The organism is Streptomyces sp. NPDC049687 (genome assembly GCF_044465285.1).
Taxonomy (GTDB): domain Bacteria; phylum Actinomycetota; class Actinomycetes; order Streptomycetales; family Streptomycetaceae; genus Streptomyces.
Genome location: NZ_JBITLN010000025.1, coordinates 1 through 57,671, shown reverse-complemented (window position 1 = coordinate 57,671; position 57,671 = coordinate 1). Strand labels below are relative to the sequence as shown.

General features: G+C 73.0%; 44 protein-coding genes and 1 pseudogene (1 of these 45 running past the window's edge). 18 read left to right on the top strand and 27 right to left on the bottom strand.

Going from position 1 to position 57,671, the window contains the following annotated elements; all coding sequences use genetic code 11:
• Positions 1–1,790, bottom strand: the start of a protein-coding gene (locus ACIBVL_RS41425; protein ID WP_399106132.1) for an SDR family NAD(P)-dependent oxidoreductase. 10,711 nt of this gene lie to the left of the window's left edge; the window shows 1,790 of its 12,501 coding nt (coding positions 1–1,790); it begins with the start codon at positions 1,788–1,790; the stop codon falls past the left edge of the window.
• 356 nt (positions 1,791–2,146) lie between these two features.
• On the opposite strand from ACIBVL_RS41425, the gene dpgA reads away from it, so the two are divergent.
• The 12 genes from dpgA to ACIBVL_RS41365 all read left to right on the top strand — a co-directional run bounded on the left by dpgA (position 2,147) and on the right by ACIBVL_RS41365 (position 16,404).
• A complete protein-coding gene (gene dpgA / locus ACIBVL_RS41420; protein WP_399106130.1) occupies positions 2,147–3,214 on the top strand; it encodes a 3,5-dihydroxyphenylacetyl-CoA synthase DpgA in 1,068 nt (355 codons plus the stop codon).
• Positions 3,215–3,409: 195 nt separating this feature from the next.
• Positions 3,410–4,144 (top strand): enoyl-CoA-hydratase DpgB, encoded by a 735-nt coding sequence (gene dpgB / locus ACIBVL_RS41415; RefSeq protein ID WP_399106128.1) that lies wholly within the window; start codon positions 3,410–3,412, stop codon positions 4,142–4,144.
• Entirely contained in the window at positions 4,141–5,463 is a 1,323-nt protein-coding gene (gene dpgC, locus ACIBVL_RS41410) for a (3,5-dihydroxyphenyl)acetyl-CoA 1,2-dioxygenase DpgC (RefSeq protein WP_399106126.1), read from the top strand. The genes dpgB and dpgC overlap by 4 nt, the downstream gene beginning before the upstream one ends.
• On the top strand, positions 5,460–7,151 hold the full coding sequence (locus tag ACIBVL_RS41405; RefSeq protein ID WP_399106124.1) for a thiamine pyrophosphate-binding protein: 1,692 nt from the start codon (positions 5,460–5,462) through the stop codon (positions 7,149–7,151). The genes dpgC and ACIBVL_RS41405 overlap by 4 nt, the downstream gene beginning before the upstream one ends.
• 7 nt (positions 7,152–7,158) lie before the next feature.
• The gene (locus ACIBVL_RS41400; RefSeq protein ID WP_399106122.1) at positions 7,159–8,619 is read left to right on the top strand and encodes a benzaldehyde dehydrogenase; all 1,461 of its coding nucleotides are present in this window, start codon (positions 7,159–7,161) and stop codon (positions 8,617–8,619) included.
• Positions 8,620–8,669: 50 nt separating this feature from the next.
• A complete protein-coding gene (locus ACIBVL_RS41395; protein ID WP_399106120.1) occupies positions 8,670–9,461 on the top strand; it encodes an ABC transporter ATP-binding protein in 792 nt (263 codons plus the stop codon).
• A gap of 3 nt (positions 9,462–9,464) precedes the next feature.
• Entirely contained in the window at positions 9,465–10,805 is a 1,341-nt protein-coding gene (locus tag ACIBVL_RS41390) for an FtsX-like permease family protein (RefSeq protein ID WP_399106118.1), read from the top strand.
• Positions 10,806–11,092: 287 nt separating this feature from the next.
• Positions 11,093–11,587, top strand: a complete 495-nt coding sequence (locus tag ACIBVL_RS41385) for a MarR family winged helix-turn-helix transcriptional regulator (protein WP_399106116.1) — start codon at positions 11,093–11,095, stop codon at positions 11,585–11,587.
• Between the two features lie 267 nt (positions 11,588–11,854).
• Positions 11,855–12,505, top strand: coding sequence for a DUF6338 family protein (locus ACIBVL_RS41380; protein WP_399106114.1), 651 nt, complete (start codon positions 11,855–11,857; stop codon positions 12,503–12,505).
• Complete coding sequence (locus tag ACIBVL_RS41375; RefSeq protein ID WP_399106112.1) at positions 12,505–12,669, top strand: hypothetical protein; 165 nt, start codon at positions 12,505–12,507, stop codon at positions 12,667–12,669. Before ACIBVL_RS41380 ends, ACIBVL_RS41375 begins: the two co-directional genes overlap by 1 nt.
• A 3-nt stretch (positions 12,670–12,672) precedes the next feature.
• Positions 12,673–16,191, top strand: coding sequence for a CHAT domain-containing protein (locus ACIBVL_RS41370; RefSeq protein ID WP_399106110.1), 3,519 nt, complete (start codon positions 12,673–12,675; stop codon positions 16,189–16,191).
• A 12-nt stretch (positions 16,192–16,203) separates the two neighbouring features.
• Positions 16,204–16,404, top strand: a complete 201-nt coding sequence (locus ACIBVL_RS41365) for a hypothetical protein (protein WP_399106108.1) — start codon at positions 16,204–16,206, stop codon at positions 16,402–16,404.
• A 27-nt stretch (positions 16,405–16,431) separates the two neighbouring features.
• Here ACIBVL_RS41365 and ACIBVL_RS41360 read toward each other — a convergent pair whose 3' ends face one another.
• Together ACIBVL_RS41360 and ACIBVL_RS41355 are read right to left on the bottom strand one after the other, a co-directional pair.
• Positions 16,432–16,965, bottom strand: a complete 534-nt coding sequence (locus ACIBVL_RS41360) for a TetR/AcrR family transcriptional regulator (RefSeq protein ID WP_399106136.1) — start codon at positions 16,963–16,965, stop codon at positions 16,432–16,434.
• 22 nt (positions 16,966–16,987) lie between these two features.
• A complete protein-coding gene (locus ACIBVL_RS41355; protein ID WP_399106107.1) occupies positions 16,988–17,824 on the bottom strand; it encodes an alpha/beta fold hydrolase in 837 nt (278 codons plus the stop codon).
• Positions 17,825–17,956: 132 nt separating this feature from the next.
• Between ACIBVL_RS41355 and ACIBVL_RS41350 the strand changes: the two genes are divergently transcribed.
• Together ACIBVL_RS41350 and ACIBVL_RS41345 are read left to right on the top strand one after the other, a co-directional pair.
• Positions 17,957–18,718: a ZIP family metal transporter gene (locus tag ACIBVL_RS41350; RefSeq protein WP_399106105.1), complete on the top strand. Its 762-nt coding sequence runs from the start codon at positions 17,957–17,959 to the stop codon at positions 18,716–18,718.
• Positions 18,719–18,772: 54 nt separating this feature from the next.
• Entirely contained in the window at positions 18,773–19,930 is a 1,158-nt protein-coding gene (locus ACIBVL_RS41345; protein WP_399106103.1) for an aromatic acid exporter family protein, read from the top strand.
• 45 nt (positions 19,931–19,975) lie between these two features.
• Here the strand turns inward: ACIBVL_RS41345 and ACIBVL_RS41340 are convergent, their stop codons facing one another.
• From ACIBVL_RS41340 to ACIBVL_RS41240, 21 genes are all read right to left on the bottom strand, one after another.
• Positions 19,976–20,965: a magnesium and cobalt transport protein CorA gene (locus ACIBVL_RS41340; protein ID WP_399106101.1), complete on the bottom strand. Its 990-nt coding sequence runs from the start codon at positions 20,963–20,965 to the stop codon at positions 19,976–19,978.
• Between the two features lie 65 nt (positions 20,966–21,030).
• Positions 21,031–21,312, bottom strand: coding sequence for a hypothetical protein (locus tag ACIBVL_RS41335; RefSeq protein WP_399106099.1), 282 nt, complete (start codon positions 21,310–21,312; stop codon positions 21,031–21,033).
• A gap of 190 nt (positions 21,313–21,502) precedes the next feature.
• On the bottom strand, positions 21,503–21,967 hold the full coding sequence (locus ACIBVL_RS41330; protein ID WP_399106097.1) for a DUF3618 domain-containing protein: 465 nt from the start codon (positions 21,965–21,967) through the stop codon (positions 21,503–21,505).
• A gap of 504 nt (positions 21,968–22,471) precedes the next feature.
• The gene (locus tag ACIBVL_RS41325; protein WP_399106095.1) at positions 22,472–23,491 is read right to left on the bottom strand and encodes an NADPH:quinone reductase; all 1,020 of its coding nucleotides are present in this window, start codon (positions 23,489–23,491) and stop codon (positions 22,472–22,474) included.
• A gap of 42 nt (positions 23,492–23,533) precedes the next feature.
• On the bottom strand, positions 23,534–24,427 hold the full coding sequence (locus ACIBVL_RS41320) for an aldo/keto reductase (protein WP_399106093.1): 894 nt from the start codon (positions 24,425–24,427) through the stop codon (positions 23,534–23,536).
• Entirely contained in the window at positions 24,424–24,981 is a 558-nt protein-coding gene (locus tag ACIBVL_RS41315; RefSeq protein ID WP_399106091.1) for a TetR/AcrR family transcriptional regulator, read from the bottom strand. Before ACIBVL_RS41315 ends, ACIBVL_RS41320 begins: the two co-directional genes overlap by 4 nt.
• Before the next feature lie 157 nt (positions 24,982–25,138).
• A complete protein-coding gene (locus ACIBVL_RS41310) occupies positions 25,139–25,603 on the bottom strand; it encodes an HIT family protein (RefSeq protein WP_399106089.1) in 465 nt (154 codons plus the stop codon).
• A 73-nt stretch (positions 25,604–25,676) separates the two neighbouring features.
• Positions 25,677–26,117 (bottom strand): hypothetical protein, encoded by a 441-nt coding sequence (locus ACIBVL_RS41305; protein WP_399106087.1) that lies wholly within the window; start codon positions 26,115–26,117, stop codon positions 25,677–25,679.
• Positions 26,118–26,147: 30 nt separating this feature from the next.
• On the bottom strand, positions 26,148–29,630 hold the full coding sequence (locus ACIBVL_RS41300) for a CHAT domain-containing protein (protein ID WP_399106085.1): 3,483 nt from the start codon (positions 29,628–29,630) through the stop codon (positions 26,148–26,150).
• Positions 29,627–30,937, bottom strand: a complete 1,311-nt coding sequence (locus ACIBVL_RS41295; protein WP_399106083.1) for a hypothetical protein — start codon at positions 30,935–30,937, stop codon at positions 29,627–29,629. Before ACIBVL_RS41295 ends, ACIBVL_RS41300 begins: the two co-directional genes overlap by 4 nt.
• Positions 30,934–31,920, bottom strand: a complete 987-nt coding sequence (locus tag ACIBVL_RS41290) for an AAA family ATPase (RefSeq protein ID WP_399106081.1) — start codon at positions 31,918–31,920, stop codon at positions 30,934–30,936. The genes ACIBVL_RS41295 and ACIBVL_RS41290 overlap by 4 nt, the downstream gene beginning before the upstream one ends.
• On the bottom strand, positions 31,911–33,218 hold the full coding sequence (locus tag ACIBVL_RS41285; RefSeq protein ID WP_399106079.1) for a toll/interleukin-1 receptor domain-containing protein: 1,308 nt from the start codon (positions 33,216–33,218) through the stop codon (positions 31,911–31,913). Before ACIBVL_RS41285 ends, ACIBVL_RS41290 begins: the two co-directional genes overlap by 10 nt.
• A gap of 94 nt (positions 33,219–33,312) precedes the next feature.
• Positions 33,313–35,409 (bottom strand): hypothetical protein, encoded by a 2,097-nt coding sequence (locus tag ACIBVL_RS41280; RefSeq protein WP_399106077.1) that lies wholly within the window; start codon positions 35,407–35,409, stop codon positions 33,313–33,315.
• Positions 35,410–35,415: 6 nt separating this feature from the next.
• Positions 35,416–36,510: a hypothetical protein gene (locus ACIBVL_RS41275; protein ID WP_399106075.1), complete on the bottom strand. Its 1,095-nt coding sequence runs from the start codon at positions 36,508–36,510 to the stop codon at positions 35,416–35,418.
• Positions 36,507–37,640: a hypothetical protein gene (locus tag ACIBVL_RS41270; RefSeq protein ID WP_399106073.1), complete on the bottom strand. Its 1,134-nt coding sequence runs from the start codon at positions 37,638–37,640 to the stop codon at positions 36,507–36,509. The genes ACIBVL_RS41275 and ACIBVL_RS41270 overlap by 4 nt, the downstream gene beginning before the upstream one ends.
• On the bottom strand, positions 37,637–40,318 hold the full coding sequence (locus ACIBVL_RS41265; protein ID WP_399106071.1) for a hypothetical protein: 2,682 nt from the start codon (positions 40,316–40,318) through the stop codon (positions 37,637–37,639). The genes ACIBVL_RS41270 and ACIBVL_RS41265 overlap by 4 nt, the downstream gene beginning before the upstream one ends.
• Positions 40,315–44,172, bottom strand: a complete 3,858-nt coding sequence (locus ACIBVL_RS41260) for a tubulin-like doman-containing protein (RefSeq protein WP_399106069.1) — start codon at positions 44,170–44,172, stop codon at positions 40,315–40,317. Before ACIBVL_RS41260 ends, ACIBVL_RS41265 begins: the two co-directional genes overlap by 4 nt.
• Before the next feature lie 74 nt (positions 44,173–44,246).
• A complete protein-coding gene (locus ACIBVL_RS41255; RefSeq protein ID WP_399106067.1) occupies positions 44,247–46,592 on the bottom strand; it encodes a VWA domain-containing protein in 2,346 nt (781 codons plus the stop codon).
• Between the two features lie 313 nt (positions 46,593–46,905).
• The gene (locus tag ACIBVL_RS41250) at positions 46,906–48,141 is read right to left on the bottom strand and encodes a hypothetical protein (protein WP_399106065.1); all 1,236 of its coding nucleotides are present in this window, start codon (positions 48,139–48,141) and stop codon (positions 46,906–46,908) included.
• Positions 48,138–51,152 carry a DEAD/DEAH box helicase gene (locus ACIBVL_RS41245; RefSeq protein WP_399106063.1) on the bottom strand — a complete coding sequence of 1,005 codons (3,015 nt, stop codon included), beginning with the start codon at positions 51,150–51,152 and terminating at the stop codon, positions 48,138–48,140. The genes ACIBVL_RS41250 and ACIBVL_RS41245 overlap by 4 nt, the downstream gene beginning before the upstream one ends.
• A complete protein-coding gene (locus ACIBVL_RS41240) occupies positions 51,153–52,919 on the bottom strand; it encodes a hypothetical protein (protein WP_399106061.1) in 1,767 nt (588 codons plus the stop codon).
• Between the two features lie 651 nt (positions 52,920–53,570).
• Here ACIBVL_RS41240 and ACIBVL_RS41235 point away from each other — a divergent pair.
• Both ACIBVL_RS41235 and ACIBVL_RS41230 read left to right on the top strand, forming a co-directional pair.
• Positions 53,571–54,203 carry a hypothetical protein gene (locus ACIBVL_RS41235; RefSeq protein ID WP_399106059.1) on the top strand — a complete coding sequence of 211 codons (633 nt, stop codon included), beginning with the start codon at positions 53,571–53,573 and terminating at the stop codon, positions 54,201–54,203.
• A 108-nt stretch (positions 54,204–54,311) separates the two neighbouring features.
• Positions 54,312–54,529, top strand: a pseudogene (locus ACIBVL_RS41230) (thiolase C-terminal domain-containing protein); the annotation flags it as partial.
• A 114-nt stretch (positions 54,530–54,643) separates the two neighbouring features.
• On the opposite strand, the gene ACIBVL_RS41225 reads toward ACIBVL_RS41230, so the two are convergent.
• Positions 54,644–55,324, bottom strand: coding sequence for a TetR/AcrR family transcriptional regulator (locus ACIBVL_RS41225; RefSeq protein ID WP_399106057.1), 681 nt, complete (start codon positions 55,322–55,324; stop codon positions 54,644–54,646).
• 143 nt (positions 55,325–55,467) lie between these two features.
• Here ACIBVL_RS41225 and ACIBVL_RS41220 point away from each other — a divergent pair, with 143 nt between their 5' ends.
• Positions 55,468–56,073 carry a TetR/AcrR family transcriptional regulator gene (locus tag ACIBVL_RS41220; RefSeq protein ID WP_399106055.1) on the top strand — a complete coding sequence of 202 codons (606 nt, stop codon included), beginning with the start codon at positions 55,468–55,470 and terminating at the stop codon, positions 56,071–56,073.
• A 30-nt stretch (positions 56,074–56,103) separates the two neighbouring features.
• Positions 56,104–56,262 carry a hypothetical protein gene (locus ACIBVL_RS41215; RefSeq protein WP_399106054.1) on the top strand — a complete coding sequence of 53 codons (159 nt, stop codon included), beginning with the start codon at positions 56,104–56,106 and terminating at the stop codon, positions 56,260–56,262.
• 103 nt (positions 56,263–56,365) lie between these two features.
• Here the strand turns inward: ACIBVL_RS41215 and ACIBVL_RS41210 are convergent, their stop codons facing one another.
• Together ACIBVL_RS41210 and ACIBVL_RS41205 are read right to left on the bottom strand one after the other, a co-directional pair.
• Positions 56,366–57,391 carry an NADP-dependent oxidoreductase gene (locus ACIBVL_RS41210; RefSeq protein WP_399106052.1) on the bottom strand — a complete coding sequence of 342 codons (1,026 nt, stop codon included), beginning with the start codon at positions 57,389–57,391 and terminating at the stop codon, positions 56,366–56,368.
• A gap of 4 nt (positions 57,392–57,395) precedes the next feature.
• Complete coding sequence (locus ACIBVL_RS41205) at positions 57,396–57,614, bottom strand: transposase (protein WP_399106050.1); 219 nt, start codon at positions 57,612–57,614, stop codon at positions 57,396–57,398.
• Positions 57,615–57,671 lie beyond the last annotated feature (57 nt).

The window sequence follows — 57,671 nt, the reverse complement described above, 5'->3', positions numbered from 1 at the left end:
TTGAAGTCCCGGTCGGCGGCGACGTCCTGGGGGCCGGTCAGGTTGCGGACCGCGGCGGTCTCGGCGCGGACCAGGTCGAGGAGGGCGGTGTGCCGGGCGGCGGTGTCCGGGAGCGCGGCGATCCGGGCGCGCAGCGCGCCGCGTACGGCGTCGTCGGCGGTGACCGGTTGGGTGTCCTGGGACGGGGTGGCGTCGCCGTCGGTGTCGTCGGCGATGAGCAGCCGGCTCGGCTGCTGCTCCAGCAGGCGGCGCTTGGGCTTGCCGGAGCCGGTGCGGGGGACGGTGTCCAGGGCGCGGATCTCGGCGGGCACCTTGTGCGGGGCGAGGTGGGTGCGGCAGTGGGTGAGCAGGGCCGCGGGGTCGGGGGTGGTGCCGGGGGCGGGGACGACGTAGGCGACGGGGATCTCGCCGAGGAGGTCGTCCTGGCGGCCGGTGACGGCGGCGTCGGCGATGTCGGCGGCTTCGAGGAGGACCTTCTCGATCTCGCCGGGGTGGATGTTCTCGCCGCCGCGGATGATGAGTTCCTTGAGCCGGCCGGTGATGGTGAGGAAGCCGTGGTCGTCACGGCGGGCCAGGTCGCCGGTGCGGTACCAGCCGTCGCGCAGGGCGCGTTCGGTGTCCTCGGGCCGGTTGTGGTACCCGGTCATGACGTTGGGCGCGCTGACCCATACCTCGCCCTCGGCGCCGGGTGCGGTGATGTCACGGCCGGAGTCGGGGTCGATCAGGCGCAGGGAGAGGCCGGGGACGGGCAGGCCGCAGCTGCCGGGCGGGGAGCCGGCGGCGAGGGCGGGCGGCGTCATGGTGATGGCGCCCGAGGTCTCCGTGCTGCCGTAGCTGTCGACGAGGGGGACGCCGAATCTGTCCTCGAAGGCGATGCGCAGGTCGGGGGTGGTGACGGCGCCGGTGACCAGGCAGGCGCGCAGGGCGGGGGCGTCGAGGTCGTCGCGGCCCGCCCGCAGGAGGTGGCGGTACATGGTGGGGACGCCGACGAGCAGGGTGAACGGATCCTCGCGGAGGGTGTCGAGGACGTGCTGCGCGGAGTAGCCGGGCAGGATACGGGCCGCGGCTCCGGTGGCGGTGACGCCGACGACGCACAGGACGTGGGCGAGGCTGTGGTAGAGCGGCAGCGGCCACAGCAGCACGTCGTCCTCGTCGAGGCCGAGGACGGGCGCGTAGCAGGCGGCGAGGGACCACAGGGCGTTGCGCTGGGTGGCGAGAACGCCCTTGGGGGCGCCGGTGGTGCCGGAGGTGTAGAGGGACCAGGCGATCTCGTCGAGGCCCAGGTCGTCGCGGGGCGGCTCGGCCGGGTCGGTGGTGCGCAGCGTGAGGTAGGAGTGCGCATCCCGCTCCGGGGTGTCCTCGTCGGTGTTCTCGTCGCCGACGACCACGACGACCGGCGCGGGCCCGGACGGGTCGCGTTCCAGGACGGCCCGGAGCCGGGCGAGGCGCGGCCGGTCGGTGAGGACGGCGCGGGCGCCGCTGTCGCGCAGCAGGTGGGCGAGTTCGTCCTCGGAGCAGTGCGGGTCGACGGGGACGGCGACGGCGGAGGCCCGCAGGACGGCGAGGTAGCTCTCCGGAACCTCGACGCCGTTGCCGAGGTGGATCAGCGCGCGGTCGCCGCGCCGAAGTCCCAGCGCGGCCAGGTGGCCGGCGAGGCGGGCGGTGGTGCGTTCGAACTCGGCCCAGGTGACGGTGCGCCGGTGGTCGCTGTAGACGGCCTTGCCGGGGTGGCGTGCGGCCCGGTCGCGGAGCAGGGCCGGAAGCGGCCGAATGAGTTCGGTACGCAGCATGTGGTCAGCTCCTCGGGCGGGCGGGTCCCGCGACCGGTCGGGTGTCGGGTCGTTTCACGGAGTCTGGGTAAGAACACGCGTGCCCGAAACCCCTAATCGGCGTGGGTGGACGGTTTCCCCAGGCGGCACCCCTAGAGACCCCTACACGGGTACGACGGAGGAGCTCGAGAATCCCTGATACCGAACCCGGTCAAGGGGCGTCTAAGGTGCGTGACATGCAGCTCCGGGCCGCCGTGTGCGGGAGTTGAGTTTCCGAACTGGGGGAACAGATGGAGAGTCCGCATATGCCCATTGACCGCACCGAGGACGGGGTCGAAGACAATTCCGGGAGTACTTCCGGGGGTTCTTACGGGCTGATGGGCGCAAGGCCACGAATCGTGGGCGTGGGAACGGCCGTTCCGGGAAGTTCCTACACGCAGGAGGAACTTCTCGACGAGTTCGCCGTCGCTGATCCGCGTATCCGCTCGGTCTTCCTCAACAGTGCGATCGAGCGCCGGTATCTGACCCTTCCCCCGGAGGGTGCCGACGGGACGCGGCAGTTGGAGAGCCAGGGCCAACTGCTGAAGAAGCACCGGCTGCAGGGGCTCGACATGGGCGGGCGGGCGCTTCAGGCGTGCCTGAAGGAGGCCGGCGCCGATGTCAGCGACGTGCGCTACCTGGTGTGCGTTTCCTCGACCGGATTTCTGACTCCGGGATTCACGGCACTGATGATCCGGGAAATGGGACTGCATCCGAACTGCGCCCGTCTCGACGTGGTGGGAATGGGCTGCAACGCGGGTCTCAACGGCCTGACGGCGGTGGCCGGATGGGCCGCCGCGCACCCCGGTGATCTCGCCGTCATGGTGTGCACGGAGGCGTGCTCGGCGGCGTACGTTTTCGACGGCACGATGCGTACGTCGGTGGTGAACAGCCTGTTCGGGGACGGTTCCGCGGCGGTGGCGCTGCGTGCCGGTGAAATTCCGGAGAAAAGCGGCGGGGAAAGCCTTCCGGAGATCATGAATTTCGCCAGCGTGATGATTCCCGAGGCGCTCGACGCGATGCGTTTCGACTGGGACGACGACGCGGTGAAGTTCAGTTTCTTCCTGGACCGTGACGTGCCGTACGTGGTGGGGGCGCACGCGGAGGGCGTGATCGACCGGCTGCTGCACGGCAGTGGGCTGCGCCGCTCGGACATCGCCCACTGGATCGTGCACTCCGGCGGCAAGAAGGTCATCGACTCGGTCCGGGTGAATCTGGGCCTGACCTCGCACGATCTGCGGCACACCACGGGGGTGCTGCGCGACTACGGCAATCTGTCGAGCGGTTCGTTCCTGTTCTCGTACCACCGGCTGCGGAACGAGGGCGTGGTGCGGCCTGGCGACCACGCGGTCTTCATGACCATGGGCCCGGGCTCGACGATCGAGACGGCGCTGCTGCGCTGCTGACGGCCGGCGGCCGTGCACCCCCGAGCGCGGCCGCCGGCGCACCCCTGCGCCGTTTCCGGCGCACCCCGGCCGGACCCCCTGCGCCGTCCCGGCGAACCCCTACTTGCACCACCCGCGTACGCGCACCCCCGACGCGTCCGGTACGCGAACACGTCGTACGCGCAAACCGTTCTGACAGGAAAGAGGTACGCGAGGATGTCTCCCACCGATGTGGCGGGCGCGGTCGTCGAGACGGCCGAGGTGCGGCTGCGGCTGGATGTGTCGAGGTCGGCGCGGGCAGGTCTGCTCACCGCGCTGACCGTGGAGGTCAATCAGGCCTGTGACCGCGCCGAGGACGCGCCCGACGGTCCGCCCGTGGTGGTGGAGCTGGCCGGGACGGAGCCCGGCGACGGGCCGGCCGGCGGGTGGCCCGCGGAACTGGCCATCGCCGAGGTGAACCGGTGGGAGCGGGCGGTGCGCCGGCTGGAGCGGCTGGGCGCGCCGATCGTGGCCGTCGCCGGGGGGCTCTGTGCCGGCCCCGCCCTGGATGTGCTGCTCGCCGCGGACCACCGCATCGGCACGCCCGGCACCCGGCTGGCCCTGGCCCGCGAGGGCGATCTGCTCTGGCCGGGGATGGCCCTGCACCGGCTGGTGCAGCAGGTGGGTCTGGCCCGGGTCCGGCCGCTGGCGCTGCTGGGGCGCTCACTGACCGCGCGGGAGGCCGCGGAACTGGGCCTCCTCGACCAGGTCACCGAGGACACCGGTGCGGCGGTGTCCTCGGTGACCGCCGAGCTGTCCGGCCTGTCGGGCCGGGCCCTGGCGGTGCAGCGGCGGCTCCTGCTGGAGGCGGTGACCACCAGCCACGAGGAGGCGATCGGCGTCCATCTGGCCGCCTGCGACCGCACTCTGCGCCGTACGCACGAGGCGGGCCCCGCCGAGGAGAACCGGTGACGGCGGCCGCCCGGCCGGTCTGGTCCGGCTCTCCCGACGACGACGCCCGCACCCTGGCGGAGCTCGCCGAGGCCGGCGAGAAGGCGCTGGCCGGGCTGCCGTTCAAGCCCGAGCGGAGCGCTGAGCAGCAGCAGTTGGCCGACCGTGTCCACCGCGCCTGCCGCCGGGCCCGCGAGGGCTTCCTGGCCCGGCACGCCGAGCATGTGTACGCGACCCTCACCGACGGGCTGCGCGCCCGTCCCCGGCTGACGGAGCTGGCGCAGGGGGCGGCGGACCGGTTCCCGGGCCTGGTGCCGACCGCCGCGGAACTGGCCGCCGAGCGGGAGCTGCCGCAGGCCGCGAAGGAGGGCCGGGAGATCGACCAGGGTCTGTTCTTCGCGGCCGTGCTGCGCTCCCCCGTCGCCGGCCCGCATCTGCAGGAGACGCTGCTGCGGCCGTGTCCGCGGGCGCTGGGTCTGGCGGAGCAGTTCCGGGTAACCGGCTCGCTGCGGGTGGGGGCGGTGCAGGTCGAGCGGCGGGAGGGGGCCGCGTATCTGACGGTCGACAACCCCTCCTGCCTCAACGCCGAGGACAACGCCCTCATCGACGACATGGAGACCGCCGTCGACCTGGCCCTCCTCGACGAGCGGGTGAAGGTCGGCGTGCTGCGCGGCGGGGTGATGTCCCACCCCCGGTACGCGGGACGGCGGGTGTTCAGCGCCGGCATCAACCTCAGGCACCTGCACGAGGGCCGGATCTCGTACACGGACTTCCTGCTGCGCCGCGAGCTCGGCTACATCAGCAAGATCTACCGGGGTCTGGCGCCCGCGGACGAGGCGGCCGAGGCCGCGCTGTGGCCGCACCGCCGCGCGCACAAGCCGTGGGTGGCGGCGGTCGACACCTTCGCGATCGGCGGCGGTGCCCAGCTGCTGCTGGTCTTCGACCACGTCCTGGCGGCGGCGGACTCCTGGTTCAGCCTGCCGGCCGCGCAGGAGGGGATCGTGCCCGGCGCCGGAAACCTCCGCCTCGGCCGGCACACCGGGTCCCGGCTGGCCCGCCGGATCCTGCTGTCGGGCGCGAAGGTGCGGGCCTGCTCCCCGCAGGCGCCGCTGCTGTTCGACGAGGTGGTGGAACCGGAGGCGATGGACAGCGCGCTGGAGGCGGCGGTACGGCGTCTCGGCTCGCCCGCGGTGGAGGCGAACCGGCGGATCCTGCACGCGGTGGAGGAGCCGGACGAGGCGTTTCGCGCCTACATGGCGGAGTTCGCTTTGGAGCAGGCGCTGCGTCTGTACGGCGCCGATGTCATCGCCAAGGTGGGCCGTCGGGCGGGTGCGTCGTGACGGGGCGGGGCGGGGCACCGGCCGTCGTGCCGCCGGGTGCCGTGTTGCGGCCGGAGGCGGAGCTGCGGCTGAGGCCGCTGGACGCGCTGCTGCACATCCTGCGCGAGGAGGGCGTGGAGCGGGTGTTCGGCAACCCGGGCACCACCGAACTGCCGCTGTTGGAAGGTCTGAACGCCGCCGGGGACATCGAGTACGTCCTCGGTGTGCAGGAGGCGTCGGTCGTGGCGATGGCCGACGGCTACGCCCGCTCGACCGGCCGTCCGGCCCTGGTCTCCCTGCACGCCGCGGGCGGCACCGCGAACGGCCTGGTCGGCCTGTTGAACGCGCGCCGCTCGCGCACCCCGCTGGTGGTGCTGGCGGGCCAGCAGGACCGGCGGCACCTGGTCGAGGACCCGATGCTCTCCGCGGACCTCGCGGCGCTGGCCCGGCCCGCCGTGAAGGAGTCGTACGACGTCCAGCACGGCCACGACCTGCCGGTGCTGCTGCGCCGCGCGTTCGCCGCCGCGACCCGCTCCCCGGCCGGCCCGGTGTTCCTGTCCGTGCCCATGGACCTGCTGCAGGAGGACACGCCCGTGCCCGTGCCGGCGCGCGGCCGGGCGGCGCGCCCGGGGCCCGCGGACGCCGGTGACCTGGCGGAGGCGGCGCGGCTGCTGGCGAGCGCCGAGTGCCCGGCCGTGGTGGCCGGCGACGGTGTCGGGCGGGACGGTGCGGTGGCGGAACTGGTCGCCCTCGCCGAGCGGTTGGGTGCCGCGGTGTTCCACCAGCCGATGCACGACGGGCTGGACTTCCCGTTCGCGCACCCCCTGCACGCGGGCATGCTGCCCGCCACCAACGCGGGTGTACGGCAGGCGCTGACCGGCCATGACGTGGTGCTGGTCGTCGGTTGTCACGCGTTCACACCGCATCACTTCACTGCCGTCGGGCCGATCCCGGACGGCACTGAGGTCGTCCAACTCGACACGGATCCGGCAGAGTTGGGCCGCACCTTCCCGTGCTCGGTCGCCCTGACCGGCGCGCTGCGGCAGTCCCTCGCGGCGCTGACGGCCGCCCTGCCGGGGGCGAGCGGGGAGACGTACGGGGAGAGACCCGCGCGGGCGGAGACCCCCGACGACTGGGCCGGTGACCGTCTCGCCCCCCTCGCGGCCGTCCGCGCGGTCGCCGACGCGCTCCCCGAGGACGCCGTGGTCGTGGAGGAGGCGATCACTTCCGGGGTCCTGCTGCGCGGGGTACTGCGACTGTCCCGGCCCGGCTCCTACGTCCACACCGTGGGCGGTGGTCTCGGGCACGGGATCGGCGCGGCCGTGGGCACGGCCCTGGGCGCCGGTGGGCGTCCGGTGGTGGCCGTACTCGGCGACGGCTGCACCCTGTTCGGGCTGCAGGGGCTGTGGAGCGCGGCCCGCCTCGGGGTGTCCGTCACGTTCGTCGTGATGAACAACGGCGAGTACCGCACCCTGAAGGAGACCCTCGACGCCTGGGACGGCGGCGCCGGCCGGCGCGGCGTCTGTCCGGGTCTCGATCTGTCCCCGCCGGTCGTCGACTTCCAGGCCGTCGCGGCCGCGTTCGGCATCCCGGCGGTGCGGGTCGGTTCGGCCGCGGAGCTCGCGAAGCACATCACTACGGCCACCGCCGACCGGGGTCCCCTGCTCGTGGAGGTCCCGATCACCGGCCACGCCCCGGCGAGTCACTAGGAGAGACATGGCGCCCCTGCTGATCCCCGATCCCCTCGACGCCCCGCTGTGCTGCGGCGGTTGGTCATCCGTGGACGGGCCGGCCGCCGAGGTCGTGGAACCGGCCACCGGGCAGGTCCTGGCCCGGGTCGCTCCGGCCGGTGCGCAGGACGTACGCCGTGCCGCCGCACGTGCCGGGCAGGCGCAGCCGGCGTGGGAGGCGACCGGTCACCGGGAGCGGATCGCCGTCCTGCGGCGGGCCGCGGCGCTGCTCCTCGAGCACCGGGAGGAGTTCACCCGCTGGCTGGTACGGGAAAGCGGCTCGGTGCGCCCGAAGGCCGAGCACGAGATCGAGTCGGTGTACGACGAGTTGCTGGCCGCCGCTGCGCTGCCGGGCCAGCCGCCCGGCCTGCTGATGCCGCCGGTACCGGGCCGGACGAGCGCGGCGCACCGGGTCCCGGTCGGCGTCGTGGGCGTGATCAGTCCGTGGAACGTGCCGCTGGTGCTGTCACTGCGGGCGGTGGCCCCGGCCCTGGCGCTGGGCAACGCGGTGGTGCTGAAACCGGATGTGCGTACCGCGGTGTGCGGCGGGGTGCTGGTGGCGCGGCTGTTCGAAGAGGCGGGGCTGCCGCAGGGGGTGCTCCAGGTGCTGCCGGGCGGCCCGGACGCCGGGGAGGCGCTCGTCGACGCGCCCGAGGTGGCGATGGTCGCGTTCACCGGGTCGACGGCGGTGGGCCGGGTCATCGGGGAGCGGGCCGGGCGGGCGCTGAAGCGGACCTCGCTGGAGCTCGGCGGGAAGAACCCGCTGATCGTGCTGGAGGACGCCGACCTGGACGCGGCGGCCCGGATCGGCGCGTTCAGCTCCTTCTTCCACCAGGGCCAGGTGTGCATGTCGGCGGGCCGGCACGTGGTCGTGGAGTCGGTGGCCGACGCCTACGCGGAGCGGCTGTGCGCGGCGGCGAAGGAACTGACCGTCGGCGACCCGTGGACCGAGGACGTCCACCTCGGCCCGCTCATCGACACTGGGCAGGCGGACCGGGTGGACCGCATCGTCGCCGAGTCGGTGACGGCCGGGGCGCGGCTGCTGGCCGGCGGCCGGGACCGGGGGCCGTTCTACCTCCCCACGGTGCTCGACGAGGTGCCGCGGGACTCTCGGGCGTACCGGGAGGAGATCTTCGGGCCGGTGGCCGCGGTGGTCCGGGTCCGGGACGAGACGGAGGCCGTCGAGGTCGCCAACGACACGGAGTACGGCCTGTCGGCGGCCGTGCTCAGCGCGGATCCCCGGCGCGGCGCGGACGTCGCGGGCCGGGTCCGGGCGGGGATGGTGCACGTCAACGAGCCGACCGTCGAGGACGACGCCTATGTGCCGTTCGGCGGGCTCGGCGCGTCCGGCAACGGCAGCCGGCACGGTGCTCCGACCCATTGGGAAGAGTTCACCGAATGGCGCTGGGTGACGGTCCGTGACATCGCCGTAGCGCCGCCGTTCTGACCGTGTGCCCACGGAGTTCTGACCCGCATGCCCAAGGAGTAAGGAAGCTGATGGCTCATCACGACAGCGGATCCGACGCGGAGGAGGGCACCGAAGCCCTGCGTCTGACGGAGGTCCGCAAGACATACGGGTCCGCGCAGAACGCCGTGACCGCGCTGGACGGGGTGTCGCTGGCGCTGCCGGCCGGCAGCTTCACCGCGATCATGGGGCCGTCCGGTTCGGGCAAGTCGACGCTGCTGCAGTGCGCGGCCGGCCTGGACCGCCCGGACAGCGGCCGGGTCGTCGTCGCCGGGGAGGAGATGACGGGGGGCAGTGAGTCGGCGCTCACCAAGTTCCGCCGCCGGCACATCGGCTTCGTCTTCCAGCAGTACAACCTGCTGCCGATGCTGACGGTCGAGCAGAACACCACGCTGCCGCTCAGGCTCGCCGGCCGTCCCGTGGACCGGGACCGGGCGCGCGAGATCCTGGGCCGGGTGGGGCTGGGCGAGCGGCTGGGCCACCGGCCGGACCAGTTGTCGGGCGGTCAGCGGCAGCGGGTGGCGATCGCGCGGGCCCTGGTGACCGCGCCCAGCGTCATCTTCGCGGACGAGCCGACCGGCGCGCTGGACACCCGGAGCGCGCGCGATGTGCTGCGGCTGCTGCGGGAGACGCTGCGGGAGCACGGCGCGACCCTGGTGATGGTCACGCACGACCCGGTCGCCGCCTCCTACGCCGACTCCGTGCAGTTCCTCGCGGACGGCCGGTTGGCCGGGCGGATGACCGACCCCACCGTGGACGCGGTTGCCGAGCGGCTGGCACACCTGGGCGACCTCGCCGACGAGCACGCACCCGTGGGAGCGTGAGCCGTGTTCGCGCTGACCCTTCGTTCGATCGGGCACCGCCCCGGGCGGTTCACCGCCACGCTGCTGGCCACCTTCCTCGGCGCCGCGGTCATCATGATGTTCAACTCGCTGCACGACACCGCCCAGGGCGACGCCGTGGACACGCGCAGCGCGGACTCCCTCACCCTGACCGGCGCCGTGGTCGGCGGCTACGGCACCCTGCTGGTGTTCTTCGCCGTCGCCTCCACACTCACCGTGAATGTGCGGCAGCGGCAGGAGGAGATCCACCTGCTGCGCTGCACCGGGGCGACTCCGGCGCAGATCAGCCGGATGGTGGTCGGCGAGGCGGCCGCGATCGCGCTCGTCGGGACGCTGCTCGCCGTCTACCCGGCGAGGCTCGCGGGCCGGGCGCTGCTCGCCGAGTTCCGCGACAGCGGCCAGATCTCGGACACCGTCTCCCACGCCTTCGGCCTTTTCGCCCTCACCTCCGGCTTCGGCATCACCCTGCTGGCGTCGATGGGCGCCGCGTTCCTGGCCGTACGACGGGGTGTGCGGGCGGCGTCGGGCACGGCCCGCACACGACGCGGCCGGGGGCGGGCCGTCGCGGCGGGACTCACGCTGCTGGCGGGCGCGGCCGGGGTGGCGTCGACGTTCGCGATGGAGGCGGACGCCGAGGCGCTGATGGCTCCGGCGGCGTACGGGGCGATCGTGCTGTCGGCCGGTTTCGCGCTGGTGTCGCCGTCGCTGCTCCGCTTCCTGCTGGGCCGGTTCGAGCCGACGCTCACGGCCTTCGCCGGGGCGAGCAGCTATCTGGCCGTGCACATCATGCGTCAGCGCGCCGCCCAGCTGGCGGGCGTTTTGATGCCGCTGGTGCTGTTCACCGGGATGGCGACGGCGACGCTCTACATCCAGGCCGTCGAGAGCGACGCCCTCAAGGCGTCCGGTGTCACCAAGTCGTACGAGGACAAGACCCTGGAGACGCTGAACTTCGTGGTGGTCGGCATCATCGTGGTCTTCTCCTGTCTGATGCTGATCAACAGCCTCTACGCCGACACCTCCTACCGGAGCCGCGAGTTCGGCCAGCACCGTCTGGCCGGGGCCACCGACGGGCAGGTTCTGGGGACGCTGGCCCTCGAAGCGCTGGCCCTGACGGTGATCGGGGTGTTCTTCGGGACGGTTGCCGGCGTCGCGGGCATCCTGTCGTTCAGCAAGGTCCGCACGGATGTGCTGGTCCCGGACCAGGGGCTCGGCATCTGGTTGGCCATCGTGGGCCTCGCGACGGGGGCGACGCTGCTCACCAGCGTCGGGACGGCGGTACGGATGCTCCGCGTACCGGCCGTCTCCGCGGTCGCGGTGGCGGCCTGACGACAGATGCGGGGCGCGCCGTTGCTGGTGGAGGACTGGGCCACACCGGCGTTGAGGCCTCTGTCGACGTCCCTGAGCTCGATGTAACCGTTGCCCGCTTCGGTGAGCGCCCACTTCTGCGCGTCGGCGGTGGAGGGGGTGTTCGGGACGACGGCGGCTCCCGGTCCTGGAACCGCTCTCCCGGCCACGTGGCGAGCCGCGCCACCCGGGCCTGGTACGCCCGATCGCTCCCTTCCCCGAATGATCGGTACGGTGGTGACCGGGACGGCGAAGGGAACGGCGGGGACTTGAGCGAGCAGGCAGCCATCAGGACGGCGAAGGAGGCCGCCGACCACGGACTCGTCCTGGCGTTCGGCCGGTTGCAAGGGGCGGCCAACCGGCTGGAGTACATCCTCGGACGGGCGCTCGAGGAGGAGTGCGGCATCAGCCACCTGATGTTCGAGGTGCTGCTGATCCTGGGGCGGGCGGGCGAGCCGGGGCTTTCCATGCGGGCCATCGCCCAGGAGCAGGTGCTCACCACCGGCGGGGCCACCCGGCTGGTCGACCGTATGGAGGCGGCGGGGCTCGTGACGCGCGTGGAGTCCCCCGCCGACCGCCGCGGGAAGCTGGTGCGGCTGACCCCACTGGGCGAGGAGACCGCGGTCCGTGCGTCCCTGCTCCATGTGGAGAACATCAAGCGGTACTTCGTGGACCCTCTGCCGGAGGCGGACCGCGAGCGGTTCGCGGAGGACCTGCGCATCCTCAGTCACACGGCTCGGGACGCCCTCCCCCGGCTGCCCTGACCCGCCCGCACAGCGAGGCGCCGGCGCAAGGGCTTCTTCCCGTCGCTGCCTTCTGGCGGCGGGTCGGCCTGTGTGTCCTCCGAAGAGGGTTCCGGGCGGTGCGTTTCGTCGTCGGCGGCCATGCGGGAAGCACAGTGGTCGGCCGGTTCGGGGCGGCAGTTCAGCGGGCTGCCTCCCGGTAGCCGCGGAAAGGGGTGTTCTGCCGACCGCGGAGACGCAAGCCAGTAGCCTGATCGAGCGGAGTCCGTGAGACATGGGGGGTGCTGAGTGCAGGCTCCTGCGACCGTCGTGCAGCTCGCTCTGCTCGTCCTTCTGGTGCTGCCCGGGGTCACCTATCAGTTCGTCCGGGAACGCCGCCGCGGGCCGGTGCCCGGTGAGCGTGATCTGGGTGAGCGGGTGCTGCGGGCGATCGTCGCGTCGATCGCGCTGGACTCCCTGTACGCAGTGATGGCGGGGCCGGCACTGGTTCGCCTGGCTCGAGGCGCCGGCGGCGGCTGGGACGGCTTCGTGGAGCGGCCGCGAGTGGTCGGCTTCGTCGCCGTGGTGCTGTTCCTCGTCGTGCCGGCCGTGGCGGCGGTCACCGTTTCCCTGGTGGATCGGCAGCGGCGCAAGGCTCGGTTCCTGCACACGCCCAGCGCCTGGGACCACGCGTTCCGCGACCGCGAACCGTGCTTCGTGCGCGTGCGGCTCAAGGACGGCAACTGGGCGGGCGGCTGGTACGGCAACCGGTCGTACGCCTCCTCGTACCCCCACCCTGCGGAGCTGTACCTCGAATCGGCGCGCGTGATGGGTGCCGACGGGGCGTTCGGCGCGCGCGTGCACGGGACGGCGGGCCTGCGGCTGCGGGCGGAAGACTTCGACGTGCTGGAGTTCGTCGAAGCCGGAGAACCGGCGGCCGTGCCGGGGGAGGAGCGGTAATGGCGCACGAACCCGAGCTCTCGCACGAACCCGAGCTCACGCCCGAAGAGGCGGCGCTGCTGCAGGAGGCAGGGGAACGCGGCTACACCCCGAAACGCACGGTCGCCGAGCCGGACGAGGCGCCCGGCGGCCCGGCCGGCACCTCGAACGGCAACGAGGACTGACACGTGGGCGGCGGGCCCGCGAACGGTCTGGCCGAGCGGTTCTGGGAGGCGTTCCGGGTGGCCCGGCACAGCGCGGACCCCGCGTCGGTCGAGAAGGCGATCGACCTCGGCCATGCCCTGCTGGCCGCCGAGGACGTGGCCGAGCGCTGCTCGGTCCTGTCCAATCTCGGGGGCCTGCTGCAGACCCGCTACCACCAGACCGGAGACTTCGAGTTCCTGCGGGAAGCCGTCCACAAAGTCATGGAGGCTTACGTCCTGACGTACGAAAACCCGGAGGACTCGGCCAGCTACGCCAACAACATCGGCATGCTGCTGCACACCGCGTTCCAGCAGAACCAGGACCGTGGCACCCTGGCCGACGCGCTGTACTGGAGCCGGACGGCCGTCGATGAGGAACCGTCCGCGAAGAAGGCGTTCTACCTGGCCAACCTCGTTGTCGCGCTGCGGACGGCGTTCACCGTGACGCAGGACCTCGCCCCCCTGGCGGAGGCCGCCGAGCACGCGCGGGCCGCCGCCGAGTGCTCCCCCGATGACGTGTCCACCGCCAGGAGTCTGCACTTCCTCGCCGTCGTCCTGCGCGACTGGTCCCAGGAGACCGGGGAGACCGGTGTCGTGGAGGAAGCCGTCGACGCCGCGCGGCGAGCGGTGGAGCTCACGCCGGCCGGGTCGTCCGACGTGCTCGACCGGTTGAGGATCCTCGCGTACCTTCTCGACGACCGCTACCGGGCTCGCGGAACGCGGGATGATCTGGCCGAACTGCTTCGGGTCCGGCAGACTCTGGCGGCCCATACCCCGGTCACCGATCCGCGGCACTCGCAGAACCTCGTCGAGCTGGCGACCACGGAACGAGAATGGGCCGCGCTCACCGGCGAGCGCCCGAAATCGAACAGTGGCTGGGAACGCGCCGACACCGAAGCCGAAATGTGCGGCCGGTACGCCGCCGAGTTCGAGCAGACCCGGGACTCGGCCCTGCTCGAGCGGGCGATCGAGCTCGGGCGTTCGGTGGCGGCGACGACCCCCGCCGGGCACCCCCGTCGGGGCGTGCGGCTGGACCACTTCGCCACGGCGCTGACCATCCGGGGTGAAGCGTTCGGGGACCACGCCGCGCTCGCGGAGGCGATCATCATCGAGAGGGAGGCGGTCGCGTGCACATCGGCGGGCCATCCACTGCGGGCCCGGTTCATGGGCAACCTCGCCGTCAACCTGAACGCGTTGTTCCACGCGACCGGAGACCTGACCCACGTCATGGACGCCATCGACGTCGCTCGCCGTGCCGCTGAGGCCACGGCCGGGCAGGGTGACCACCTGCGTTCGCTCGGGATCCTCGCCGTCATGCTGCACAACCGGTACCGGGTGACCGGCGAGCTGCAGGTGTTGTCGGAGGCGGTCGACCGTGCGCGGGAGTCCGTCGGCCTCGGCGCGAGCCTGGTCGCCGGGCAGGCCCAGCGGCTCTCCAACCTTGGCGCCATACTGTCCGACTGGTTCATCAGGACGGGCGAGGCGAGCGTGCTCGACGAGGCGATCGACGCGCACCGCGCGGCCGCGGATGTGACGGCGGACGACGACCCGGGCCGGGCACTGCGGCTGGCCAATCTCGGCGGTGTGCTGACGATGGCGTACGAGAAGTTCGGCGACCGGAACGCGTTGCGCGACGCGATCGCCGCGCGTCGCGCGTCCGTGGCCGCGACTCCGCAGGACAGCCCGCACTGGCCCGGGTACGCCGCGAGCCTGGCCGCCGTGCTCGGCGACTGGTGCACGCACCCCGTCGCACCCGCCGCCGCGCGACGGGAGCCGCCGGATCCGCAGGTCCTCGCCGAGGCGGTCGGCCTGGCCCGGAGCGCGGCGCAAAGACCCGAGCAGGACGCCTATTCCCGGGCGGGTTTCCTGACCCTCGTCGCCAACGTCCTGGCCCTCGGCTTCCGGCACCTCGGCGACGGCGACGCGCTGACCGAGGCACTCGGCTGCTACCGGGAGGCCACAGCGTCTGCAGGATCGCCGACGCAGAGCCGGGCCGAAGCGGCGGACCGGTGGGGCGATCTGGCCGCCGAGGCGGGGCAGTTCGACGTGGCCGCCGAAGGGTACGCCGCCGCGGTCCGGCTGCTGCCCCGGCTCGCGGGGCGCCGCCTGGACCGCGAGGACGCCCAGTACTGGCTCGGCCGGTTCGCCGGGGTCGCCGCCGACGCGGCCGCGTGCGCGCTGGCCGTCGGCGACGAGGTCAGCGCGGTGACCCTGCTCGAATCCGGACGCTGCGTGCTCGCCGCCCAGGCACTCGACAGCCGCGGCGATCTTTCCGACCTGCGCGAGCGGGCACCCGAGCTGGCCGAACGCTTCCGGACGCTCACCGTGGAGTTCGAAACCGACACCACGAGCGACCGCGTGGCCCTCGCCGAGGAGCTCGACGCGGTGACCGACCGGATCCGCGTGCTGCCCGGGATGGAGCGGTTCCTACGGCCCCCGCTGCTCACCGACCTCACCGCGCAGGCACACGAGGGCCCGATCGTGTACGTCAACGTCAGCCGGCACCGGTGCGACGCGTTGATCATCACTCCGGACGGGGTCCGGTCACGCGCGCTGGACCGGCTGAGCGAAGAGACCGTGAGCCACCGCGTACGCGCTCTGCACACCGGGTTCAGGGGGGGGCGGCTGGCCGCCGAGCAGGCGATCCATGACACGCTGGAGTGGCTGTGGGACACCATCGTGGGCCCTGTGCTCGGCGACCTGGGGCTGACGGCGGAACCGGCGGCGGATGGTCCGTGGCCAAGGATCTGGTGGGCCCCGGTCGGGCCGCTCAGCCTGCTCCCCCTGCACGCGGCGGGCCACCACCGCGACGGCGGACCTGTGCTCCTCGACCGCGTCGTCTCCTCGACGACGCCGACGATCCGCGCCCTGGGTCACGCCCGCGCGGGCCGCCGCGACGACCAAAACGAGCCGCGGCTGCTGGTGGTCGCGATGCCGCACACTCCGGGTGCCCCGGACCTGCCCGGCGCACAGGCCGAAGCCGACCACCTGGCCGCTCTCGTACCCGGCGCCACGGTCCTGGTCGGCGCGGACGCGACTCATGACGCCGTTCTCGACGCCTTGCCGGCCAGTGGCTGGGCGCACTTCGCCTGCCACGGGTACAGCGACCCGGACAACCCTTCGGACAGCCACCTCGCGCTGCACGACCACGACCGCGCGCCGCTTCGGGTGCTGGACCTTTCCCGGCTGCGTCTGCGGAACGCGGAGTTCGCGTTCCTGTCGGCCTGCGACACGGCCCGCACCACCGCGCGCCTGTCCGACGAGGCGATCCACCCGTTGGCGGCTTTTCAGATAGCCGGTTTCTCCCAGGTGGTGGGCACGCTCTGGCGCGTCGACGACGCGGTGGCCCCAGCCTTCAGCCAGCAGCTCTACGGCGAGTTGATCGCGGACCGATCCGGTGCGTTGTGCGCGTCTGCGGCGGTCCATCGCACGGTCAGGCAGCTCAGGGCGAAGTATCCGAATCTGCCGTCGGTGTGGGCCGCACACGTCCACGCGGGCGCCTGATGACGCGAAGGCGTGGTCGGGTACCCCCCGCTCCTGACGCGCTTCGAGGAGGACGCCGTCGGCAAGGACATCGCGGAGTTCGTCGTCGACCGCTGCCTCGCGGCGGGTTTCCACGGCGTCGTCCTGACCTCCAACGCGGCCCCCCACCACCCGATGTGGCACACGGACCGCGAGTGGATGCGACGGGTCAACGCCCGTGTGACCGCGGGCTGAACGCGGTCCCGGCCGAGAGGCGCATGCTCAGGTACCGCGCAGGCCCCGGTCGGTGAAGGCGATCAGCCACTCGAAGCTCTCGTCGATGTCGGCGCTCCACTGGAAGCCGCCCGCCGCCTGCAAGGTGGCGAAGCCGTGGCAGAGGCTGCGGAGCATGCGCAGGGCGTGGTCCACGTCGGGCTCTGCGATCTCGTAGCCGCGCAGGACCGCCATGAACGCGCCGAGCAGCCGCCGGCCCGCGGTGGTCAGCGGGTCGTCCGGGCCGGACGGTTCCACGCCGATCGTCGCGGCGTACCGGCCGGGGTGCTCCAGGACGAAGGCGCGGAAGGCGCGGGCCGCGGCCGCCAGGGCCTCGCGGCCCGCGTATCCCTGGACCGCGACGCCGACGGCGTCGGCGGCCTCGCTCAACGCCAGGGCGGCGATGCGCCGGTTGAGGTCTTCCTGGCCGGCCACGTGCTTGTACAGGGACGGGGTGCGCACGCCCAGTCGCTCGGCCAGCACCCCCATCGTCAGGTGGGCGAGGCCGACCTCGTCGGCGAGGGCGGCACCGGCCGCGACCACGGCCGCCGGGTCCAGGCCGGCCCTAGGCACGGGCGGCGTCCGGTCGGAGGAAGGCGAGCATGAGCGAAACCACCTGGTCGGGGAACTGGTCGTGAGGGTAGTGCCCGGCGCCCTCGATCATCTCGAGGCGGCCGAGGCCGGACGGCAGGGCATCGACGATCGCCGAGCCCTCGGCGTGCGGGTCGGCCCAGTCCGGGTCGAGCGTGCCCATCACGACCAGGACCGGGCAGCGGACGGTGCCGAGTTGCGCGCCGGCGTCGGTCGGGGCGCTGCGGCCCATGCCCTGCATGGCCTTCATCCGGCCCGGCTCGCGCAGCAGGGATTCGATGCGGCCGAGCCGCTCGGCCCAGTCGGCCGGCTTCACACCCGGGTAGGCCACGTCGAGGTACGAACGCCAGAGCCGCACACTGCCGAACATCCCCGTGCCGAGGAGCCGCAGCATGCCCCGCCGGAAGCGCCGCACCCGCAGGTCGCCGAGGCGGATCGACTGCTTGCGGGTGAACGGCGCCAACTCGACGACAGCGGTGACCAGTGAGGGCTCCTGCGCCGCGGCGATGGTGGCGGCGCCGCCGGAGACCGAGTGGCCGACGAGCACGGCCGGGCCGCCCAGGTGGCGGATCAGGGCGAGCAGGTCGCCGGCGATGGCGGTGCGGCTCCAGGCCGGCCAGCCGACGCCGGACTCGCCGCAGCCGCGCAGATCGACCGCGGCGACCCGATAGCCCGCCGCCACCAGCGGCGGGACCACGGCCCGGTACGCGGCGCGACTGTCACCCATGCCGTGCGCGAGAACGACCAGCGGCCCGGACCCCGCCACCTCGTACGCGATCGTGCCGCCGTCGACGGCCAGGTACTCGGTCATGACATCCCCCAGTTGGCTAACTCAGTTAGCTAAAAGCTATTCTCATTAGCCAACCCTGTCAAGACTCTGCGCGGTGGGCCCGGCCGTGCCGTCGTCCGTTGATCCACATTCGGAGTGGGTAGACGGGTCGGCATGGCTGAAGTGGTGCAGGCTGGACTGTGGGGGCTGGTGGCGGGCTCGGCCCTGTTGCTCGGTGCCGCGTTGGGTTACGGGCTGAGGGTGCCTCAGAAGGTGATCGCGACCGTGATGGCCTTCGGCGCCGGTGTGCTGATCTCGGCGGTCTCCTTCGAGCTGGTCGGGGAGGCGTACGAGCAGGCGGGGCTTGCTCCGGCGGCCGTCGGCACGCTGGCCGGCGCGCTGGCCTACACCGGGGGCAATGTGTGGCTGGCCCGTCGGGGCGCCCGGCACCGCAAGCGCTCCGGTCACCAGCGGACGGAGGCGCAGCCGTCGGAGGCGGAACAGGGCGGGTCCGGGATGGCGCTGGCGCTGGGCGCGCTGCTGGACGGGGTGCCGGAGTCCGCGGTGATCGGGGTGAGCCTGTTGGACGGCGGTGCGGTCGGTCTGGTGACCGTGGCGGCGGTGTTCATCAGCAACGTGCCCGAGGGACTGTCCAGTTCGGCCGGGATGAAGAAGGCCGGCCGCGGCCGACGCTACGTCTTCGGCGTCTGGGGGGCGATCGCCGCCGCGAGCACCGTGTCGGCGGTCCTGGGTTACACGGTGGTCGGTTCCTTCTCCCCCGCGGTGATCGCCGCGGTGACCGCGACGGCCGCCGGGGCGATCCTCGCGATGATCGCCGACACGATGATCCCCGAGGCGTTCGAGGACGCCCACCTGGCCATCGGGCTGATCACCGTGAGTGGCTTCCTGGTCTCCTTCGCCCTCTCCCACACCTGAGTGCAGGTGCGCACTGGGGCGCATCCGTCGTCCCTGGTGTGGCACTTGGGTGTCATGGAGTGGACAGGTTGGGCAGCAGGAGCGGTGCGGCGTCACAGCGGGGCTGCCGTGCGGGCCGCGCGGCGGGCGTGGAGGGAACCGGGCCGTGAACGCGATCTGATGGCGCAGGCCGGCAAGGCCGCGCTGGCCGCATGGGTGGCGTGGGCGGTGGCGGGCTGGTGGTTGCAGGCTCCGATGGCGTTCGTCGCTCCGTGGGTGGCGGTCGTGCTGGTGGAGTCGACGGTGTACCGGTCGATCGCGCACGGCCTGCAGCAGCTGGCGGCGATCGCGGTGGGCACGGTGCTGGCGACGGCCGTCGGGTTGGTGCTGGACAGCACGCTGGTCACGATGGCTGTGGTGCTTCCGGCCGTGCTGCTGCTCGCGCAGTGGCAGCGCCTGGGCAGCCAGGGCATCTACGCCGCGACCGGCGCGTTGTTCGTCCTCACCAACGCCCATGTCTCCCTGGCCACTTCGGGCGCGCGCATCGCGGAGGCGGTGTTCGGCGCGGTGGTCGGCGTCGCGGTCAACGCACTGGTCCGGCCTCCGGTGTACCTGCGGGACACCCGCGCCGCCCTGCGGGACGCCGCCCAGGAGGCGCAGGAGATCCTGGATGCGGTGGCCGAGGGGCTGGCCCACGGTGAGGGGGGCAGTTCCGCGGCCGGGGACTGGCACGAACGCGCCCTGCGTCTGGGCCGCCTGGTCGACCAGGCCCGCTCCGCGATCGGCTGGAGCCGGGAGAGCATGCGGGGCAATCATCGCGGGCGCCGTTCGGGTACCGTCTCGCCGCCGGGCCAGGCCTACGACGATGCGCTGGCCGTACTGGACCAAGTCGCCGTGCACACCGCGGGAGTGACCCGCACGGTGCTGGAGACCGTGAGCCACGACGACAGGGCACCCCTCCCGGGGCGGCGGATCACCGGCCCGTACGCAGACTTCCTGCGTCACACCGCTCGCGCGATCGGCCTGTACGGTCGGACCCGGTTCGCGGAAGCCGGGTCCGGACAGCCCGCCCACGGGGGGCTGCGCGAGGCTGTCCAGGAGCTACGCCGCAGCCTCGACGAACTCCATCGGGCACTGCCCGGTGCCGTGGCCGATGAGCCCGACGCACTGGCTACTCAGGGCGCGCTGTTGGCCCAGGCCCGCCGTCTGGCCGATCAGCTCGTCCCGGACTGACCCACCCTGGAGCGGCGTCGGCCGTGGTGCCGCCGCTCCCGACGTTCACAGCCAGCCGTTGTGGCGGAACGTCCGGTGCAGCAGGGTCGCGGCGGCGACCATCACGGTGATGGCGAGCGGGTATCCGTAGGTCCAGCTCAGTTCCGGCATGTGCGCGAAGTTCATGCCGTAGATCCCGGCGACCAGGGTCGGGATGGCGAGGATGGCGGCCCAGGCCGAGATGCGGCGCATGTCGTCGTTCTGCCAGGTCCCCACCCGTGCGAGGTGGGCGTCGAGGGCGGAGTTGAGCAGCTCGTCCAGGGAGCGCACCTCGGTGTCGGTGCGGTGCATGTGGTCGGCGACGTCGCGGAAGTACGGCAGCATCTCCTCCGGCCACCCGGTATGGGGGCCTGCGAAGTCCTGCACCACCGGGACCAGGGGCTGGACGGCGTCGCGGAATTCCAGGACCTCGCGTTTGAGGGAGTAGATCTGCTCGGTGAGGTCCTCGCGCTCCGGGGAGAACACGCGCCGCTCCAGCGCGGTCAGGCCGGTGCGGACCTGGAGGGCGGCCTCGGTGTAGGAGTCGACCACCGTGTCGAGGACGGCGTGCAGCACGGCGACGGGCCCGAACCGCAGCAACCGCGGGTCATCGGCGAGCCGCCGGGCCGCCTCGCCGGTGGGGTCGGCCGGTCCATGACGCACGGTCAGAGCGAAACGGGGACCCGTGAAAGCCATCACCTCGCCGGTCTCCACCTCCCGGCCGTCCTTGACGTACCACAGCGTCTTCAACGCCACCGCGAGCACGTCTCCGTACCGCTCCTTCTTGGGCCGCTGGTGCGCCTCCCCGGCGTCCTCGACCGCCAGCGGATGCAGCCCCAACGGGCCCGCCAGTTCCTCCAGGTCGTCGGGGCCGGGATCGTCCAGATGCACCCAGCAGAACTCGCGTTCCCCCACACGCTTCAGACTGTCCAGCACCGCCGCACGGCCCCCGTCGACCTGGCGGCAGTCCACCTGCTCCGGCTCGCCCGTCGGCTCACGGTAGATGACACACCTCATACATCACGCATGCACCGCAACGGCGATTGCATGCCTGCCGTCCACCCACGGGCAGCCGCCGCGGCTCAACGAGGCGCGCTGTCGTCGGGATGAGGGGGGTAGAGCGACCGCAGCCGGTTCCACTGCCCGCTGAGAAGTTCTTCGGCCTCACGCAGCACGGGGTCGGAGGCGGCGGCGTCGGGCAGCGCCGGGGGGAGATCACCGGCCCGGTCGTCTGCGGTGGGGCCGGTGGGGTGTCGGTGGGGGCGGGCGGCACCTGAGCGGGAGGTCATCCACCATCGGGCCAGCAGTACCGCGGCGGTGATGGCCGCGGCGGCCAGGGTCAGCACTGAGCGGTGCGCGGTCACGGTTTCCTCTTCCGGTCCCGGGCCGACTTGCAGGGCTACCGCCGGCGGCGCCACAGCGCCCGGAAGGGCGGGGCGCCGCCGGCGGAGGGGCGATCAGTCGCGCCGGGTACCGGTCAGGCGGCGGGTGGCGTCGGTGTCCGGCCGGTCTGCGGCGGTTTCGATCCAGTTGCGGGTTTCGGTGCCTCGACGGCTACTTTCCGCCTCGGCGGCGCAGCAGCAGCCACGTGGCCACCCCCACGCCGCCGGCCACGAGCAGCAGGGTGCGGTGGTCACGGGCGGCCCGGGCGCCCTGCCCGGCCTTGGCGCGGACCGGTTCGGGGGCCTTGTCCTGCCATACCTGACCGGCCTGTCCGGCCTTGGCCCTCACCTGTTCGGCGGCTGTGGTGGCCTTGTCCTTGACCGGGTCGGGCAGCTTGTCCTGCACCAGGTGCGCAGCCTCGGCGGCCTTCACCTTGACCTGCCCGGTCAGCTCTGCGGCCTTGGCGCCCGCCTGCTCCTTGAGCACGGTCGCCTTCTGCTGCGCGCGGGCCTTGACGTCCGTCCTGGCGGCCAGTTCCTCGACCGTCTCCCCGAGCTCGTGGCGGGTCTGCTCGACCTGCTCCCGCAACTGCTCGGGGCTGGAGGCGGTGGATTCGTCGTGGGGCGGCTGAGTCATCGCCGTGCACTCTCCTTGATCTCGCTGCCGGTAGCAGTAGCGCCCTGGCCGGACGCCTCGGCCTGTGCCGTGGGCCGGGGCATGCTGCCCTCACCGTGCTCCCGTGTACCCGGGAACGGACGTATCATCCAGCGGACCTGCGGTTCCGGTGGCATACGGCCGTCACCAGGGCAAGCGCCGGGCCAGGTGGGGAGCACGGCTGCTGGGGCGAGACCCGGTCGCGGCGCCGGTGGCGCCGTCGGCGACCCTCACATCGCCGGGGGCGGTGCCCCAGCCACGCCTGCCGGCCGCCGTTTTCGGGTGAGTGCGTCGCGGTCGGTGATGCCGTGCACGAACGGTTCCACGACGGCTTCGCGGCCCGTGGCCGACATTGCGGCGGGCAGCACGCCGAGGGCTTCGAGGACGTGGCCCCGCCGCACGAGGTCGGTGGAGTCTGCGGCCCGCCACGGGGGGGCGGGAAACGGTGTTCTCCCTGGACCGTCAGCGGATCACGAAGGGCTCGGACTACCGCGTGACGTCCACCAGGACCTTGCCGACGGCGCCGCTCTCCACCGCCCGGTGCGCGTCGGCGGTGCGGTCGAGCGGAAAGCGGACCAGCGGCAGGCCGTGCTCCTCGCCGACCGGCAGGGCGCCGTCGCGGACTGCGGCGGCGACGTCCTCGGCGGCCGTGGCGCGCGCCTTTGGTCCGGCCGTGTAGAGCACCAGGAACTGGAGGCGGGCGTTCAGCACCATGTTCCGCAGCACGTCCAGTTCGACCGGCTTGCCACCGTCGTTGGCGTAGGTGGAGATCGTGCCGCGTGTCCGCAGTACTGCCAGGTCCAGCGCGAGGTTCGCGCCGAGCGCGACCTCGGCAACGATGTCGACGCCGTCCGGGGCGATCTCGCGGATCTCGGCGGCCGGGTCGCCCTCGCGATAGTTGATCACGTGGTGGGCCCCGGCGGCGGTGGCCAGCCGGGCCTTCTCCGGGCCGCTGACCGTGCTGATCACGGTGGCGCCGGCCCATCGGGCGAGCTGGATCACCGCGTGCCCGACCGCCCCGGCCCCGCCCGCGGCGAGCACCACCGCGCCGTCGAGCGCCCCGGGCCGCAGACGGCGCGGCCCGTCCTCGGCGACGGTGAGCGCGCGGTGCGCGGTGAGCGCGGGAACGCCGAGTGCGGCGCCGACGTCGAAACCGGCGTCGTCGGGCAGCGGCACGGCCTGTTCGGCGGGCACGACGGTGAACTCGGCGGCGGTACCGGTGGGTCGCCCGGCGGCGGCCATGAACAGCCAGACCCGCTGACCGACCCGGCCCTCGTCGATCCCCTCACCGACGGCGTCGATCGTGCCGGCGCCGTCGAGGTGCGGTGTGACCTCGGAGAAGTGCTTGGTGTGGGCTGGGCCGGAGCGGGCCTGCCAGTCGGTCGGGTTGACCCCGGACACCGCAACCCGGACGCGTACCTCGCCGGGGCCGGGCGCGGGCAGGTCACGGTCGACGAGCCGAAGAACGTCGGGGCCGCCGTTGTCGCGGTAAATGATCGCCTTCATGTTCCATCCTTGGTAACTCAGAGCCTGGTGAAGAAGCAGCAGTCAGCCGATGGGGACCTCGTTGGAGCGGGACTCGACCGCATCGAGCGCGGCGAGGCTCGCGGGGTCGAGGGTGATCTCGCCGACCGTCATGTTGGCCTCGAGATGGGCGGCGTCGGCGGTGCCGGGGATGAGGAGCACGTTCGGGGCGCGGTGCAGCAGCCAGGCCAGGCCGACCTGGGAGGGCGTGACGCCCAGGGTCTCGGCCACGGCGTGCACCGCCGGCTCGTCGGTCGCCTTGGGCAGGGCCGGGGAGGCGCCTCCGAGCGGGAAGAACGGCACCCAGGCGATGCCCTCGGCCGCGCACAGTTCGAGCATGTCCTCGTCGTCGCGGGAGACGAGACTGTAGGCGTTCTGCACACAGGCGATACCGGCCGGCAGGGCGCGGCGCAGACCGTCGATGGTGACGCTGCTCAGGCCGATCGCGCCGATCTTGCCCTCGTCGCGCAGGGCGGTCATCACCGCGAGCTGGTCATCGAGGTCGACCACTTGGTCGCCCTCGGGACGCAGGCCGGGGCCGGAGTCGAGGCGCCGGAGGTTGACCACCGGGAGCCGGTCGACGCCGAGGCTGCGCAGGTTGTCCTCGACGCCGGCCCGCAGCTGTTCGGGCCGCTGCGCCAGACGCAACGGCAGGGGCCCGCCCGGGTCGGGGGCGGCACCGACCTTGGTGACGACCAGGACGCCGTCCTCGGCGCGCAGCACCTCGCGGATCACGTCGTTGGCGAAACCGAAGCCGTAGAACTCGGCGGTGTCGACATGGTCGACGCCCAGCTCGATCGCGCGGCGCAGCAGCGCTACGGCGTCGCGGCGGCGGTCGTGCAGCCGCTCGAGCTGTAACGCGCCGTAGCCGATCCGGGCAACGGTGCGGTCGGCGAACGAGGCGGTCGGGGTGGTCATGACGATGTCTCCTCGGGCGGTGATTGCAGGGCGGTGTACAGCAGTTCGGCCTGGTAGAGCGCCAACACCCGGTGGGCGATCGGGGTGGCGCGTGCCTCGGCGTCGGCCGGCTCGTGGTGCTTGACCTTGACCAGCCACGCCGTGACGCAGCCGTGCAGCATCGCGCGCATCCGGTCGGTCATGTCGACGACGATCTCGCGGATGACCGGGTTGGTGGTCGCCTCGCCCCAGGTCTGCACGCCGACCCGGGCGGCCGCGGGGTCGATCGCGGCGATCAGGCGGGCGAGCAGCTCGTCCGGGTCGGGCGGGGTGTCGCTCGCGGCGTACTCGCTGAGGACCTTTGCCCGCTGGGCGAGCACCTCGCGGGTGGAGGCCTGGACCAGGTCGGCCTTGTTGCGGTAGTGGGCGTAGATGGAGCCGGCCGAGAGCCCGGACTCGGCCGTGATGTCGGCGATCGAGGTCCGCTCCAGGCCGTTGCGCCCGAAGCAGCGTACGGCGGCCTCGGTGATCTGGGCGCGCCGGAGCTCCTTGCGCGCGTCGGTGAGCCGGGGCATCACGGTCCTCCCTCAAAAAGAACAGTGGTTCTGCTTGCAGGACTATACAAGCAGAACCACTGTTCTTTTTGTGGTGGGGCGCGCTGACCTCGAAGTCCGCCTGCCGCACCTCGCCGAACCACGAAGCGGAGGTGAGCACGGCGGCACCGGCTCGGGTCTATCGGGTCCAGGGGATGCTTCGCGTCCGTGCGATCGCTTCCGTCAGGGCCGCGGCCAGACGGTCCTGTTCCTCCGTGTCCGCTGCTCGGGGCGTGGGCCACAGGGGGCCCATGGCGTCGCCCGTCCAGCGGGGTACCAGATGCATGTGCAGGTGGAACACCGTCTGCGAGGCGGCCTCGCCGGCCGAGTTGATGAGGTTCAGTCCTTCCGGCGAGAGCGCCGCCTCGATGCCGCGTGCGACCAGCAGCACGGAGTCCATCACGGGGTGCGCGGTCTCGGGAGTGAGCTGCCACAGGTCCCTGACGTGCTGCCTGGGCACGACCAGGGTGTGCCCGGGTGTGGCGGGATTGAGCGGAAGGAAGGCCAGCGCGTGCGGTGACTCGTGGACGATCCGCGCGGGAGCCCGGCCCGCGACGATCTCGCAGAAGGGACAGCTCTCGGCTCCGCGTCCGCCTGCCGACATGGCCGCACCGTACAGCACGCCGATCATGTGACGGAAGCGGCGCGACCGACGTGCCGGGGCCGGGCTCCGTGGCTCAATGCCCCGTGAAGGCCGCCGCGGCGGCGAAGGCCAGATCGACGGTCGTGATGACCCCGTAGAAGTTGATCATCGTGCGGGACATGGCCACCTTCCCCCAGGTGACCACCGGCAGATAGGGCTGCACGTTCATGGAGAACGGCGGCACCGCGGACGTACGGGCCCGCACGTCGTCGTACAGCTTGCGGAACAGACGCTCCTGCCTGAGGTAGTAGGAGTCGAGCAGCCAGAATCCGAGGACGGGGATCAGTCCCGCCGCCGCGAGCTGCCAGCTCAGCCGGTTGACCAGGACCCCGAAGAAGACTCCGCCGACCGTCATGGTCCATCCCTTGATCAGGAACGAGCCGTTGCCCAGGCGGGCCACCACCGCCTGGATGAACTCCAGATGCTTGATCTCGTCGGCTGTGTACGACGTGGCGACGTCACTGGTGGAAGTCACGGGGGTCTCCGGTTGGTCTCTGAGTGTGGTCTACGTGCCGATGTGCACCAGGTGGTAGGGCGGCCGGTCCCGGCCCGGCTGGTGAACGGCCGTGCTCGCCCGGTGCAGGGCGAAGGGGGCCAGGTCGGGTCGGGGGAGCCGGTCGCGGTCGAGGAGCGCGTCGTAGAAGCGGGTGACGAGCGCGTCGACACCCCGGGCGGAGGTGCCGGGTGGTGCCAGGGAGGTGACGACGTGCCGGCATCCCGCCCGGCGCAGGCCGCCGGCCAGGGTGTCCCAGTCGGGTTCACTGCCTGCGCCGACGGACTCGCCGTAGGCGGACAGGACCGCTAGGCGGGTCCGGGACAGATCGGCCGCGGCGATGTCGGTACCGGTGAGCGGTCCGTCCGCCAACGCGATCGCCCAGCCGCCGTCGGGGTGCGGCACCGGGCGGCCGACGAGGTGCACGACCTCCACGTCCGAGGCGGCTTCGAGGACGGCCAGCCGGGTGGCCTGGTCACCGGCGAGGAGATCGAACTCCATGCCCGTGCCCCTGATCGCGCGCACCTCTGCCTCGGCCCGTGCCGTCCAGGCCGCGTCGCCCGCACCCGGAGAGACCACCACCACGGGCCGCGCACGCGTCGCGGAGACCTCTCCAGGACCGGCGGGTACGGCGGCGCCGGGGAACTCGGCCGGGGAGGAGACGTACGAGGGTACGGCGTCCGCACCGCCCCGTTCCGGGGACCATGCCTCGTGGACGGGAAGGCGGGAGAGCGGCCCCGTAGGGCACCAGAACAGACGGCGTGGCCCGGAGGCGTCCCCGCCGCGCGCACCGCGTTCGAGTTCCTGGACCACCGGCCGGAGCGCCTCGCGCAGGTCGGGGTCCCCCGGCGACCACCCGCGCGCGGTCGCTGCGGTGAGGCCGGGCACGGCCACGGCGGTGACCGCCCCGCCGTCGAGGATCAGCGCGGCACCACCCACGTCCGCCGCGAGGAGCACGGCCACCGGACCCTCGTCACCCGTCACTCGCGGCGCCCCGTCGGCCGAGTGGGCGGAGATCCGGGAGAGTTCACGGCGCAGCCTGGAGCGCCGCCTCCATTCCGGCTGGCAGGAACCGGCGTGGTGTCCGTACAGGGACCGTGCGGCCAGGACGACGCGGTGGACCGCCAGGCCTCGCTCCAGGAGGCGCACGGCCTCGGCGGGCGGCTCGCCGGCCGCGAGCGCGCACGCGGCGGCGTTCTCCGCCGCTCCGGCCACGCTCTCCGTCACGGCGTGGAACCCGACCCTGTCGAGGCGTTCCCAGTCGGTCCGCTCCAGCAGTGCGAACCATCGATCGTGGGCCCGAACCGCCAGCGGCATGGCGTCCGCCGCGATCGCGAGCCGCGCCGCGGTCCGGGCCGCGGCGATCCGGTCCGCGTGGGGTCCGGGTCGCGCGGCGTCCGCGGCGTCGAGGTTGAGCAGAGCCGCCGCCCGCGTCTCCTGCGGATGACGGCGCAGCCATGCGTCGTTCGCCGCCACCCGTGCGAGACAGGCCGTCAGTTCCAGGCGGGGCAGGGGGCCCGGATCCGTGCGGAGGAGCTCACGGCCGAGCCGTACCGCCTCGTCGAGTCCGGCCACCGCACGGTCCGGCAGCCGACTGCCCTCGGTCAGGTCCAGCCAGTCCGACCAGGCTCGCAGCAGTTCACCGACGGCCTGTCCGAGCGACGGTGCCGCACCCCGTTCCGCCGGCGGCCCGGCGGCCGAGGGAGCACGGGTCAGCACCCGCCGCAGCAGCCGCACCGCCCCGTAGGCCTCGTCGACGCTGCCGGTCAGCCGGGCGAGCTGACGCCGGGCCCGGGCCAGCAGGACGAACGCCGGCACCGCCGCCTCGTCGGCGGGCAGCGGGGCTTCCGGGTCGGGTGAGAAGAGAGCGGCCGCGCGCTCGAGAACACCGCGGTCACCGTCGGCCGCGTACCGGCGAAGGTACTTCTCGAGCACCCGGGCGAGGAGCTGGTACCTCGTGGGGAACGAGCCTGCGCCCTGCCCGGTGGACGCCGGGCCGCCGCCGACCGCGTGGCGCACCGCGCGCTCGGCGACCTCCCGGGCGTGACCGTCGCCCCACGGTTGGTCCTTCGGCCACGGGCGGCTCACGACGGCTGTCACCCATTGGCGTGACTCCGCTCCAACCCGCCGTGCCAGCCTCTCCCGGTCCGCGTGGAGAAGGTCCCGCAGGGGCACCAGGACGGGCCGGGGCGCCCCGCTCCTCGCCGCCCAGGCGTTGAGGATCTCGATCTGGTCGTGCACGACGGCGGAGCCGAGCAGTTCCCGGTCCAGCAGGAACACCACCGCGTCCATCCGCTCCGGCCAGGTGGCGGGGGCGTCACCCCTCCGGTGACGCGCCGGCCACAACGCACCCAGGTCGCGGACGTCGTAGCCGAGTCGGCGAAGGCGCGCGTCCACCTGGTCGCGGACCTTCCGCGAGAAGGAGTCCAGGGAGGCGGAGTTCAGGAACACCGTCGGGGGCGGGTCCGGGGACGAAGCATGCCCGCTCGACGGCGAGCGGAGCGCCCCGAACGGGTCGTAGACGTGACCGTTCGCGGCGACGAGCCGGGTGGCGATGGTGCACCCGGGCACGGTGACGCGTTCGTCCGGGGAGACATGGAGCGGTCGGGCGCGGCCGTCCGTACCCGTACGCAGTTCCAGGACCACGGGATCGGTCGCGGGCACGCTGATGAGCAGGGTGTCCGGCTCGCCCTGACCGTCCCCTCCGATGTGCAGCGCGTCGCCGACGGGACGGACGGCGATGCGGGTGTCGGGGACCTCCGCCTCCCCCGACGCCGCCACCGCGCGCACGACCAGTGCGGCGTCCCGGCAGTCGATGTGGGCGGGCGCATCCTCGCCGACGGTGGTGTCCGGCTCCAGGAACGACGCGATGGACCGGAACTGCCAGCCGGTGACGGTACGTCCGAGCCTCGGCGGCAGACGCCGGGCCACGGTGACGATCCAGTCGGCGATCGCCTCACGCCCCCGTTCCTCGACCAGGGCCCGCAGAACCGAACGCAGGGCCTCCTCGGCCCGCCGTACCCCGGCACCGTCGCCCTCGTCGCGGGACAGGAGCCACAGGACCTCCTCCTCGATCCGCATGAGCGGGGAGAGATGACGGTGGCAGCCGGTGATCAGATCACGCAGACGGTCCGCCGGCGCGATGCCCGGCGGCGACGCGCAGCGCGCGAGGACCTCGGGCAGCCGCGGCCGCAGCGCACGCTGGACGTCGAGCCGGAGCACCAGGGCCCGCGCGCTGCGGGTCGCGGCCCACTCGCTGAACCAGAGGTCGGACTCCGCCCCCACGTCGGCCTGCGGCAGCAGTGCGACCCGAACGGCCCGCATCAGCTCGGGCTCGACCCGGACGGTCGTGCTGAGCAGCGTGGCAAGGTCGACGGCGTGGGCCGCGGGGGCGGGCGGAAGCATCCGCCTTCTTTCGTTCACCTCCTCGTCGTTCCTGGCGTCGTTCGTGTCGTCGTTCGTGTCGTCGTCGGCGTTGGCGGAACCGGGGTTCACGGCATTCCGCTCCTGCTCCGGTACGGCGCCCAGGGGGCGCCGCAGCGCTCGCGCCAGGCGCCCACCTGGGCGGCCACCCGGCCGACGGTGGTGCCACGGTCCCAGCACAGCACCGGCATCACCGCCGACAGCCACCCCGGCACGCGCCGCTGCGGCACCGGGAGCAGGGCCAGCGGACGGGCTCCGCCACGCCGCACCGCGTCGGCGAAGCGCTGCCACTCCTCCGGGGTGCTCCTGGCGTGTTCACCGGGCAGGCCGGTCGTCCCGCAGTCGCTGAGCAGGAGGACCGCGCCACCGCGGGGCGGCGGGCTGTAGGCCTCCCATGTCCACGACGGTCCCGTGCCCGCACCGCGCAGCGGGGAACGCGCGAAGTGGAGCTCCTCCGTCTTGTCCCTGCCGACCAGGGCACGGATCCGCGTGCACAGCTCGGCCTGGTCCCGGGCGAACGGTTCCATGGCGGGGCCGTGGTCGACTAGAACCTGCACTCCGTGCCGCAGCGTCCGCCGTTCACGCCGGGGCAGGGAGGCCAGGGGCAGCCCCCGGGCGAGGATGTCCACCACGTCCTCGATCTCCACGTCTCCGTCCCGTGCGGTTCCCGACAGCGCCGCCTCCAGCAGCGCGACCGTCGAACTGCGGGCCAGCAAGGGCGTGTACGGCGGCTGACGGCGCATCAGTTCCCGGTCGGGCCTGGGCAGTGCGTCCCGGGTCCAGATCTGCTGCCACTCGCGAACAGGCTCGGCGGGCACCAGCACACGAGGTGGAGGAGGCTCCTCGCGGTGCGGGGGCAGCGGCTCGTGGGCCGGGTCCGGATCGGCCCCCGAGGTGGTGCCCAGGACGTGTGCGGCCCGCGTGCCTCGACCGGCTCTGCCCTCGGCGGGGGCCGCGGAGCGAAGCGGGCCGTCCCCGTCCGGGGTGCTCCCCGGGGGCGGCGGGTGGCCGGACGCCCTGCCGGGCGCAGGGGCGGCGCTCCCCCGGACGTCCGTCGAGGACGCGCCGGCCGGCGTCGGCTCCCGGCCCGGGACCGGGTCGAGGCGGAGGACGGCGGTGTCCGAAGGCCGGGACGGAGTGCGGAGCCCGTCGCCGTACGGCCGTCGCCCCGCCCCCGGCCTTGCCCGCGAGCCCGGCTCGAGACCCTCCGAGCCCGGCCCGAGCCCCAGCAGCCGGGCGATGCGCCAGAAGCCCTCCTCGTCGGCGGGGGCGATCTCCGCCAGGGCCACCGCGAGATCGCCGAGCCAGACGTCCGCGCGGCCGGGGACGTCCCGCCCGCCGGTCCTCCGGCGCGCACGCCGGTCGTCGTCGTGTGTCACGCCGTCGGACCCTCCCCCGGCTGCTGGTACTTCAGGAGTACGAGGTCGCGCAGGCGTCCCCAGCGCCCGTCTCCCGGGACGCTGATACCGAGCGAGAGACACGCGTACAGCGCGTCCAGGTACTCGGCGGTGCTCGGCGCCCGTACCCGGTCCTTGTGCGCCTGCGCGCGGGCCTTCTCCACCTCTTCCGCGACGGCCTCGGCCAGCTTCGTCCAGTTGCCGGGGGCCTCCCTGTCCTTGAGGTGTTCACGGGCGATCTCGACCAGCCCGTCCTTGTCCGGGACCGGGAGCGACGCGACGACGCACCGCCGCAGGAACGCCTGCGGCAGTTCGCGCTCGTCGTTGGTCGTGATCACCACGAGGTGGCGGGTGGCCACGGGACCCGTCGCGGTCGCGCGTTTCAGCCGTACGACGTCGCCGGTCTCCGCCACGGTGAACTCGGCCGCGCCCAGCGGCACGAGCAGTCCGTTGGGCACATCCGGGTCCGCCTTGTCGATCTCGTCGATCAGGACGACCGCGCCGTCCGCCTTCCGCCGGGCGTTCGTCTCGGACAGCGGCTCGGGACACTTGTCCAGACCCGGCAGGTCCGGGCGTCCTCTCCGCAGTGCCGAGTCCCGGGCGTACGCCCACCACAGCGGTCCCGGACGCACGTACTTGCGGTCGTCGAGCGCGCCGTCGCCGTTGCGCGCCTGCGCGTCCGCGAGGCGCCGCACCGTGTCGAAGGTCCAGAGCAGGTCGGTGGCCTGGGTGCGGTAGGTGACCACGTGCTCGTAGTACCGCCAGTCCAGCTTCTCCGCGATGTGGGCGGCGAGCGAGGACTTGCCGCAGCCCGGGCTGCCTCTCAGCAGCAGCGGGCGGCCGGTGGCGAGAGCCACCTCCACGGCCAGCCTTCCCTCCTCGGGCATCAGATAGCGGGATCCGTCCCCCCGGTCCGTGGTGCCCCAGGTGCGGACGTGGGCGTAGGTGTCGGGCTTCAGCGGCATGCGGTGCTCCAGGGCGTGGGATACGGATCTTCCACACGGACGGCGTCGTTGAGCCGCAGGACCCGCTCGTGGCCGTTCAACTCCTCGTCGTAGTCCAGCGCGGGTCGGGCCACGACGGCGTCCTCGAGGCCCCAGCGCTTCTGCTCGGTGTCGTCCGGTGGTGCGTCCTCCAGGAGGGCGACGACATGGAGCCAGGGGGCCTTGTACCGGAGCTCCTCGACGACGGCGGCAAGTCTTCGCCGCCCGCGCGACTCGACGGGCATGATGACGAACACGTTCTTGCCCGGGTCTGGCCACTTCTCCTCCCCGACCCGGAACCTCAACCGGCCCAGGGCCTTCCGCAGGCCTTCCAGGACGTCGATCGCGGCTCCCTCCTCGTCCGGCCCCAGCGGGTCGAGCGACACGTCGACGTAACGTGCCGGGTCCTGGCGCATCGCACGTCCTATGTGGTGCTCCGCCGTCTTCTGGATGCGGGCGGTGAGGAGGATGGTCCTGCCCTCCGGTGCGCCCTTGTCGGGGACGAAGGCGCGTGCCGCCTCCTCCTTCACCCACGTCGGTGCCAGGTCCTGCGCGAGGCTGGGTCCCTGTCCGCACAGCGACGGGGCGAGATGACTCACGGCATGGGGAACGGTGTCTCCGAGTTCCGCGTCCAGCAGCGTCCGGGCGAGGAAACGCGCTCCGTTGAAAATCCGTGCCCGGTGTGCTTCGCGGCGCTCCAGCCCGAGCTTGAGCGCCGCGGTCTCCAGCACCTTTCCGTCCGTACGCCCCAGCTGCTGGGAGACCCTCTCCACCCAGGCGCACATGGCCATGCCCTCGCAGGGGAGCACTCGCAGCGGAGCGAATTTCCCGACGACGTCGACGGCTATCGGCCGCGCATCGGTCCCCTTCGCGTACGTGAGCGCCTGTTTGATGTTCAGAACGCCGAGGCCAGCCGCCGCCAGGTCCTGCGGCTGGACGCCGTCGAGCAGGACCACGAGCAGGAAGATCCCCTGCCTGTCGTGGCGCTGACGCAGGATCTCCGCCTCCCTGCGCGGCCAGTCCCGCGGGAGCGCCTCACGGGCGAGGACGCACACAGCCGCGTCGCAACGGTCCAGCTCCTCGCGGATCTGGTCCTCCCAGTCCTCCTGCTGATGCAGTGACTGCCGGTCCAGGAACACCTCGTACCCGGCCTCCGCCAGAGCCTCCCGGATCTCCTCGCACACCTCCCAGCTGTAGGGGCTCTCCGCCGAACCGTGGCTGATGAAAACCCGCTGCCGTGTACTCGCGCAGCCGTCCACCGGGCCTTCCTTGCATGTCACGCGCGTCTTCCTTTTCCTTTCGCACGGACCGGCGGGTGGCCCCGCCACCGTCCGTGTTCGTTCATCGGTGGTCCGTCCGGTCCCGCCGCGGGCGTCACCACAACAGGACGAGCATGAGCACGAGGAACAGCAGCGCCGCGACACAGGTCATCGCCAGGAAGAAGACCCGCCACCTGTCGTCCGACGGCAGTGCCTGCGCCGTCTCCGCCCGTGGGAGCCGGTGGTCGGCCCTGCGCGCCTGCGGTCGCGGATCGGCCTCCGGCAACGGCTCTACGACCCCTCTGCCCAGGTACTGCATCAGGTCCCACCACGCCTCGGAGGGGAGCTTCGGCACGCCGTAGGCGGGCACGTAGGCGATCAGCCTCAGGAAGCGGCGCTCCACCGGGCCGTCCTCCCCGCAGGCGTCACGGATCAGGCGCACGACGTAGCTCGCGATGTCCGGGTGGTCGACATACGGCAGCACGGCCCAGTGGAGCAGCCAGAACGCGGTCTCGGCGACGCCGCGTGCGTCCCGCCCGTCCCCCGTCCCCCTGCCCGCGCTTCGGCCGCGCCGCAGAAAGAGCCGTTGTCGCAGCAACTGACGGCCGAGGTACTGGGCCTGCCGCAGGGTGCGGCGGCGCGCGCCGTCGGCCAGTGCCTCGAGGAGACGGTCGACTTCCTTCCTCGGCAGGTCCTGGTCGCGCAGCCGGGCGAGCAGTACCTCGTCGTCGGGCGGTTCGGTGTCCAGGTCGCCGGCCGGTCCTCGGCGGGGATGTCCGCGGGCCAGAAGGGGGGCACGGACGGCGCCACGGCCTCGGGGGTGGGACTGGGGCAGCGGCCGTAAGGGGGCGAGGGGCAGGTTCGGCGACGGGTCGCGGCCCCGGTCCTGGGTCGGCTCGTCCCCGGTGGAGTGTGCGGGGTGCGCGTGGTGGTGGAGGAGAGGGGGCGCCGGGGGGAGGGGCGGCTCGGACACCAGGTGCTGTGGGTGCGGGCGCGGGCCGGCCGGTGACGCACCGTGGGCGGATCCCTCCTGTGCCGCTGGGAGGGGGCCGGGAACGGGAGTGTGGGATGCCGGGGCTCCGGACGGGTGGAGTGGCCGACCGGTCGGCCGCTCAGGCGACCGGTCCACGGCCGGAGCCTCGTCACCGGCGCCCGGACCACCCGCTCTCGTAGCGCCGGCGCCCGTCGTCTCGGGCCGTCCTTCCGGTGCGAGGGGCCGCGGATCGGCTGCGGCGAGAGGTGCCGCGGACGCGGCACGGCCGTCCGTCCCGCCTGTCCGGTCCGTCCCGCCCGGCTGCACGCGAGGCGTCTCCAGCAGCCTGGCGAGGATGCGCAGGCGGTCCCGCGTGGGCAGGGCGGCCCCGGCGGGACACCGGGACAGCACCCGGCGCACCCCGGCCGCCTCGATCGGCTCGGACAGGAACCTCCGCACCAGTTCCGCCGCGACCCGCTGGGCCTCGTCGTCCGGCGCGCTGCGCAGCGCGATCCGCTCCAGGCGCAGGTCCTCGACGGCCGAGGTCCGCCAGTGCGGTACGCCCATGACGCGCAGCGCGTGGCTGTCGGTGGTGTCGTAGGTCGCGTAGGTCCAGAAATCCCGCCCGAGCCAGTTGCCGAACATGCCGCACAGCCCCCAGATCAGCAGCGCCGTGTCGTTGGTGTCCTCGGCCGAGAACTCCGGGATGCGGAGCGACATCAGGTGGTCCGGGGTGCGCAGCAGCTGGGCCGCGACCACGGCGAGCGGTTCGCGTACCGTCTCCACCCGAGCCGTGAACCGCTGCCATTCCGGCTCGGCGGCGTTCTGGAGGTCGCCGAACTCGACGATCCCCAGGCAACGCGCGGGGTCGGCGCCGGACAGGCCCTGCGCGGCCACCGGGAGCGGCAGTTGCCCGAGTGTCAGGCACAGCCTGGCCTTCAGGACGTCCCGGCTCCCGATCAGGGCGTGCGACTCGGTGCTGGCCCGGCCGTGGGCGTCGGGGCCCCGCCGCCGGTTGATGACGACGACCTCCCCGTCCCGGGGACGGACGTGGCGTACCTGACTGGGCTGCCCGGTCCCCTCCGTCTGGAGCAACGGCGCCAGTTCCTCCCGCAGTTCCTCGGCGCGGGCCCGCTCGCACGAGTACGCCACCGCGGTGATGCCGGTGCCGGGCCGGCCGCGGTTGCCCTCCCAGCGGAAGACGATCTGGTCCAGTCGCTGCTCACCCTGCTGGTTCACGACGAGTCACATCCCCACCGTGGACGACTGGCGCGGCGCGCTGTCGCCCAGCACGCCGCACATGGCGAGGATCGACAGCAGGGGGCCCAGCACACGCCGGGACCGCACCCCGTGCGGGAAATAGCCGTTGGTCGGCTGGCCGCCGGTGGCCGAGGCGAAGTGCAGGCTGCACCGCAGCGCGCTGTCGAAGGGGCGCAGCCAGGCCGGAGCGGCGTGCTGGCGCAGGAAGGCGTACACGTCACGGCTCTCCTCACGCATCCCGCGCGGGTCGAACGGCGCCGTCGTGGGCCGGCTGAGCCAGCGGTCGACCGGGGGCTCGAAACGCAGCAGATCGGCCTTGCCCACCACCAGCGCCGTGGCCACGTCGAGGTACGCCCCCGTGCGCGGCAGCCTGTCCAGCACCGTCTCGAAAGCGGGATCGCTCCTGCTGACGACGAGCCGGTACTGATCGCGGGCCTCGTCGAGCTGTGGCAGCGCGCAGGCCAGCAGCGGGTCCACGACGAAGACCAGGGCGTCGACGCCGAGCAGGAAGCGCAGCAGGGTGTCGGTGCGGACCAGGTCCTCGCCACCGAGGTCGAAGAACGCGACCGGCCTGACCTGACCGTCCGTCCCCGTCAGGAGCAGGGCCTCGACGAACTCGGCGAACGGGGTCTGCCCGGTGGACTCCAGCTGCTTGCCCTCCCGCAGCAACGCCACCCGGTCCCTGATGAACTCCGAGTGGTCGGCGGGGTTGACCGACTGCCATCGCACTCCGTACGGCTCCAGGCCGCCGTCGGTGACCTCGGCGACCATCTGGGTCAGCAGATGGCTCTTGCCGGTGCCGGACGTGCCGACCATGGCGACGGTCAACGGGCGGCCGTGGGTGAGGTAGGGGACGGGGATGTAGTGCGCCTTGACGCCGTCGGTGTTGCCGCACAGCTGGAAGGCGCCCCGCAGGACGTCGGCGCGTCGCAGCGGATTGGTGTGCTTGGCGAGGTCGAGTCGCTCGAACTGGAGCTTCTCGTTGCGCACGTGCAGGGCCCGTTCGTCGTAGACGACGATCTCGAGGCAGTAGGGGCACATCACCTGGCCGGGTTCGAGCTGTGCCGAGGTGCTGTTCATCGGCGCCCCCTTCCGCTTCTGCCGCGATCTCGTTCGGAGCCGCCGCCCAGCCAGCCGCGTCGGGGGGCGCGTTCGCCTTCGCCCGGACCCCGGCGGGGGCCTCCGGACCGGACCGTCCCGTCCGGACCGGCCGTCGGGTGCGGGCCGTCCGGGTTGCCCGGGACGCCGAACCCGTCGGCGCCGGCGGCCGCGCGTTTACGGGCGAGGGCCGCGTCGAACTCCCTGCGGTGTGGTTCGAGAGGGTCGGGGCGGGCGGTGACCATGGCGGCCGGGTCCGAGTCCGGCATGATCAGACCGAGGAGGCGGGCCGCCGTCGGGCGGTCCTCGGCGCGGGACGCGAAGGCTCCGCCGAGGGTCTGGGCCAGGGAGCGGTACGCGTCGAGGTCCGCGGGAGGCCCGTCGGGCCTGCCCTGGCGGCCGGCCACGAGCTGGTACATGACCTGGGCGGTGCTCCACAGCGCGTCGCGCGCGTCGACCTCACCGGTGCCGGCCCGTTGTTCGGGCGGCGCGTAGGGAGGGACCCCCCACGGGGTGCGGGGGGCGCCGATCCGTGCGACGGCCCCCAGGTCCCAGAGCTGGGCCCGTTCTCCGTCCCACCGGACGGCCGCGGGCACGATGCCCCGGTGCGCCAGTCCCAGGCTCTCCAGCAGCCGCACCGCGAGCACCAGGTCGCGTTCGATGATCCGCTGATCGCTGGTGGAGATGCCGTGGGCGAGACCGGTGGCGGGTTCGCCCCGGGGCTCGGAGTAGATCAGGAAGGGTTCGGCGGCGTCCATGTCGTATCCGACCGGAACGGGGAACAGCCGCTGGTAGGGGCCTCCGCCGAAGGCCCGGTGGATCATCAGGGCGGCCCCCACCTCCGTCTCCAGGGTCAGGTACTCCTGCTGGTCGGAGGCGTCGGCGGCGGACAGCCGCACCTGTACGCCCTTCCAGGCGTCGCCGAGCAGCACCTCGCGGGCCAGCAGGGGCGGGCGGACGGCCCGCCGGAGGTCGGGGCCGAAGCGGGTGGGCACCTGGTGGCGTCTGCCGCCGGGGGTGGTGAAGGAGAGATCGGGAGGCATCTCGGCGCTGCCCCTCGGCGGACGGAAGTCCTGGGCGGCCGTGCCGTGCCCCGCGGCCCGCTCGCTCACAGGCCCTCCTCGTACCAGAGCCGGTCCCGGGCGGCCGGCCGCTCCTCGGCCCACTCCCGCAGCCGGACCGAGGTCACCACTCCGAGCCGGAGGGGGACGAGCTTGAGCAGTCCGGCGTACCGGCCGGTGGGCGTCCAGACGGACCGGCTGTGCACGCTCTCGGAGACGGCGACCGGGGCCTGCCGGAAGTCCCGGGCCTCGGCGCCCGCACCCGCGTGTCCGTTCGAGCCCTTCCACACGGCCTGCGGTGCGAACCTGATCCACTCCACCGTGTTGGGATCCCGGCTGAGCAGCGGTGCCTGGTGCTCCGAGGCCAGGTCCACCATCCGGCGGCCCTGGGGGTCGGGCTCGATCGCGTCGGCCACCCGCTGGTGCCCGATGCCGAGCAGTCCCTCGGCGCTGCCGCGCCGGTCCGCGGAGCGCGCGAACGGCGGGGGCGAGACCACGCCCTGGGTGAACAGATGACGACGGGTCACCTCGAACATCTGGCGGATCCGCTGCTCGACGTCGGTGAGGGCGCCGGCCCCTGCCTGCCCGCGGGCGACGACACCCCAGTAGAGGCCCAGGGCGTGTACGAGGGTGTCGGTGAGGTCTTCCACGAGGGTGTCCACGAGATGGGGGCCGCCTTCACCGGCCTCGCGGTCCAGCCACCGGGGTCCGTCGCCGAGCAGCGCGTCGGCTCGCGGTGCCTGCCCGCCGGCGGAGGCGGTGTTCGGATGGGTTCCCGCCGGGGCGGGTCCTCGCTCCGGCTGGTCGGCCGAAGACGTCCGGCTGTAGGGATCCGGTGCCGGCATCCAGTCGGGCCGGTCGTGGACACCGGGGAGGTCCGCGGCGGGCCCCGGTGCCACCGTCTCCCGGTCGTGTTCCTCCCAGCCGCCCGCTGTCGCGGTGGCACGCTCGGATTCCTCGGGCCGGCCGTCCAGTTCCTCGGCGCTCACCGCGGCGCCGCGCAGCACCCCGGCCACCATGCGGGCGGCGTCGGCGCAGTACAGGCGCTCCTCCGCGGCCCAGCGCTGCCGGAACACCGCCTCCGCGAGCAGCGCGTCCAGGCCGTCCAGGGCCCGTCGGGCGTCGTCCGCACCGGTCAGTTCCCACCAGGCGTCCACCGCGCGGCGCCAGCGGACGAGGACGAGGACGAGCGCGAGCCCCAGCCCGCACAGGGCGCCGAGCAGGGCCGCCCAGGACGGCACGGGCCACGCGCGGGTCAGGAGGTGTCCGCCGGTCGCGCCCGTCGCCGCCGCCACGCCCTGGGCGGCGACTCCGGCGAGCACCGAGCCGGAGTGGGCGTGTCCGGGACGATGGGCCTGGGCGAGCAGGCTGCCGCCGATCAGGACCGCCAGGACGGCGAGCACCGCGAGCGTGCCGGGCCAGGGGTACAGCGTGGCGAGTCCGCCGGCCGCGGCCGCGCCGGCGAGCTGCCCGAAGGTGATCGCGGCGGCGCCGAAGTGCTGTTCGGCCGAGACACGTGGGGGCAGTTCGGGCGGGCAGCGACGGTCGGCCTCGGTGAGCAGCCCGGCGCTCGGGGCGGGCGCCACCTGCTCGGAGAGGGCGGCGAAGCGTTCGGCGACGCTGCGCAGCGCCAGCCGCTCGCCCAGCATGCGTTCCGCCAGCCGCTGGAGTCCCTCGCCCACCGCTTCCCGGCTGCCCGAGTAGGTGGGCACCCGGATGCCGAGTTCGGTCAGCAGCAGGGTGGACTCCGACGCCGCGGCCGTGGCGCCCGGGGCACCCTCGTGCAGGGCCTTGAGGACGAGGGTCCGGTAGCCGCTGAGCCCGTGGGACGCGGCGTCGAGCGCGGCTTCGGCGGCACGCCGGCCGGCCCCGCGGAGCAGTCCGCCGGCTCCGCTGAGCCGGGCCCACCCGGCGTGGGCGTCGTCGAGGGCGCTGGAGCAGCCCGTGTAGGCGCGGTCCGCGGCACCGCCGGGGGTGCGGTGGCCCGGTACCGGACCCGCCGGGCGGCCGGCGGCGAGTTCGTCCACGGGCTTGGGGAGTTCGATCCGGGAGGTGTCGTCGTCCCCGGTGCGCTGGGCGCCCGTGTAGCGCTCGCCGGCGAACCGGGTCAGGGCCTCACGCCAGGCACGTTCCCTGGCGGCGCCGGACAGGTCGTGCTCCAGTACGTGAACGCCGGGCACGGCCACGGCGTCCGGGAATCGGGCGAGGGCCTCGAGGGTCTCGTCGAACAGCCCGCGGAGCAGATCGACGAGGACGGCCAGCGCCTCGGGGTCGTCGGGGCGCACGGCGTCCCCGGCGGTGCGGGCGGCACGCAGGTCTCCCACCCAGAGCAGCCCGGCGTCGGGTCCGTGCAGGGCGGCCGGCCGCACGAGGCGGCACCGGTAGGCGCCCGTGGCGTCGGGGGCACCCGCGGGACGGCCGCCGTTCTCGTCGCCGTGGTCGGTCCGGGCGTCCTCGGCGTCCGGCAGATCACCGACGACCAGGCCGAGCATCCACGCCTTGGAGCCGTAGCCGAGGATCTTCTCGTAGAGGCTGTGGTGGTCCATCAGCCCGCGCGGGGTGTCGAGCAGCAGGAACCGGTAGTGCCCGTTTCCCGGTTCCGGGAGGCCCTCGGTGCGCAGTTGCTCGTGGACCGCGGCGCGCAGGGCGCCGGGGGTGGCCAGGGTGTGCGCGCCGGAGCGCAGGTCCAGCACGATGACGCCGTGCGCCGCGCCTGTCGTCCGGCTCACTCGGGGTCACTCTCCCACGGGTCGCGGGCGGGGCGGCGCTCGGCCGGGGTGCCGATCGAGGAGTCCGGCGTGAACCGGTCCGGGTCCCGGGTGTCGCTCGTGGTGGTCCAGGGGAAGTCGCTGTCCGTCCGGTCGGGCCAGCCGTCGCCCTGGTCGGCGGGGAACGGCGGATAGTGCGCGAAGGACGGTCCGGCGTCCGGGTCTCCGCCCGGTGCCGACCGGTGTCCGCCGTCGTCACGTCCCTCGTCCTGGTCGTCGCCGGGCCGTGGCGGGAGGTCGTAAGGGCTCGCCGGTGCGGGCGCGGGCTGGTCGGCCGGGCCGCCGGTCTCCCAGGGGAAGTCGTCGTGCGCGCCGTTCGGCTCGGCCGCGCGGTCCTGCGGTTGCGGACCGGCAGGCCGTGCTGCCGCGCCGCCGGTGTCCCAGGCCGCCGACATGGTGGCGGGGGCGGTCTCGTCCCCGATGTCGGGGTCGGCCGTGAGACGTTCCGGCCACTGGGGTTTCTCGGGCCAGGCGTACAGGTCGGCGCCGTCCTCGGCGGTGGGCCGCGGGGGCGGTGCGTACGGCGCGGGGTCGGCCGCCGGGCCGTCGGCGCCGGAAGGCGCGTCGCGGTGGGCTCCGGCGTCGTCCCGGCGGTCCTGCCGCAGGGGTACGGTCTCCCAGTCGTCCTCGGCGGGGCGGCGGGGGCGGGTCGGCGGGGGCGGGTCGGCGGGAGCCGGTGGTTCTCCCAGCACGGCGGCCTCGAGGAGCCGCAGGGTCGGCTGGAGCGCCCGCTTCTCGGTGAAGGTCACGTCCAGGGCACCCGGAAGGGTCTCGGCCCAGAACTGCCGCAGGGGGCGCATCCATTCGGCCGACCACTGCGCGCTCTGGAGCTCCAGCTTCTCCAGGACCTCCAGTTGGTGCCGGGCGATGTCCCTGACGAACCGCACGTACAACGGGTCCGGGGTGCTGCCGGACAGGGCGAGGCCCTTCGGCTGGACTCTCATCAGGACGCTGCAGTAGTCCTCGACGATGCGTCCCTCGTCGAGGAGCGCCCAGCGTTCGTAGGAGCGCAGCAGTCCGGCCCAGCCGGAGATCTCGCCCTGGTAGTCGTCGAGGCGCAGCGTCATGCCGGGGACGTCGGCGCCGTCCTCCTCGTACAGCCGGACACGGACCCGGCGCGGCGAGTCGACGTCGCCCTCGACCACGCTGACCTGGCCGTTCCACATCGCGCAGAGCAGGCGGTGCAGGATGTGCTGCCGGTCCTCCTCCGTGCTGGCCAGCCAGTCGTCGCGGTAGCCGAGCCGCTGTCGCCAGCTCAGCACGTCCTCGCTCTGCTCGACGTCCCGGGCCCGCGCCCACCGGCGCAGCACGTTGCGCGCCTCGGGCACCTCGGTGAGGCTCATCTCACTGCGGAACAGGACCACCGTGATCGAGTCGGTCTCGACCCCCCGGAACTCGATGGAGCGTTTGCCGTCCCGGGGCAGCAGCAGGGACTTGCGAAGGTACTCCTCGACCGCGTCCTTGTTCTGGATCCTGGGGTACACGATGAGGATCTTCAGCGGTCCTCCGCCCTCGGGCACGAAGCCGTGGGGCAGCAGTCCCGCGATCTTGAACCGGAACTGTTCCAGCGCGCCCTTGCCGATGTCCTCGGCCGCGTCGCCGACGCCCGCCGCCGCGCTCAGCAGCACGGCCATGGACGGCAGCAGCGGACGTTCGTCGGCCAGCACACCGCTCTCGGCGAAGAGGGTCTTGACCCGCTGTTCGATCACGGACTTGACGGTGGCGACCGCCGCGGCGGGATTGCGCCGGCCGACGGCGTGGGCGGCCTGCCAGGCGTCGCCGTCGACGAGTTTGAGCAGCAGCGCCGACTCGTCGTCGTTCTCACGCAGACTGACCCGCTTGACGAGCCGTTCTCTCAGGTCGTCGTAGAAGTCCAGCAGGTTGTTCTGCGGGGGCAGCAGGTAGGAGACGCCGGTGCGGTCGTCGTACAGCTCCTGGACGTGCTCGTCGAACGCCCGGGGCTCTTCCTCGGTGTGCTTGCGGAACGCCTCGACGAGCAGCGTCACCTCGCTGCTGAGCGCCGCGGCGGCCGGGCGCCAGCGCTGCTCCTGGCGCCGCCAGCCCTCGTGCCACACGGCGCGGCAGCGCCACTGGAACCAGCGGTCCTGTTCCTCGACGGCCGCCGCCACGTCCGCGTCGCCCCAGCGCGCCTTCGACAGCCCGCCGATGCGGCCCCTGATCCGGGGAACGGCGGGGGGCTGCGTCTGCACGCCCGCCGGACGTGCGGGCTGTCGGCTGCGGTTCTCCAGCATGCCGAGGAAGCCGAGCACGGTGACCGGATCCGGGTCGCCCGGCACCCCCTTGATGACCCGGTCCGCCTGGAAGAGGTCGGCGGACCGCAGCAGCCGCTCCAGTGCGGGGCGCGGCGCGAACTGCTCGGCCAGGGCGGGCGCGCGGCGGTCCACCTTGCGCCGCAGGTCCTCGATCAGTCCCTGCATGTCGCTGATCCGGTCGCGGAGCGCCTGTTCGATGGCGACTCCGCCCCGGGGCAGCGGATCGGGCTCCGGTACCGGCAGCCCTTCGCGGTTCCACAGCTCTTCCAGCCCGGAGTCGGCGAACATCTTGCGGACCGTGCCCGCGTACTCGTGGCTCGCCTTGGCGGCGGGCTCGGTGAGCCGGCGGACCGACATGGCCAGCATCCGGGAGGAGACCAGCTCGGCCAGTTCGTCGAGCGGGGCCGTCATCGAGGCGACCAGGCTGGTGGACACGCCTCGGTGGCCGATTCCGGAGGCGGCCCGCGCGGCTCGGTGCAGACCGCGGTTGATGAAGCTGGCGGCGAAGGTCTGGTAGTCGTCGTCGGCGCGGGGACGCGGCCCGCTGCCGTCGCCCAGCTCGGTACCGACGAGCGACATCACCAGGGAGACGATCGAGCGGCGCAGGTCGTCGGGGCGGATGCCGGCGGTGCGGCTGAACAGGAAGGCGGTGGGCACCATGCCGGTGCGCAGCCGGATCGGGTGGACGCCCGGGTACCGGATGTGCATCGCGGATTCCAGGTCGGTGTCGCCGAGGTCGGACTCCGCGGTGGGCACGTTCTGTTCGTCGACCAGCCGGAACAGGTCCACGACGGCGCGGGCGGCGTTGAGTTCCGCCTCCCGGCCTCCGCCGGCCGAGGTGGGGAAGGCGGAGGGCATGACCACCAGGGGGTAGATCCGGGCTCCGGTGAAGTTCTTGGCCCGGAACGCCTCTCCGATCAGATGCAGGTAGTCGAGGAAGATCCCGGCGCCGGTGCCGCCGGCCACGGAGTGGGCCACGAACACGTCGCACCCCGACATGGGTCCGCCGCCGAGTTGGCTGAGCTCGCCGCCGGACCGGCTGATGGCGTCGATCGCCTGCATCAGCGGCCCCATGACGGGGTCCAAGCCGTTGCGCAGCGTGCCGAACAGGGCGGCGCGGCCGACGGTGGGCAGCTGGCCGGCTCCGTTGCGCAGCGGGGTGACCTTGGGCTCGCCCGCGCGCGGTGGCAGCCAGCCGCTCACCTCGTCCCGCATCACGGCGCGCAGTTCGCGGGTGACCTCAGGGGAGCTGTCGTGGTCGGGGAGCAGGTCGTGGGTGGCGCGGGCGGTGCGGCCGTACGCGGCGCGCAGGCCGGCGTCGGCGCTGAGGTGGGGCAGCCTGGCGAGTTCCGACTCGCTGAAGTCGGCGTAGACGAACTGGAGGCACTCGGGGAGCTGGTAGCGCAGGGGGATACCGAGCCGGGTGAGGGCGGTGCCGTCGGGACCGCACAGTTCGGCGCGCAGCCGTCGTTCCAGCTCGGTTCCGACGAGTCCGCCGGTGCCGCCCAGACCGACGAAGAGCATCGGCTGGAAGATCTTCATGGTGTGGTCCTCCGCCGGGACGGCTGGCGTCCCGGTCACTGGTGTGGGAGTTCGTGAGGAGGGGAGGCGGAACCTCAGAGGTCGGGGTGCTCCGCCGGGTCCGGGACACCGACGGGGTAGGCGCCGTTGTCGTAGGAGTCCGCCGACGGGCCAGCCGTGGACGGACGGGCGGTGCGGCGTTTCTCGGGCGTCCGCGACCGGGCGCCCCGGTTCGTGGAGGGGCGGCGTCCCTTGCTCTCGGCGACGTGCAGGGAGAGCGAGCCGTCCAGGGGCACCGCCTCCCCGAAGCGCAGGGTCCGCTCGCCCTGGCCGCTGATGCGCAGTACCACTCCGCCGTTGAGGCCGCGCCGTACCGCGTACGTCCCTCGGGAGCGCCGTACGATCCGGGGGCTGTCGGTGGTCGCGTCGACGACGTCGAACTCGTACCAGGTGCCGCGTCCGGTCTTGGCCTTGCCGCTGCCGACCAGGGTGGCGTCGGTGTCCCGCAGTTCGAGGAGAAGTCCGGCGGGTGCGATCCGCAGCCGGTTCACACGGCGGCGGGAGAACAGCAGGACGAGGACGACGGCCAGGGCGAACGCGGCCGGGATGACGACCTTCCACCAGCGGTCCCAGAGCTGTTCCAGCTCACCGGGCACTGGCGTGACCGTGATGGAGAGCGACGCGTCGTCGAGGACACGTTCGCCCTCGACCGCGACGACCTTGCCGCCCAGTTCGGTGCCGTCTTCGTCGACGGGTGCGCCGAGTTCGTCCGCCGCGGCGACGGCGACGGTCACGGGGAGGGTGCGGGCCGCACCGGGCTCGACGGTCACCCGGGCGGGGGTGACGCTCAGACCGGTGCCCTTGGCGTCGGCGACGGAGAGCAGCACCTCGTGCGGTGCGCTGCCCCGGTTGCTGACCTTCAGCGTGCCCGGCACGCGGCCGCCGGGGTGGACTCCGGCGGCGGGGATGTCGAGTGCGGCGTCGAACGTGGAGTTCTCCGGGGCGACGGCGGTCGGGTAGGAGCGGGTGTCCGCGCTGAGGCCCACCGACTGGACGGTGCTGGAGAAGAGCAGGGAGCCGGATGCCTGGCCGGGCACGGTGACGGTCCCGGAGAAGACGCCGTCGGAGCCCTGTTCGTCCGGGCCCTTGCCGTCGTCGGTCAGGGTGATGGGAACCTGCCGGGAGAAGCCGTCACCGGTCAGCCGGCCCGTGACGGAGATGCCGCGCAGGTCCCGGTCGTCCAGCCTGACGCTGTCGCGCGTCAGCACCTCGACCTCGACGCGGGTGCGCTGTCCGGCCCTGGGCGAGGGCTTCTCCAGACGGATGTCGGAGCGTACGGCGCCCCGCCACAGGGCGCTGATGCTGGCGACACGGTCGCGGTGGCCTTCGGGGGCGTCGAGGTGGACCCGCCAGCGACCGGCGAGGGGCCGGGTGACGCGGAGCGACTCGACCGCCTTGCCGCGGCCGGTGAACTCGAAGGACGACCCTCCGTTCCCGGTCCCGTCCCCGGACTCGGTGATCCTGTGCCCTTGGGGGTCGTAGTAGGTGACCCGCACGGCGGGGTCGCCCTTGGAGACGACGAGGGTGCCCTCGGTGGCCAGGGGGGAGACCCGGACGTGGAGGTCGCCTGGCGGGCGTCCCTGTGTGCCGCTCTCCTGGTAGAGGCACCGGGCGGCGGCGAACGCCGCTTGCAGGGCCTGGCCGAGCTGTTCGGCACCGGGCACGGTCTCCGCCCTGGGGCGGGTCTGCGGGAGGCTGCGGCATCCGTCGCGGTAGCCGGCCGCCGCCATCTCCTGGAGCCGCTTGTCGTCCACGTCGTCCCCGAAACCCAGCGGCCAGATCTGCACCTTGGCGTCCTTGGCCTCCCGGAGGGCCTGGGCTAGGTCCTCGGCGGCCTGGTCGTCCCTGGTCGCGGAGTCGAGGCCGCGGTAGCGGTAGCTGTCACTGACGTCGAGGTGTCCGTCGGTGAGCAGGAACAGCACCCTGGGCCGGTCGGGTGCCGCGGCCTCCTTGAGCCGGGTGACCCCCTGGCGCACCGCGGAGATGAAGTCGGTGCCCGATCCCTCCGCCTCGGTGCGTCTGCGCAGTTTCGCGGCGCACTGACTGATCCGCTCCCGTCCGACGGTGTCCAGCTGCCGCATCGGGCAGACCTCGTCGACGGGCGACTGGTCGACGGTCGTGGCGTCGGCGAAGCCGAAGACCACCATCCGCGACCGCGCGGAGGGTTCGCTGACGGCGATCGTCGAGACCGCGTCCTTCTCCCGGTCGAGTTCGCCCGCTCCCAGACTCGCCGACTCGTCCACGGCGACCGCGTAGTCGACCGGATCGTCGGACGTCGTGGCCTTCGCCATGACGGCGTCGAGGGAACGGACCGGTCCGGCGGCTTCGGAGCCGGATGCGGCCGTGGCCGCTCCGGGCAGGGTCACCGCGGCGAGCGCCATGGCGGCCAGGCCGGACGCACCCTGGCGCGCCCGCGTCCGTGCCTGTGCCCGCAGCCGTGCCCGTGGACTAAGGAACAGAGAGAACGCATTCGATTGCACGCTCGAGCACCCCCCTTGAATTTGTCACGCTCAACCCCCACGACTCCGAGGGCCACGAAGGGCCCCCGAAAATCCCCGCTTATCGACTGCCGCCGGAAATGACATCCCATCGGCGGCGCCTGCGCCGCCAAGCTTAAACTCACCAGCCCTCACTTTCGGCCGGAATGCGAATAAAAAGATTGACCATTTATAGATGAGCGATGAATTCGTTTGTTCAGCGCTGTTCTTTTTTGATCGTCTCCTCTGTCTGGCGCAGAATCCGGGCCAGGCGATGCATGCCCTTCTGCTCCGCGGCGCGCGTCAGGACCGCCAGGGGCGCCGGCGGCCGGATCTCCAGTTGCCGGTTCAGAGCGTCGACGCGGGCCCGGACGGCGTCGGGGCCGTCGCGCAGACGCGCCGCGAGAGAGGAGTCGAGGCGCTCGACGAGCGCCCAGGCGCGGGTGTCGCGGTCGGCACACCACAACTGGAAGAACGGGCCGCCGCCCAGCACCTGGTATGTGCCGACGCGGGCCAGCCCGAGCCCGTCGGGGGCGCTGAAGACGCCGGGCGGCAGCGTGACCCGCCAGGCCCCGTGCCGCCGGTCCCATTCCGGCTCGTACTGCGCGAGGTTCCGCCGGCTGAGCCATCGGCGGATCTTCTCCGCCACGCCGGAGACCACACCCGTCTCCGCGCTCCACAGGTCGGCCACGAAGGCGGGTGTCTCCTCGCAGACGGCGGAGAGGTCGGGATCGTGCTCTCCGTCGTGCGCCGGCGTGTAGACCAGGTGACGGACCCGCCCGTCGTCCTCGACCGCACGCACGGCGTAGACCGGCAGGTGCACCTTCTCCGGCTCGCCGACCCGTTCGGGGTTCTCGATGCCCGGCGGAAGGTTGAACCTCGCCCGGTCGCGGTGGTTCGCGAGCTCCGTCACGGCGTCGTCGCGAAACCCTGGCGAGTCCAGCCGCCGGACCACCGAGCCGTGGTGCCGCGGTGCGGTCCCGCCCTGGGGGACGAAGGTGACGGCCGAGCTCGTGTAGTGGGCCGCTGTCAGCGGACGCGACCGGAACCCGTCGAAGTACAGTCGGCGACGGTCGCCACGGACCACCGTGTACCGCGTGCCGTCGCGCATCGAGCGCCGGCCGAGTTCGGTGAGCACGACCCTGCCGCCGACGTCGGTGACATGCTCGATCGCGGTCAGGAAGGCCAGCGCCTGCCGCACCAGAGCGGGATCGAGCGCCAGGAAGGCGGCGATTTCCCCGGCGGAACCGAGCCCGCCGACGCCGATCGCGCGCTCGACGAAACGGTCGACGAGTTCGTACGGCCGCCCCTCGGTGACGGTGGCCCGCACCTCCACGCTCCACACCGGCAGCAGTACGGCCTGGACACTGGTCGGCACCAGGCCCAGGACGAACGCGGCGTTCTCCAGCACGCGTTGTTCGGCGAAGGGCATCAGCCGGTCCCGCCCGCTCACAGGAGGTCGTCTCCGCGCCCGGCCCGTTCCACCAGAGCGCGCACTTCGCCGTACGCACGGATCTCCCCGCGGGCCGCGACGTGATCCCGCAGCGCGCGCGACAGGTCGCGGAAGGGGCGGTCCCCGGCCTCGGTCAGCGTGGACAGGTCGCCCACGAGCACCAGTTGACGCCTGGCCCGGGTGAACGCGACGTTCGCACGGCGCAGTTCACCGAGGAATCCCACCCGTCCGGAGCGGTTGCTGCGGGTGAAGCCGTAGAGGATCACATCGCGCTCACCCCCCTGGAAGGAGTCGACCGTGCCGACGTTGAGCCGGACCTTGTGAGGTCTGCCGGTCCGCTGCGTCAGGGCTTCCGTGATCAGCTCGGCCTGGGCGGCGTAGGGGACGACCACCGCCCACTCCTCGCCTCGTTCGTCGTAGTGGGCGGCCAGCAGGACGAGCAGTTCGGCCTCCGCCCGGTTGACGTAGCCCGGTCGCTCCTGGCCGGAGTCCCGGAGGGTCCCACGCCGCTCCGACCGTTCGCCCGCCGGGAGCCGTGAGGTGTCGACGAACGCCATCGGCGTGCGGAAGAGCCGGGAGTCGTGGGGTCGGTCCGGGCCGGGTGTGCGGAGCCGGCCGCCGTAGAAGGCGGCGGAGACGAAGTCCGCGACCACGGACGGCATGCGCCGCTGGTTGGTCAGTGCCACCACCCCGTCGTCGGGCAGCCCCGCACAGAGCAGTTCCAGCGCGCTGGTGGTCACCAGGGCGCTCGTGACCGGATCCTGGTCCCGCCGGGCCCACTCGCGGACCTCGAGGTCGACGTAGGGCGGCAGTTGCCGGTGATCCCCGACGAGCACGGCTCGTCGGGCGCGCACCAGGGGGACGAGCACGTCGGGGACGGCGATCTGCCCGGCCTCGTCGACGACGGCCAGGTCGAAGTCGAGTCCGGCCAGTTCGGGGCGGGCGGCCACCCCGATGCAGGTCGCCGCGACCACGTGGGCATAGCGGATCAGTTCGGTGTGCAACTGTCCGGAGGCCGACGCCACCTCCTTCTGCCACTCGACGAGCAGGTCGCGTCGGGCGGTCAGCAGGGGCAGCAGCTCCGTCAGGTGGGCGTGGAACGCGAACAGCTCCTGATCGGTCGTGTCCGGTCCGGCGGTCATGGGATCGCCGTCGCCCGCGGGCTCCTCGATCCCCGCCGTCGCCTCCCTGCACCGTCCGGCGGCCCGCAGTGCCTGCCTGCGACAGGCCGCGCTGTCCGTGCGGGCGGTCTCCAGCGACGTACGGGCCGTCCGCACGGACGGGATGTCCCGGGTGGCCGCGTCGAGTGCGCGCTCGGCCTCCTGGAGCCGTGTCCGGTTGCGGGCGTACGCCTGGTCGAGGGCGGCCGCGGCCGCCCTCGCCGTGGCGAGACGCCGCGCGCCGAGCCGGGCCCGGAGCCGGTGGACGAAGCCGGTGAACCGCCGGTCGGACCGGCGCAGCGCGGCCCGGCGGGCCGATGTCAGCCGTTCGATCCGGTGCGCGGTCCGGCTCTGCTTCCCGGCCAGCCGGGTGCCCTCCGCGAGGAGCCGGTCCACCCGCTGGCGGGCCGGTCCTCCCACCGTGCGCAGCGCCTCGTCGAGCGACCGGCGTGCGGCCGACTCGGCGGCCAGCGAGCCGCGCAGCGCATCGAGGCACCGTCCGAGGTCACGGCACCGTTCCTCGACGTCCGCCGTGTCGAAGGGGTGCGCCAGCCTGGTCTCCAGCCGGTCGAGGACGCCCTGCCGCAGTCCGGCGGCCTGCTCGTCCAGCAGATACGGCCGGCCCTGCGCGGTGACGGCGTTCTCGTTCCCGACCCGGACCACCACCAGGTCCTTGGGGAGCCGGCCGAGCACGTTGTCGACGGCTCGGTTGGTGTGCGAGGCCACCAGGACGCGGGCACCGGTGCGTGACGCGGTGATCGTCCGGGCGATCTGGCTGATCACCCTGGTCTTGCCGGTGCCGGGCGGGCCCAGAACGACCAGCAGGTCCTCGACCGCCAGGGCTTTGCGGAAGGCTTCCGTCTGATCGGGGTCGAGGGGCTCCCCGGGGTCGTCGGCGGCGGGTGCCGAGGGTCGCAGACGGTGGTCGACCAGGACCTCGAGCAGGTGGGGGTTGTGTGATCTGCGCTCGCGCAGCGTCCGTATCGCCTCGCGCTGTCTGGCGTACACCGCCTGTCCGGCGGTGACCAGGAGTGCCCCCTGCCTGGGCACGCTGTCCCAGGCCACGGCCCGGTCGAAGGACACGGTGACCGACCTGCCGTGCGACGGCGCACGCAGGATCCGGCCGCGTTGGCCGGGTTCCCCGACGACCTCCACGAAGGCACCCTCGTCCGGCTTGCGGTCTCCCACCAGGCGGAAGACGTAGACCGCTCGGGTGCCGTGACGCCGCTCGCCGGCGGCCGACACGTCCCGGTAGGGGAATTCCTCGACCGCGTCGGCACGGGCGAGGGCGATGCGTTCGGTGGCTTCGACGACCCTCTCGACTCCCGCCAGGAAGCCGATGTGCCGGTCGGTCAGGGACGGCCTGTGGGCGCGTGCGGCCCGCTCGTCGAGGAACCGCTGCCATTCGGCCGTCAGCAGCTCCCAGTGCGCCTCGCTGTCGCGAGGTACCTCCCTGCGCAGATGACAGGGCTGCCAGCGCACGGGCCGCACGAGGAGACAGCCGTCGGCGACGTCGTGGTGGCGCTGGTGGCCGAGCGGGCGGACGGAGCGCACCTCGTAGGCGTCCCGTCTCCTCCGGCTCAGGCAGAGCCGGGCGACATAGTCCCGGCCGTGGACGAGGAGACACCGGTTCCCGGCCCTCTCCCGGGAATCCTCGACGGTCGTGGGCACTCCGCCCTGGCGGCTGTTGAGGTCCGTCGCGAGGTCGTGGACGTCTCCCGGCAGATACGGGTGGGGGTCCCGCGACTCGGGCGACGCGCGCGGTTCCCGCCACCCGCGCAGCTCGCGCTCCAGCGACGATCCCGGGAACAGGACGAGGGGGCCTGGCAGATCGACGGTACGAAGGTGCATCTAGAGGTCCCCGAGCAGGTCCTCGCGCGCACGGCTCAGCGCGGCGCCCGTCTCCCGTGCGTCGGGGCGCTCGCCCGGATCCTGGGCCAGTGCGTCACGCAGCGCCCGTTCGAGGCTGTCCGGAACGGTGCGGAGGCGGGAGCGGAGCGGCTGGGGTGCGCGGGACTCCGGCGGGTGGCCGGTGGCCAGCCGGTAGGTCAGGGCGGCCAGCTGGTACACGTCGGCGGGCGGCCCGATGCGGCCCGGCGGGTGTCCGAGCCATTGTTCGGGGGCCCGGTAGGCCGGGGGTCCCTCACCCGGCCGGGGATCGTGCGCCGCCAGCCCGAGGTCGCGCAGCACGAGTCGGCCGTCGTCGAGCTCGATGACACCGGCGGCGGTGAGGCAACGGTGGGCGGCCCCCGACCGGTGCAGGACGTGGAGGACGTCGTAGAGCCCGGCCACCCGGTGGAGCAGGTCGACGAGGTCCGTTCTCCTGAGCGGGGTCCGGCGGTTCGTGGCCCACGCGGTGTGCAGTGTCTCGCAGGGAGCACCTCTGCGGGAGGCCGGCCAGGGCAGGGCGAGAACGGCCCTGCGGTTGCCGATCGACTCGTACCGCCCCGGGGCCGGCAGCCCTCGGGACCGGGGGTGGAGACGGCCCAGGAGGTCGTGCTCGCCGCGCAGGGCGGTGAGCGCCGCGACGGAGTCGGGGGTGGTGAAGCGCACCTCGGTCTGCCGCAACCAGACGAAAGGGGACGCGGACGCGCCGGTGGCGGGCTCGAGCTGCCGCGCCACCGCCCCACGCTCGATCAGGGAGTGGTCCGCGGCGGCACGCTCGCCGTTCTGCTCGCCGTGCAGCAGATAGCGGCACTCGCGTGTGACGAACTCCTGTCCGCTCCCCCACGCCGCGGCCGGGGCCTCCGCCGAGGGGAGCGACCGGGGCGACGGGGACTCGCTGCGGTACGTCACGATCCGTTGTGCGGGCAGCACGGGTGCGGAAGGCTCGGACGGTGTCCCGCCGTCCTGCCGCAGTTCGCGGATGACGGAGAAGGCGAGTGCGGCGGCGTTGCGGGCCGCCACGGCCTGCCAGTCGTCGTCGTCGCTCCGCTTCTTGCCGCCGTCCGCCCGGTCGCTGATCCCGCGGACGACCAGGGTGCGCAGTCCGTCGTTGAGGTGGCCCGCGTGCGCCACGCCGGCGCCCTCCATCTCGATGGCGGCGGCGTCCTGATAGTGCAGGCCGAGCCGTCGCCGCACCGTGGAGTTCCCCGCGTCCAGCAGGACCTCTCCGGCGGCGACGGGTTTGAAGTGCACGGCCGCCGGCCGGCCCGCGCCGGTGTGGGGCAGTTCCCGGGCCCACTCCCCGGAGACGTCGGCCAGCCTGGCCAGTTGCACCAGCTCGTGGTGGGCGGACCAGGACTCGGGCCGCGCGGCGAACCCTGCGTCGGTCTCCCTTCCGCCGTGGTACGGGTACACCTTCGTCGCCACGACGACGTCACCGAGGTGGATGTCCGGCTTGAGGGCGCCGGCGACGCCCACCAGGAAGAGGGCGTAGGGGCCGAACGCCTGGATGATCCGCTCCGTGAGGGCGGCCGCCTGGTGGTTGCCCTCGCCGAGCTGCGCCAGCACGATCTTCCACGGCGTTCCGTTGAGCCAGCCCTCCTCGGTCACCGTGCCCTGGACGGTCGGCCCCCTGCGCACCGAGACGAGCCCCGCTCGTACGGCCCTGTACTCCACGGGCAGGGCGGTGAGAACCGCGATCGTCCGTACGTCCGCCTCGATGCCGCTCACCATTTCCCCCGCTGATGCACTCGCCGCCACGACGGCGCGACCTTACTCCTCGGGGCGTCCCTTTCAGCCTCTTATCGGGAATTGACCAGGCAAGGAAAAGAAACGAAAACTATGCGACGCAATCACGCCCGCGTAGGTCATAAATGCACACAGTCGTAAATGCACACAGGAGCGGGCCGGCCGGCCCGGACCGTCCGCCACCCCGACGGAGTCGTCGAGCCGAGACCGGACGATCCCGCGCGGGGCAACGCCCTGGATCCGAGGACCGCCGAGGCCGGTCTCCCCGGTCGTGGACGACGGGGAGGTCAGCGAGGCGGCACACCGGACCGCGGCCGCTCCGGCCGCCGGCGCCACCGGCGCACTGCGCGCCACGAAGGGGCTGCTGCGCGTCGGCACCGGTGACGATCTGCGCCTTCACCTCATGAAAGAGGTCCACTCGATCGCCGCTCTCGCGGACGACCGGGAGGCACAGGACCGGATGGCGCCCTTCCTCGCGCGCGGGGCCGCCCGACAGCGGGCGACAACCGGTCCGAGACGAGGGAGCCAGAAGTGTTTCTTGAGTCCCTCTTCACTAACATGCCCGCCGGGGCGTAACCTCCGGGCAACACAGAACCGAGGAACCGGTCACCACAGAACCGAGGAAAAGGTGTGGCGATGCAATCTGCTGCCGTGGACCTTCCGGACTCGTCCGACGAGCCTCTCAACGAAGCCGTCGTCGACCTCGTTCTGCGTGGGATGTGGCGCGGTCGGCCGGAGTCCGAACACCGTCCGCTGGTCGACGCCGGGCTGGCGATGGTGAAGGGGCCGGTGGCACTGCCGACCGAGCGGGCCAAGGCCACCGCCGCGCAGCTCCTGCGGGTTCCCGCCGGCTCCGAGCAGGAGGAGCGGATCCTCGCGGTGTACGAGGCGTTCCTGCCGGTCAACCGGAAGATCCGCGACGTGTGCACGGCATGGCAGTGCCGCCCCGACGGCACCGCCAACGACCACTCCGACGACGTCTACGACGCCGGGGTGCGCGAGTCGCTGGAAGACGTCCACGAGGCCATCCAGCCCGTGCTGCGCAGGCTGGACCGGGTGCTCGCGGGCAGCGGACGGTATCTGACGGCCCTGGAGGACGCCCTCGACCGCTTCGACGACGGCGCTCCGGAGTGGCTCGCCTCTCCGCTGTGCGACTCGTACCACACCGTGTGGATGCGACTGCACCAGGAGCTGCTGCTCGTGCTGGGAATCAGTCGGGCCGAGGACGAGGCCCGTGAAGAGGAGCTGGTCACGAGGAGCCAGGGGTGAGCGTCACGGAAGGCGAGGCGGGCCCGCTCGCCCGCTCCGGGGCGCCCCTGACCCCTGGCGCCCCCGGGACGTCCGGCCGGATCCTGGTGCCCTACGGACAGGGACGGAGCCGGGGCCACCGATCCCATGGGCCGGACACCGGTCGACACCGACGGCGGCTGTCCGGCCGGCGGGGAGCCCGTGGGCGCCTCCGGGCTGCGTCAGTCCCACGAGGTCGTACGGCAGTTGCGGGGCCGGGCGCCCGGTGTACAGGTGCCGGGCGCTCCCCGGGTGGCTTCACCCATGTGTACGGGGCGCCCGAAATCAGCGCGTGCTCGGTCCTGACGGCGTGGAGGCGGGAGGGTGCGGACACCCCGGTCTGGCTGGCGGCCCTTCCCGAGGGCGACGGGACGACGGGTGGGCTGTTCGCCGAGCGCAGGGCGCTGCCCTGGTGAACCGCCTCAGGCCCGTGACGTGGCCGGCTTCGCCGGATCCGCGGCGTTCACCGGCTTCTGCTCGGCGGCGACGATACGCAGCGCCAGCTCCCTGACCGCCTCCAGCACGGACCGGGAGGGCAGCTGGGACAGCGGTCCGCCCTCGGCCCGCAGCGCGGTGACGAGCATGGTCGTACTGATCAGCGTGCGCACCGCGAGCGCCTGGGCCGCGTGCCGGGCCTTCGCCGCCCGGGGGCTGCGCGTGGTGCCCTCGGGCAGATAGTCGTAGCCACGCTGGATGTGCCGCTGCTCGAACTCGTCCCGCAGCACCTTGACGCTGCCGTTGGCGGAGGCGACCTGGACCTGGTACAGCCGGGCCTCGTCCGGGTTCTGCTCCACCCACTCCCACACCGCGTCGATGACGCGGACCAGGCTCTCCGCGTCACCCGGCTCGGACTCCGGCCGGGCCGCCTCCACGACCGCGTTCAGCTGGTCGAAGACCCGGCGCATGGCGAGTTCGAGCAGCTCCTCCTTGCCGTCGAAGTGGTAGTAGACCGCTGTGGGGACCACCTGGGCCTCGTCCGCGATGTCCTGGATGCTGGTCTCCGCGAACCCGTTGCGACCGAACACCCGCACGGCCGCGGCGATGATGTGCTGCCGCCGCGAGGGTCGGTGGGCGGGCTGCTTGCCGTTCTTCGTGGTGGCCATCATGCTCCCTGCCCGCTGCCGTGAACCCGTCCGTGGGCCCCCTCCGTACTGACCATTGTATCCAGTAACTCCACCTGTCCGTCCGCACAAGTCCTGCCGCTCAGGGCGCTCCGGGGTACCGAGGTCCAGGCATACTTGACAGCATGACGACATCCGGAACCCGCGCCGCTCACCGTCCCTCGCGCAAGCAGTGGGTGGTAGAGGCAGCCACGGAGTTGTTCGCCACCCAGCCGCCGGACGAGGTGACGGTGGCCGACATCGCCGCTCGTGCGGAGATGACCTCGGCGGCGGTGTACTACCACTTCTCCTCCAAGGACCAGGTCCTGGCGGAGGCCATGCGGGCGTTCGCCGCCGCGCTGCGCGAGCAGTTGCAGGTGCTCACGCAGGCCCACGTCCCCGGCTCGGACATCGGAGCCTCCATCCCCGCGCTGCTGGCGTGGATGGGCGAACACCGGTCCGCCGCGACCGTGTTCTTCGTGTCGTCGGCCGGTATGAGCCAGGACGCGGAGGCGCTGCGCCAGGAGAGCCGTGCGGAGCTGCTGGACGAGCTGGTGCGTTTTATCCGCAAGGCCCGCTCGGCCGTCTCCGACGCCGAGGCGGCGGTGATCGGCCTGGGTCTGCTGGCGCTGCTGGAGACCGCGGCGATCTCGCAGGCCCGAGGGGACGACGTCTACCGGTCGTTGGGGCACCGCTCCTTCGTCCGCGAGGTAGGCGACCTCGCGGAGCGGATCGCAGACCCGGCCACATAGGGTCGGAATCACACCAGCAGGCGCAAAGGCTTGGTCAGGCTCAGCGACGAGGCGTGGCACGACGCCCTCAAGCCGAACGTCGACGGCTACTTCCACGGCACCGGCCGGGCGCCGCCGAAGATGCCGGAGAACGGCTGGGGCCGCATCATCAACACTCGGTTACGAGGAGTGGCTGAGCCGCTTCCCTGACGGCGCACACCGTCGCCGCCTCACACGCCATGCGCTGAAACACGCTGAACACGCCGAAAAGAGCGGCGCCCCTCGAGGGAGCGCCGCTTCACTCTTCCCTGCGTCAGTCGGCCAGCCGTACCAGCATCTTGCCGACATTGCCGCCGCCGAGCAGGGACAGCAGGGCCCCCGCGGCGTTCTCCAGGCCGTCCACGACCGTCTCGCGCGCGGTGATCCGGCCCTCGGCGAGCCAGCCCGCGACCCGCCGCTCGAACTCCGGCCGCAGGTCCTCGTGGTCGCGGACGATGAAACCGCGCAGCGTCAGCCGCTTGAGGACCGCCTGGATCAGCTGGTTGATGTCGGCGGACCGTCGGTCGCCGCCGAACTGCGACATCATGCCGCACAGGGCGACCCGCCCACCGGTCCGCAGCGCGTGCAACGCGGCGGCCAGCTGCTCACCGCCGACGTTGTCGAAGTAGACGTCGACGCCCTCGGGCGCCAGCCGGGCCAGGGCGTCGCGCACCGACTCGGCGCGATAGTCCGCGGCGGCGTCATAGCCGAACTCCTCGACCAGCAGGGCGCACTTGTCCGGCCCTCCGGCGGTCCCGATGACGCGCTCCGCGCCCAGCAGCCGCGCGAACTGGCCGGCGGCGGTGCCGACGGCGCCGGCCGCCGCCGACACGAGGACGGTGTCGCCCGGACGCAGTTCCGCCATCCGGGTCAGGCCCACGTACGCGGTGAACCCGGTCTGGCCGAGCAGCCCCAGCCAGGTGGGCAGCGGGGCGAGCCCGGGGTCGATACGACCAGCGCCGTCGGTGTCCCCCGCGTCCAGCACCGCCCGCTCCCGCCAGCCGAGCTGGTGGCGCACGTACGTGCCCCGCGGCACGGAGGGGCAGCGGCTCTCCTCCACCACGCCGAGGGCCCGGCCGTCGAGCGGCGATCCGGGCGTGAAGTTGTGCGTGTAGTGCTTCTCGGTGCTCTCCAGCCGCCCGCGCATCGACGGGTCGACGCTCATGTAGAGGTTGCGGACGAGCAATTGCCCCTCCCCGAGGGGTGGCAGCGGGCGTTCCTCGACGGCGAAGTCCCCGGGGAGCGGTTCTCCGTCGGGCCGGCGTACCAGACAGACCACCCGGGTGGCAGGGGGCGTCACGGGGTCACTGCTCCGGCTGGGGGGTCGTGCGCCGCTGGGCGAGGCGGCCCACCCAGCCGGCCATCTGAAGGTCGGCGTGGCGCAGTTCGCCCGACTGCCACCGGGCCTGGAAGTCGAAGATGCCCTGCGCCCCGGTCCTGGGATCGGTCACCTCCACCAGCCCGTCCTCGGTGAGCCGGTAGACATGCCCGGTCAGCGGATGGGTCACTTGCTTGGCGCTCACGGCTCACTCCTGCGGTCTGCGGCGTACGCCGCGTTTGGTCACGGTCACCGGGCCCTG

Coding starts and splice junctions, on each gene's coding strand:
- dpgA (WP_399106130.1), top strand. CDS start 2,147: ATGGGCGCAAGGCCACGAATCGTGGGCGTGGGAACGGCCGTTCCGGGA.
- dpgB (WP_399106128.1), top strand. CDS start 3,410: ATGTCTCCCACCGATGTGGCGGGCGCGGTCGTCGAGACGGCCGAGGTG.
- ACIBVL_RS41400 (WP_399106122.1), top strand. CDS start 7,159: ATGGCGCCCCTGCTGATCCCCGATCCCCTCGACGCCCCGCTGTGCTGC.
- ACIBVL_RS41395 (WP_399106120.1), top strand. CDS start 8,670: ATGGCTCATCACGACAGCGGATCCGACGCGGAGGAGGGCACCGAAGCC.
- ACIBVL_RS41375 (WP_399106112.1), top strand. CDS start 12,505: ATGGCGCACGAACCCGAGCTCTCGCACGAACCCGAGCTCACGCCCGAA.
- ACIBVL_RS41355 (WP_399106107.1), bottom strand. CDS start 17,824: ATGACCGAGTACCTGGCCGTCGACGGCGGCACGATCGCGTACGAGGTG.
- ACIBVL_RS41350 (WP_399106105.1), top strand. CDS start 17,957: ATGGCTGAAGTGGTGCAGGCTGGACTGTGGGGGCTGGTGGCGGGCTCG.
- ACIBVL_RS41345 (WP_399106103.1), top strand. CDS start 18,773: ATGGAGTGGACAGGTTGGGCAGCAGGAGCGGTGCGGCGTCACAGCGGG.
- ACIBVL_RS41340 (WP_399106101.1), bottom strand. CDS start 20,965: ATGAGGTGTGTCATCTACCGTGAGCCGACGGGCGAGCCGGAGCAGGTG.
- ACIBVL_RS41330 (WP_399106097.1), bottom strand. CDS start 21,967: ATGACTCAGCCGCCCCACGACGAATCCACCGCCTCCAGCCCCGAGCAG.
- ACIBVL_RS41325 (WP_399106095.1), bottom strand. CDS start 23,491: ATGAAGGCGATCATTTACCGCGACAACGGCGGCCCCGACGTTCTTCGG.
- ACIBVL_RS41320 (WP_399106093.1), bottom strand. CDS start 24,427: ATGACCACCCCGACCGCCTCGTTCGCCGACCGCACCGTTGCCCGGATC.
- ACIBVL_RS41315 (WP_399106091.1), bottom strand. CDS start 24,981: ATGCCCCGGCTCACCGACGCGCGCAAGGAGCTCCGGCGCGCCCAGATC.
- ACIBVL_RS41310 (WP_399106089.1), bottom strand. CDS start 25,603: ATGTCGGCAGGCGGACGCGGAGCCGAGAGCTGTCCCTTCTGCGAGATC.
- ACIBVL_RS41290 (WP_399106081.1), bottom strand. CDS start 31,920: ATGCCGCTGAAGCCCGACACCTACGCCCACGTCCGCACCTGGGGCACC.
- ACIBVL_RS41275 (WP_399106075.1), bottom strand. CDS start 36,510: ATGAACAGCACCTCGGCACAGCTCGAACCCGGCCAGGTGATGTGCCCC.
- ACIBVL_RS41260 (WP_399106069.1), bottom strand. CDS start 44,172: ATGAAGATCTTCCAGCCGATGCTCTTCGTCGGTCTGGGCGGCACCGGC.
- ACIBVL_RS41255 (WP_399106067.1), bottom strand. CDS start 46,592: ATGGCGCTCGCCGCGGTGACCCTGCCCGGAGCGGCCACGGCCGCATCC.
- ACIBVL_RS41245 (WP_399106063.1), bottom strand. CDS start 51,152: ATGCACCTTCGTACCGTCGATCTGCCAGGCCCCCTCGTCCTGTTCCCG.
- ACIBVL_RS41240 (WP_399106061.1), bottom strand. CDS start 52,919: ATGGTGAGCGGCATCGAGGCGGACGTACGGACGATCGCGGTTCTCACC.
- ACIBVL_RS41235 (WP_399106059.1), top strand. CDS start 53,571: ATGCAATCTGCTGCCGTGGACCTTCCGGACTCGTCCGACGAGCCTCTC.
- ACIBVL_RS41225 (WP_399106057.1), bottom strand. CDS start 55,324: ATGGCCACCACGAAGAACGGCAAGCAGCCCGCCCACCGACCCTCGCGG.
- ACIBVL_RS41220 (WP_399106055.1), top strand. CDS start 55,468: ATGACGACATCCGGAACCCGCGCCGCTCACCGTCCCTCGCGCAAGCAG.